The sequence below is a fragment of the Streptomyces sp. NPDC091209 genome (assembly GCF_044757755.1).
Classification (GTDB): Bacteria; Actinomycetota; Actinomycetes; order Streptomycetales; family Streptomycetaceae; genus Streptomyces.
On the sequence record NZ_JBIVVR010000018.1, the window covers coordinates 1 to 57,671 of the forward strand.

Genomic DNA, 57,671 nt, shown 5'->3' on the forward strand with positions numbered 1-57,671 from the left:
AACCGGCTCAGACCCGACTCCGAACCCTTCGGCCACTCCTGACCCACCGCCAGATTCGCCACCCACACAAACCCGTCCGGCAACTGCAGATCACCGTCCATGTGGACGGCCACTCTGCAAACCGCGATTCACGCCGGACCGGACGGTCGCCTGCTGCCGCCCGTGGGGTCTTTTCCTCACGGGTCAAAACAGTAAGCGAAATTCAGGGACGGCCAAAAACAATTCGCCGCCCGCTTGGCCACATTGCCCGAACATGCAATTCTGAATCCAGTCGATATTATTCACCATTGGTTCAGCCTCCGTTAACCGAGTGAGTCACCACGCACCCCTGGCATGCCACCTGAGCAGCCGTTTCATCGATCGATATCCGTCACTCACCCTCGATATCGACAGCGTCGCCCGGACTTCACTTCGGAACCAATCAAGGATCGGGCGAATTCGTGGTTACCATCGGGCATTTTCGGCGCCTCATGGGCAACAACCACATGCCCGCCTTGCCGGGCGGGCATGCGGTCGATTCGGTTCAGCGTCGGGTGAGCGCGGCAAGTTCCCTGGTGATCGTGTCGGTGTCCTGGAAGGTCCGTCCGAGGCGGGCGACGTGCTTCCAGCGCACGATGCCGTCGATGCCGAACACCGAGCACTTGAGGCCGAGGCCGGGCATCTGGATGCCGTAGGACCGGACGACCTTCCGGTTGTGTGCGGGATCCGCTCCCGCAAGGACACCGACGTGTGCCGCGTGCGCTCGCTGACGTGCCGCCAGGCCCGCAGATCATGGGACTCGAACAGGACCAGCGGACCCTCAGCACCAAGGCGCTCGCCGAGCCCCTCCGACGACCTGGAGCGCATAGACCCTGGCATGCGCCAGTGGTCGTAACCGCACTGCTCCTGGCGGTCCCGCTCCCGCGGTGCGGGCGCTGCCGCGGCCTCCACTCGCGAACCGCTCCTCGCGGACCATCGGATCACATTCACTACGGAACGCACGCTCTGGTGGCGCCCCCGGCAGAAGAGGTGCTGGGGAACCACTGACTATGTAGCGCAACGGCGGAGGCAAACACCACGCCGTCGCGTGCGGTGTTCCTGTTGAGGCACGCCGGGGCCCGTCCGTACCTGCGGCGGCGGGCAGGAGGGGGCCGGCTGGGGGTGGCGCGGCTCAGGCGAGGTGCCACTTCTGGTTGGACGTTCCGCCGCACTCCCACAGCTGCAGGCGGGTGCCGACGGCCGTCCCCATGTCCTTGGCGTCGACGCACATGCCGATCTGGGAGTTGACCAGGTCATGGGAGCTGTTGAGGTTGAACTTCTGTGCCCAGCCGCCGTTGCAGCGCGCCAGTTGGATGGTCGCGCCGTTGTCGCGCGAGGCATTGGCGATGTCCAGGCACATGCCCTCGGACCGCACAGTGCCGTCCGACGCGAACACCCACTTCTGCCAGGCGTCCTCGGCGCATCCCTGGAGCGTGAGGGGGGAGCCGTCCGACCCCTTGTGCCCGGACACCCCGATGCAGCGTGAGGACCCGTACCCCATGATCATGTTGCCGGCCACCGCGGCATGCGTGGCCGCGGGCGTCGGCTTCGTCTGGGTCTTGGTGGCGTCCTTGGTGCCGGCGCTGTGCGAGTCGGAGGCGTCGACCGCCTTGCCCCCTCCCCCGGAACCCGAAGAGGAATTGCCATGCGTGGACCTGACCCCGTCCGCGCCCGACGAGGGGCCGCCGCCCGGCCGTACGCCGGCGTCGGGACCCGCGTGGACCGAGACCTTGGGGCTGCCGTCCTTGCCGTGCCCGGCGGGGGAGGAGGGGAATGCGGAGGCGGACGGGATCACCGCGCCACCCGGGCCGACCTTGGGCATGACGCCGTCCTCGACGTGCGCCGCTCGTGGCTGGGAGGCATCGGCGGCGTCGTCGGGAACTGCCATGAAGGCCACGGTTCCCAGGCCCAGCGCCGCCAGTACGGCGACGGCGGTCATGACTCCGACCAGGCGCACATTGCGTTCGGACTGGGCCTCCTGTGACGGGCTGCCGCTGCGTGCGGCCATGACCGTGCCGGCCTTGGCCATCAGCAGCCGCAGGAACCTCGTGGAGCGGCCGCCCTCCCCGTCCCGCTCGCCCGCGTCCCCGTTGCCGTCCGCCCCTTCGGGCGCGGACGCGGCCGGACGGCTGAAATGCGCACCGCTCCTGATCGGAGCGACGGCCGGGGGCTCGGCCTCCTCGGCGGGATCGGCTGTGACGGCCGCCACGGGTTCGGGCTCCGCCTCGGCGGCGGGCACGGTCAGGGACCCGACGGGAGCGGGAACCAGCGTGCCTGCCATCGACACGGTGAGTGCGGCGACGTAGGCGCTGGTGTCGCCGGACGGCGGCACGGCGTTCGGCTTCGCCGCCTCGGTCCCGGCCTCAGACTTGGACCCGGCCTCGGCCTCCGGTGAGGTCTCCCCGTCCGACGCCTTCCTGGACGGCGGCACGGCCACGCCCGCGGACCCCGTCTCGCCCGCCGGCGACGCCGACGCGGCCCCCGTCTCCCCGATCGAGGACGCGGGCACTGCCTCCGTCTCCCCCAGCCAGGGCAACGGCTGCTCCCAGATCGCCGCCGGTCCGGTCCTCTTTGCCATGTGTGCCCGCCCGCCTCAGGTCTGGTGGTCTTCGAACAGCCGACCCTAGGAGGACACGAAGGCCAAGTACCGCGGACACAGGCAAGGTTGCCCTGGAGGACCAAGGATCTTCCCCTGCGTCCCCGCACCCGGCCCAACGAACCCCAGTGAACCGTCTGCCCCTTCGGCCAAGATTGCGTGCCCGCGGGGACAGACTTCGGCCGTGGGACGGGGGTGGCGGGCAGGGGTCTGCCTAGGCTCGGGAGACTCCAGCCGCAGGGAAGCAGGAAAGCGGGAAAGCACGTTGAGCACCATGATCGCCAAACGCCCGCCGCGCGCCGAGGGTCCTCCCATGCCCGAGGCGCAGGTGGAGCTCGCCGAGCCCCCCGTGCTCAGTGAGCCGGCCACCGCCGACTTCGGGTCGCTGATGACATATCTGCCGATGGGCCTGGGTTCCGGGGCCATGGTGCTGATGTTCTCCGTCGGCAGCGGAGGAGCCTCCACCTACATCATGTCCGGGATGATGGGCATCGCGATGATGAGCATGACGCTCACGCAGGTCGGCCGCCCAGGCTCGGACCGGCGCCGTCGCATGCGCGCCGAGCGCCGCGACTATCTGCGCTACCTGAGCCAGAAACGCAAGCAGGCCCGGCAGGCGGCCGACGACCAGCGCGCCGCCTTGTTGTGGGACAACCCGCCGCCCGGTGACCTGTGGGCGCTCGCCCGCGGCACCCGGCTGTGGGAACGCAGGCCCGGCCACGAGGACTTCGCCCGCGTCCGGATCGGGCTCACCACCCGGCGCGCGGCCCTCGACTTCATGCCGCCGCAGACCAAGCCGGTGGAGGACCTGGAACCGTTGTGCGCGATCTCGCTGCGCCGGTTCACCAAGGCGCACCAGACGGTCCCCCTGCTGCCCGTACCGGTGTCCCTGCAACGCTTCACCAGCGTGGAGTTCACCGGCGAGACCGAGGAGGCGTTGTCCCTGGCCCGGTCGATGCTCGGGCAGCTCGCGGTCCTCCACTCCCCCGACGAACTGCGCATCGCCGTGCTCGGCGACGCCGAGGCCCATCGCGAGTGGGACTGGCTGAAGTGGCTGCCTCACAACGCCCACCCGGAGGAGGAGGACTCCGCGGGACCGCTCCGCCTCGCCGCAGCCGACCACGACACACTCCTCGACCTCCTGGGAGCGGACGTCCGCGACCGGCCCGACCACGACCGCGACTCCTCGCCCAGCGTCGCCGAGCCGTTCACCGTGATCGTCGCCCAGGGGGTGCGGATACCCGAGTCCTCGCGCCTGCTGGGCGCCGGCATCCGCGGCGTCGTGCTGCTCGACCTCACCGGCGCCGTCCCCGGCGGCCCCAAGGTGCTCCGGCTCCGCGTCCGGCACGGACAGATGGAGTTCCCCAACGGCACCGAGACCGTCTCCGGCTGCGCCGACCGCCTCGCCCCCGTCGAGGCGGAGACCCTCGGCCGCGTCCTGGCACCGATGCGCACGAGCGGCGGCGTCGACATGGTCGACCGCCCGCTGGAATCCGACTTCGACCTCACCACCATGCTGGGCATCCGCGACGTGCACGGTTTCGACGTCCACGCCAAGTGGCGCCCTCGCCTGGCCCAGCACGCCCGGCTGAAGGTCCCCATCGGCGTCACCGGCGACGGCGAGATCGTCGAACTCGACCTCAAGGAGTCGGCCCAGGGCGGCATGGGCCCGCACGGACTGCTGATCGGCGCCACCGGATCCGGCAAGAGCGAACTGCTGCGCACCCTCGTGCTGGGCCTGGCCGCCACCCACTCCTCGGAGATCCTCAACCTGGTCCTGGTCGACTTCAAGGGCGGCGCCACCTTCCTCAACATGGACCGGCTGCCGCACACCTCGGCCGTCATCACCAACCTCGCCGACGAACTCCACCTCGTCGACCGCATGCGGGACTCCATCAACGGCGAGATGATCCGCCGGCAGGAACTGCTGCGCGAGGCCGGTCACGCCTCGCTGTACGAGTACGAGAAGGCACGCGGTCAGGGGGCCACCCTCGCACCCCTGCCCTCTCTGCTGATCATCGTGGACGAGTTCTCCGAACTCCTGGCGAACAAGCCGGAGTTCGTGGAGCTGTTCGTGTCGATCGGCCGGCTCGGGCGCAGTCTCGGCGTCCATCTGCTGCTCGCTTCCCAGCGCTTGGACGAGTCACGCATCCACCGCGTCGAGGGCCACCTGTCGTACCGGATCGCGCTGCGCACCTTCTCCTCCATGGAGTCCCGCAGCGTCATCGGCACCGCCAGCGCCTACGAGTTGCCGTCCGCGCCCGGCAACGGCTACCTCAAGGTCGACACCACCAACCTCGTCCGGTTCAAGGCTGCCTACGTCTCCGGTCCCGTCCCAGCACCGCCGAGCCCGGAGGAGGCGGCACGCCGGGAGGGCGCTGTCCTCGAAGTGACGGCATTCGGCCTGGAGCAGCAGGGCAGGCTCGCCTCCGTGCGCGCCGAGGAGGAAGCCGCGGCCCTGGTCTCCCTCGCTGAGCAGACCCTGCACGAACAGGGCTCCACCGCGGCCGCGGTGGAGGACGAGGGCGCCGACGACAGCCTGCTCGACGTCATCATCGACCGGCTGGAGGACAACGGTCCGCCCGCACGGCAGGTCTGGCTGTCCCCCCTGTCGGAGTCCCCTGCCCTGGACCTGCTCCTGCCCGGCATCGTGCCCGACTCGCAGCGCGGCATGGGCGCGTCCGACTCCCGTGTCCAGGGAGCCCTGCGGGTGCCGCTGGGGATGGTGGACCGTCCCTTCGAGCAGCTGCGCGAGCTTCTGGTCGCCGACCTCTCCGGCGCCGACGGGCACGTCGGTGTCGTGGGCGCCCCGCAGACCGGCAAGTCGACCCTGCTGCGCTCCTTGATGCTGTCGCTCGCCCTGACCCACACTCCGAACGAAGTGCAGTTCTACTGCATCGACTTCGGTGGCGGCGGCCTGGTGTCCGCCTCCGGTCTCCCGCACGTCGGGTCGATCGCGACCCGTCTGGAACGCGACCGCGTCCTTCGCACCGTCGAGGAGCTGGCCCAACTCGTCGAACGGAGGGAGCAGTTGTTCGCCTCGCGGGGGCTGGAGTCGATGGCCGCCTATCGTGAGCTGCGCGCGGACGGCACCATCGAGGACCCCTACGGCGACGTGTTCCTGGTGATCGACGGGTGGGCCACGCTGCGCCAGGACTTCGAGGACCTGGAGCAGCGGGTCATGGAACTCGCCGCCCGTGGCCTGTCGTTCGGCCTGCACACGGTGGTCGCCGCGGTGCGCTGGTCCGAGGTCCGCCCGCGCGTCCGGGACCTGCTCGGCACCAAGTTCGAGCTGCGCCTGGGCGACGCGATGGAGTCGGAGGTCGGCACCCGGGCGGCGGCCGGCGTCCCGCACCAGCCCGGCCGGGGACTGACCGGCTCCGGACACCACTTCCTGTCGGCGCTGCCCCGGCTCGACAGCTCCTCGCGCAGCGACGACCTGACGGCCGCCACCAAGGCCGCCGTCGCCGAGATCAGCACGTTCTGGACCGGCGACAAGGCGCCCGGCGTACGCCTGCTACCGACCTCCCTGGACGTCCGGCGCCTCCCCGCGCCCGCCGACGCCCGCGACCTGAAGTTCTGCCTGGGCTGGGACGAACAGCGCCTCGCCCCCGTCTGGCACGACTTCGGCGCCACCCCGCACCTGCTCGTCTACGGCGACGGCGAGACCGGCAAGACCAACGCGCTGCGCCTGGCGATCCGCGCCATCACCAGCCGCTACCGCCCCGAGGAGGCACGCATCCTGCTCGCCGACCCCGGTCGCGGCCTGCTCAAGGACGTACCCGAGGAATACCGCGTGGGATACGTCGTCGACGGCGACGGCCTCGGCAAGCTCGCCGAGAGCGCGGCCGTCTCGGTGAGCAAGCGGCAGCCCGGCGCGGACATCACGCCCGAGCAGCTGGACAAGCGCGACTGGTGGGCAGGGCCGCTGCTGTTCGTCCTCGTCGACGACTACGACCTGTTCGCCGGGCCGCCCGGTACTCCCTCCCCCATGGCGCCCCTGGTGCCGTTGCTGTCGCAGGGCGCCAACATCGGGCTGCACCTGGTCGTCGCCCGCAGTACCTCGGGCGCGATGCGCTCGGTGATGGACCCGCTGATCCGCCGCATGTGGGAGCTGGGCAACCCGGCGCTGCTGTTCTCCTACCCCAAGGAGGAGGGCAAGTTCATCGGCGAGGCCAAGCCCCGCACCCTGCCCGCCGGCCGGGCCCAGCTCGTCACCCGGCGCCACATCAAGCTCGTCCAGACCGGTCTGGTCTCGGCGGGCCCCGTCCCCACAGGAGCACGATGACCACGGCAGCACCGCTGACGGGAAGGGCCACCGAGGTCTGTCGCGTCACCGTCGAGACGCCGGTCGGCCGGACCGACCTGTCGATCCCCGTCACCACACCGGTGTCGGCCCTGCTCCCCGCTCTGCTGCGGCAGCTGCCCACCGCGGCCGCGGCGAACGGCGACCCCTGGGTGCTGCAGCGGCTCGGCGAGGACCCGCTCGCGCCCGAGGCCACCCCGGAGGCCGCCGGGCTGCGCCACGGCGACGTCCTGCACCTGCGCCCGGCCGACGCGCCGCTGCCCGCCGTGCACTTCGACGACCTCGCCGACGGTGTCGCCCGGACCGTCGGCGACGGCCCCGGCCGATGGCGGCCGGAACTCACCCGCGGCCTCGCGCTCGGCCTGGTCTGCCTGGTCCTCGCCGCAGTGGCCGCCACCCTGTTCGGCTCGGGCGCGAGCCATCGCACCGCCGCCGTGGCCGCCGCCGTCGCGCTGGTGCTGGCCACCGCCTGCGCCGCCCTGTCCCAGCTGCAGGCCGACCGCAGCAGCGTCCTGGTCGCGGGCCTCGGCGCGTTCGCGTTCGCGGGCGGCACCGGACTGATCGTGCGCGCGGACCCGGTCGGCGATCACGCCACCCGGCTGGCCGGCGTGCTCCTGGGCTGCGGCTTCGTGATCGGTCTGGCCGCCCTGCTGTTCGCCTTGCGGGCGCTGCCGCTGGTCGTGCCCGGCGCCGTGCTGCTCACGGCGGTCGCCGCCGCGGTCTCGGCGGGGCTGATGGAGGTCTTCGGGCTGCGCGGCGTACAGTCCGCCGCGGTGGTCGCAGTGGCGCTGTTCGTGCTGGGGCACCTCGCGCCTCGCCTCGCCCTGCGGGCCGCCCGGCTGCGCGTGCCCCAACTCCCGCACGACGCGCAGGAACTCCAGGAGGGCATCGAGCCGGAGACGGGCGCACAGGTGTCGCAGCGAGTCTCCGTCGCCACCGCCTTCCTCGACATGATCAGCGTCAGCTCGGCGCTGTTCTGGGTCGTCGGGCTGTGGCTGGTGGCGGCACACGCCCACGGCTGGGCGGGCTGGCTGCTGCCGCTGTCCCTGAGCCTGGCCGTGCTGCTGCGCGCGCGGGGCACCAATGGCACCCTCCAGCGCACACCCGCCGTCGTGACGGGCGTCTACGGGCTCGCGCTCGTCCTGGTGCTGCGCACCGCGCACGACGGGCCGGGCGGCAAAGCGATCGCCCTCGTGCTGCTGCTGTCCGCCGTGGTGCTGCTGCTGGTCGGCGCGTGGCGGCTGCCACAGGCCCGGCTGTTGCCCATCTGGGGCCACCTCGGGGACCTCCTGGAGATCGTCACGGCGATCGCGTTGCTGCCGCTCCTGCTGCAACTCCTCGACGCGTACGCCTACTTCCGCGGCCTGGCCGGCTAGGGCGGGCGAACGTGCAGACTCGACGTGATCATGTCCAGGCGTATCAGTTCGCCATGGGCCGCCTCGCCTCCGCGCTGGTCAGCGGAGATCCCGGCCGGGGGCAGAGCCCGACCAGAAGGTCCACGCTCGGCTCCGTGTTCGGCGTGGCCCTGGTGGTCCTGCTGTGCGCGGGGTTCGGCGTGTACGGCCTGATCTCCCCGGTCGCGAAGGACGACTGGCGCAAGGAAGGCGCCGTCGTTCTCGACAAGAGCACCGGCAACCGCTACATCTACGCCGACGGCGTCCTGCGCCCCACCCGCAACTACGCCTCCGCCCTGCTCATCGCGGGCAAACGGACCGCACCCGCGACTCCCTCGGCGAAGTCCCTCGCCGGCGTCCCGCAGGGCGCCCCGGTCGGCATACCCGGCGCCCCCGACAGCGTGCCGGACGCGGCCCACCTCACGCCCGGTCCCTGGGCACGCTGCCTGCCGCGGCCCGGGGCCGCCGACACCGGCCAGGGCCTCGCCTTCGGCCCGATCGCCTCCACCATGCACGCGCTCCCCACCGGCCGGCAGGTCCTGGTCGCCGGGCTCAAGGGCACCCGCTACGTACTGCTGCGCGGCGTCAAATATCCCGTCCCCGATCACGCCGCCCTCATCGCCCTCGGCCTGGACGACCAAATCTGGTTCACGGCCACCGCCGACTGGCTCGCCGCCGTCCCCAGCGGCGCCACGCTCAGCGCGCCCACCCCGCCCGGCGCCGGGAAGCCGGCCGGCCACGTCGCCGGGAAGGCCGCCGAGGTCGGGCAGCTCTTCCGCACCAGCACGGGCGGCACCGAACGCCACTACCTGCTGCGCTCCGACGGACTCGTCCCGGTCAACCCCACCGCCTACGCCCTGCTCGCCGCCCGCCCCGGCGCACCCGAACCACGGCAGGTCGAGCAGACGGACATCGCCCTCGCCCCCGTCTCGTCAGACCGCGGCCCCACCAACCGGATCCCCGACGTCGTCGGCGTACCCGCCCTGGACAGCGGCACCCTCTGCCTGGAGCACGTCACCGGCGACACGTACAAGCTGGTCGTGAGCCGCTTCGACGGCGGCCTGATCGCCCTGCCGGCCGGCGGCGGAATCCTGGCCGTCCCGCAAGGCAGCCGTCTCACCTACCTCGTCACCGAGCAAGGGGTGAAATACCGCATCGCCGACGACAACGCCCTCCAGGCCCTGGGCCTCGGCGGCGCCAGGACCCGCCTCACCCTGCCCGCCGACGCCCTCGCCCTCCTGCCCGACGGGCCGGTGCTCAGCCGCGCAGCAGCCGGAAAGGGGTGAGCGGGGTGAACAGGCTACGGCTGCACGCCACTCCGGTCGGCGACGCCCTGCTGGTCCACCCGAAGGGACACCTCGACAAGCGGGCGGCCGGCTTCGCGGAGGGACTCAGCCGCGATCCGCAGCACACCCTGGTCGTCGTCGACCTGCCCACGGGCGTCCTCGCCGACGAGTGGCGGGCAGTCGCCAAGCTGCTGTCCTCCGCCCGGCACGGCAGCCTGCGCATTGTCTTCGGCCGCGACCGCGGCGAGGACGTACGCAGGGCTGCGGGACTGATCGCCGATCGGCTCGGGCGCGAGGTTGTCGCCGCCGACGGCACTCTGGTGCCCACCGTCGGGGGTGGCCTGTTCGTGCCCGGCGACGACGCCGCCTGGCTCCGCTTCCGGCCCGGCCGTCCCGCCGAGCACGACTCCCAGCGATTCCCCAAACCGCACTGGGAGTTCGCGCTGCCCACGCGCGCCCGCGCGGTGAGCGCCCGCACCACCGCCCAGCCGGTGCCGTCCGGTGTGTGGCTGCGCCACAGCGACCGCACTCTGCTGCCCGGCTACCAACGGCCCACGATCGAGACCGTCCCCATCGACCCGCGTCGCCTCCTGGTCGTCCTGGGCAGCCCGGACACGCCACCGTTGCCGGTCGACGACGTGGCCCGCTACTGGGACAGCGTCCTGCCCAACGCCCGTCCCGCGGTGCGCTTCCATCTCTACGGCACGCTCGACACCCCCGATTCCCTCACCCCCGGCCAGTGCCTCGCCGACGCCTTGGACCACGAGGTGATCCTGTACGCCGACCTTCCCTCCGGCACGGCCGCCCGAGCCGACGACGACACCCTGGCCTATATCCCGGCCCGCGCCATGGCGGTGCTCCAGCCCGCACGGACATCCGGCGAGCCCGGGACCACCGGCCCGGCCACCTCCCCGACCACCACCACGGCCGGCGGCGAACTCGGCGCCCACCCGGCCGCCGCGGGCGTGGCCGGCGGGACCGAGATCGCAGCGGGCGAGGTGCCGATGGTCCGCGCCGCTGACCCGCCAGGCCCGGCGGCCGTAAAAGCCCTCCCGCCACGGCGCTCCATGCCCCGGGTCCAGATGGTCTCCGGGACCACCACGCCGCCCGGGGGTGACGTGCGGGAAGTGTCCGCACCGCAAGGGGCGGTCCCCGCCTTGGGCCCCGCCCCCACCGAGCCCGCCACGGCACAGGCCCCCTCCTCCCCTGGGACGGCCCCCCGCGCCACGGGCGCCGAGCCCGCCGCCCCGACTCCCCTACCGACCGACACTGTTGATCCCGACCCGGCACCGGACACCCCACCCGACACGCGGGAAACAGGTGACCCCGGCCCACCCTCGGTCCCCGATCCGGCTCCCGCGCCCGAGGCATCACCGGCCGTGACGGAGACCCCGACCCCCGACCCCGTACCGGAACCCGCTCCGCGGCCCGTACGGCCCGCCGCGCCCCGTTTCCGGCTGGAATCCGGCACGCCCGCCCCGGAGCCGGGAGCGGACCGGGGTGGCCCGCAGCCGCCGGCCACCCCGACCCCGGTGCCCGAGCCCGCCCAGGCGCCCGGGTCCGCCCCGGCACCCGCCCCGTCCGCCGCCGCGGCCGTACGGGTGCAGCCCGTCCCCAGCTCCGCCGCCTGCGCCGTTCCGCCCGAACGCGGCGTCGCCAAGGAACGGGACTGGCTGCGCCGCATGTTCAACGAGCAGTACAACGCGACCGCCGGCGCCGTCTCCCGGGTCATGTCCGAGACACCGGGACTGCGCGGAGGCTCCCGTTCGGAGGCCGCCGAAGCCCTGACCGAACTGGTCGCCGTACGCCTGTACCTGTCCGGGGACAACCGCGGGGCCGACACCGCCGTCCGCACGGCCACCGCCGGACCCCACGTGCCGCTCGCCCGCTGCGTGACCGCGGGACTGCGCAGGCTGCCCTCCTACCGCGGCCCGGCGCTGCTGCGCACCCGCCTCACCGACGCCGAGCGGGCCTGGTACCAGCAGGGCCGACTGGTCACCGAGTGGGCGTTCTGCCACACCCGGACATCGCTGCACACCGGCCCTCGCGGCATCGGCGCCACCGACATCCTGATCTGGTCGATGACCGCCCGCCGGACCGCTCAGCTCGACCCGGCCCTCACCGACCGGGTGCTGTTCCTGCCGGGAACCGTCTTCAAGGTGCTGCGCACCGACGGCAGCACCGTGCTGATGCGGGAGGTCTCGTCGTCGGAGATCTCGCAGGACGGCCGGGTCGACGTCCAGCAGGTCAGGCTCGACGAGATGGCCGTCAAGGGGCTGGGAAACATCCTCGAAGCGCTGGAGAAGGCAGGCACCGACGCCACGGCCGAGAGCGCCGATCCGCCCGGACTCATCGTCACCCCCGACACGGGCCGTTCAGGTCGTGAGGAAGTAGCCAAGCCATGAGCAGACAGGTGCTGTTGGTCTCCCCGGACAGGCCGGGCGCCCACCGTACGATCGGCCACGCACTGGCCGACGCCACCGAGGGGGCGCTGGTCACCGTCGCCCCCGGCCGGTACGAGGAGAACCTCGACATCACCCGCGCCGTCACCATCGCCGCCGAGAGCGGCGCCGGGACCGTGCAGGTGCACGCGGCCACCGGGAGCACCGTGGTCGTCGAGGCGGACGCGGTGCAGCTCTCCGGCCTCGTGCTGTCCGGCGCCGATCCGGAGGCACCCGTCCTCGACCTGCGCCGCGGACAGTCCGCCCTGGACGGATGCGTGATCGAAGGAGCGGCCTGGACGGCAGTCCTGGCCTGGGACGAGGGCGTGCTGGCCGCCCGCGGCTGCAAGGTGCTCAATCCGAACGGCGCGGGAGTCGTCGTCACCTCCCGCGGCGGCAACGTCCTCGAGGACACCGAGATCAGCGAACCGGGCTCCTCGGCCGTCGTGGTCGCCGAGCACGGACGTCTCGGCGTGCGCGACTGCCGCTTGGACCGCCCCGGCGGCAACGGAATCTGCGTCAACGGCACCGCCACCGCCACCGTCGAGTCCACGCAGATCACCGCGAGCGCCAAACCCGCCGTCGCCGTCGAGCAGGAAGGCAAGGCCACCCTCGTCCGGGTGAGTGTCACCGGCAGCGCCGTGCTCGACGCCTACCTCACCAGCCGCGGCGAGACGACCCTCACCGACTGCGACTTCGCCGGATCGGCGGGCCAGTCCGTGCACATCGCCGAGGGCGCGGCGCCCCACCTGCGCCGCTGCACGGTGACCGAGGCGGCGCGCGCCGGAATCCAGGCCGCGGCAGGCGCCCGGCCCCGCATCGAGAACTGCGAGATCGCCGATACCCCGATCGGCCTCCACGTCACCGGCGCCGGTACCTCCGTGAGCGTGACCGGACTCGCTGTCCGCGACACCCCGACCGCCGCCGTGCAGGTCTTCGACTCGGGCGCCGCCGAACTCGAACGACTCACCGTCACCGGCACCTCCGGCGCCGGCATCCGGGCCCAGGGCGGCGCCCAACTGACCCTGCGGGACGGCAGGATCGACCTGAGCGGCGGTGGGCAGTGCCTGGCGCTCGCCGACACCGCGAGCGCCTTCCTCGCCGGCTGCACGCTGCACGGCGGCGGGGCAGTCGTCGGCGAGGGAACCGAACTGATCGTGCACGACAGCGAGTTCACCGACTCCGCGACCGACGCGATCCGGGTCATGGCGGACGGCGCCCTCACCGCCGTCGGCTGCCGCATGACCGGCGCCCGCGGGGCCGGCGTCAACGCGCACGCCGACGCGCGCACCGACCTGAGCAACTGCGCCGTCTCCGACAACGCGGGCGACCGCACGGCCCCCGCCAGCCCGGCCGACGACCGGGACGGCGCCTCCTACGACCCGCACGAGCCCAGCCCCCCAACTCGCGTACGCGGGAGCACCGGCACCGGGCCGCTCGCCGAACTGGAGGCCCTGGTCGGCCTGGACAGCGTGAAGCACGAGGTCACCGGGCTGATCAACCTCAACAAGATGACCCAGCGGCGCACCGAGATGGGCCTGCCCATGCCGCCGATGAGCCGCCATCTCGTCTTCGCGGGCCCGCCCGGCACCGGCAAGACCACCGTGGCCCGGCTCTACGGCGCCGTCCTCGCCGAACTCGGCATCCTCAGCAAGGGCCACATCGTCGAGGTGGCCCGCGCCGACCTGGTCGCGCAGATCATCGGCGGCACCGCCATCAAGACCACCGAGGTCTTCAACCGGGCACTGGGCGGTGTGCTCTTCATCGACGAGGCGTACACCCTGACCAACCAGTCGCGCGGCAGCGGCCCCGACTTCGGCCAGGAGGCCGTCGAGTCGCTGATGAAGCTGATGGAGGACCACCGCGACGAGATCGTGGTGATCGCGGCCGGCTATTCCGAGCACATGGACCGCTTCCTGGCCTCCAACCCCGGCATGGCCTCGCGTTTCGCCCGGACGATCGAGTTCCCCAACTACTCCTCGGACGAACTGGTCACCATCGCACGCAACCTGTGCGACAGGCACTACTACCAACTCGCCGACGACGCCCTCCTGGCCCTCCATCGCTACTTCGAGGACGTCCCCAAGGGACCCACCTTCGGCAACGGCCGGGTCGCCCGCCAGGTTTTCGAGTCGATGATCAGCACCCAGGCGTCACGACTGGCCTCCGACGCCGCCGAGCACGACAGCGAGCTCAGCCGCCTGACCGAGGCCGACGTCCCCCGAGCGGCCCCCGCACCACCTGCCCCGCAGTCCGAGGCCGCCGCCTCTGCACCGCCGCCCCCGCCGCCCGAAGCCGCCCCCGTGACGGCGACGGGGCACGATGTCCCGCCCACCCCGGCGCCCGCATCCGAGGACGTCTCCACGCCCGGACCCGTCCCGCCCGTGTGGACCGCCCCCGTCGCGGCCGCTCGCCATCTCGGCGCACTGACCGGGCTTGACAGGGCGGCGGACGCACTCGCCGCCCGCGTCGACGCCCTCGTCAAGCTCGGTCAGGGCGCCGCCGACCTCGCAGACGTCATTCTCGAAGGCCCTGCGGGCAGCGGACGCCGTGCACTGGCCGCAGCCTACGGCCGCACCCTCGCCGAATCCGGCGTCATACCGTCGGGGGCGCTCACCCACCTGCCGCTGTCCACCGTCCCGGCCCGCCGGCCCCACCAACCACCCACCTACCTCGCCCACATCTTCCAGGAGGCGACAGGAGGCATCCTGCTTGCCGAGACCGACCCGGCGTTCGGCGAGCGGCCGGCCGACGAACAGGACGCTGTCATCGAGGCGTTGGCTGCGGAGGCCGAGGCCCGCGATTCCCTCGGACCGGTGCTGGTGCTGTCCGGAGGCGGACCCCACCTGATGGACCTGCTCCGCGAACACACCGAGTTGGCAGCGGCCTTCGCCGAATACCTCCGGCTGCCCACCTGGACCGGAGACGGACTCGCCGAGCTGACCCATCGGCGCCTGACGATGCTGGGCTTCCAGGTCAGCGACGAGATCATGGCGGCGCTGGCGCGACAGGACCCGGCCCACGGCGCCTTCGGCGCGCACCGACTGGCGGATCGCATCGCCGCACGCGCCCAGGCCGACGAACTGATCCTCCACGACCTCGCCGACGACCACTCACTGCCAACTGAACGGCCCTGACCGTCACCTGACGGGCCGAAAGGGCAGACACCGAAGGCCGGTCGGGCAACAAGCCCGGCAGGGACTCGTTTTTCGTCATCCGTCTCACGGACCATCTTCGCCACAGGGGCGATCAGTACTCACGAGAGGAGCAAACTCATGGCCACCACGGACACTTCAGTGAGCCTTGCGGGCATGAAGTCCGCGCAAGGCGACTTCCAGAACGCACTGGACGAGGTCAACAGCTCGTACACCCAGATGACGAGCCAGATCGACACACTGCGCGCCAGCTGGACCGGCGACGCGTCGAGCACCTTCCAGGGCGCCATGGACACCTGGCTGCAGGACTTCGCCACCGTCCGCAGCCAGCTCAGCCTGATGTTCGAGAAGCTGCAGGCCAACACGGGCGGCTACACCAACACACACCAGGCCACCACCGACGCGGCCGCCCAGGTCAAGCAGGGCATGGCGCAGAGCCTGCCGGGCTTCTGACACATCGCCGCCCGACACTCACCCCGCCACACTCCCAGGAGCGACAAGATGCCCACCTATACCGTGCAGATGGACCAGGTCGAGTACGTCATCGGTGAGATGGCCGCGATCAGCAAGAAGATCCAGGAGACCCTCACCAACCTGGACGACGGCGCCAAGATGAACCTGAGCGAGTGGACCAGCGACGCGCGCAGCACGTACGACACGGCCAAGGCCAAGTGGGACGCGGCCGCCGCGGACATGGCCGTCCAGGCGTCCAACGCCACGAACTCGCTCGGCCACATCAACGAGGCGTACCAAGCCGGTGAGCGGCAGGGCGTCAGCCTCTGGGGGCAGTGACATGCCTACTGATGACGGTCTCGAGCACGGCGGGGGCTCCGGGGGCGGTGGGGGACCGACGCCCGATCCCAAGCCCGCCACAACGAGCAGCCCCGGATCCAACACCCCACCGGCCTCGACGCCGAACGGTGGCGGCAGCTCGGGCAGCTCCGACAGCGACACGCATCCTTTCGTGGCGCCGCCCGTGCCCGGCGGCGACGGTACGAAGGGAACCTCCGTCGACACCGCGTCACTGGACCGTTTCGCCGACAACATCGACAAGATGATCCAACCGGTGAAGGACGCAAAAACCCTTCTCGACAACCTCGTCGCCTTCGCACCGGGTGCCTTCTACGACGCGAACGTCATGCGGAGGAAAGTCACCGGAGTGAGCCAGCAGGACGGGCTGAAGAAGAGCTACTCCGCGGTGCTGATGTCACTCATTACCGGTCTCACGGACACACGCGACGGCGCCCGGAAGCTGAGCCACGACTACGGCGCGGGGGAGGATGCCAACAAGGTGACGGCCAAGAACCTGGCGGACGCCTTCGAGAAGGCACCCGGCGACTTCAACGCGATGATGACGGCCAACGGGGGCTCCGCCGCATCGGGCGGCGGGAACTCCGGCTCCGGCTCGAGTTCCGGTTCCGGAGGCTCCGGGTCCGGATCGAAGTAGTCCGGGTCCTGAGGTTCGGGCCGCCTCGGCGATTCCGGGACGACGATATGAGCCTCGGTCTCGGCCGGATGTGACAGTGGCGTCGGCCGAAAGGCAGGCAGGCTCGGACACAGGAGCCATGCGCACAGGAGATCGAAGTGCCGAATTACACGAGCGACGGGTTCACCCAAGACGGCGGCAGCACCAACGGGATGGTCTTCGGCAACCCCGACGACTCGTCCGACGGCAGCCCCATGGACTACATGACCTGGGACTGGAAGCAGATCCAGGCCGCCATCGTCGGTTTGGCGTCGGGGTCGCCCAACGACTCCGATTGGGCTCACGCTCGTGCCGTCGCCGATCCGAGGTCGCTCCAGGTCGCCTCAGGCCTGTTCCACGATATCCAGACCCTTCTCGAGGGCGTCTCGAAGGCCCTGTCCGACCAGGCCAACGCACTCGCGGGTGACAACGGCCCCTGGAAAGGAGACGCCTCCCAGTCGTTCCACAACATGATGACGAACTTCTCCCGACAGGTGCAGGCCAACGCCGACGTCCTGTCCGGCGGTTCCACCGGCATCAACTCCGTTCCCAAGCAACTGCAAGTCAACGCAGTCCAGCTGAACAACGCACAGGTCATCATCAACAACCTCAACATCAAGTACGCCGCGCTGGCACTCAAGGCGGGCGCCAAGCAGGGCCCCGACGGAGCGGTGTCCATCAGTGCGAAGCCAGAGATCCTGAACGCGATGACCAACGAGATGCGCCAGGTACTCATCAATCTGGCGCAGGCGTACCGGTTCACCACGGACTCGATCATCAATCCCACCACGCTGGACGTCACGGTCAACAGCGGAGACGTCTCCAGCCCGAGCGGGGGTGACGGGCTGGGCGGCGGCCTCGGCGCCGACCCCGGCGCGGGCGGCGACGTCCCTGGTCTCGGTAGTGACGCCGGCCTCGGTGGTGGGGACCTCGGGGCGGATCCTCAGAGCCTCGCGGCTCTGGCGGGCTCGCCCGACACCGGGCTCGATTCCGGCATCGACGGGCTGGACACGGGTGGCGGTATCGGTGGCGGTCTGGACGACCTGGCCGCCGACCCGGGCCTGGGTGTCAACCCGTACAACCTGGCCGCCGACCCGGGCCTGGGCGGCGGCACGGACGGGCTCGGGCTGGGCGACGGCGCCGACATCGGTGGGTCGGGCATCGACCCGTCGGCCCTCGACAACCTGCTCAATCCGGCGGCCTACTCCGGCCTCTCAGGACTGGGCGCGGGCAGTGGGAGCGCCTTGGGGGACGAGGCGCTCGGTGCTCTGGCGGCGGAGGATCCCTCCGCGTTCGGGAACACCGGGCTCAACGACGGCCTTGCCGGAGGTATAGGCGACAACCTCGGGGAGACACTCGGCGACGGCCTGGGTGCGGCGGAGGGTGCCTCGCAGTTGGCCAATTCATCGGGATACCCCTACATGCCCGGCATGGGCGGCGGTGCCGGCGCCAACGCCTTGACGTCCGAACCCTCGGACGCCTCGGGGCTGCTCGATCCGAGCACCGAACCGTGGGAAGGCGACACAGCCCTCGGCGACGATGAGGTGGGCTCCGAACTGGGCGCCGCGGCCGGTGGTGAAGGGCTGGGCACGGCGGCCGCCGAAGAGGGCCTCGCCGCGGCTGGAATGCCCTACCTGCCAGGCATGGGCGGGGCGCCCGGCGGCAGAGACGCGGCGGGTGAACGCTCGGACGCGTCCGGACTCCTCGAACCGAGCACCGAACCGTGGGAGCCCGAAGAGACCGCCGAAGCGGAGGACATCGGCTCGCCCGACGGTGTCCTGCCCGGGGTGCCCTACCTGCTCGGCTTCGGTGCCCCCGTGTCGGCGGCCCGCCCAGCCACGAACCAGGGCCCGGTCGAAGGCGCCGAGCCCGCGGAGGCCACAGCAGCGGAACCGGCGGCCGCAGCGCGGGGCGACGAATCCGAAGCTACGGCGAGCGGCGCACCCGTGATGCTCGGGTCCGACGGTGTTCCCCTGCCCGCCGACGACAGCAGCACCGTTGTCCAGCGCCCCCTGCCCGCCGACGGCGAAGAGGACTTCTCCGCCTGGGAAGCGGCGGCAGATGCGGGAGCCTTCGTACCGCTCCTCTGGGCGGTCCCCCGGCAAGGGCAGACGCAGTCCGGCACGGACGAAGACGAGGACGGCCTGGCACACGAGCCCAGGAGCACCTGGCAGCCGGAACGCCCGACCGGCGAAACATCACCCGATGCGAGCGCCGTCACGCCCTTCGTGTCGCTCGACGACGAACCCGAGACGGATGCCGAGGAAGAGGAAGTACTTGAGGAGGAAGCGACGGAAGAGGCCTCACGAGGTATCGCTGACCTGCTCGTGCAGGAGGAAAGCACCTGGGGAACTGTCCCCGGCGGGTCCAACTCGCTCTTCTAGCTCGTCGACCCGAGGAGAAACCACCACCGTCCAAAAGGGAGAGTCCCCATGCCCAGTCGATGGGACCAGCAGATCGAAGACCTGTTGGCGCAGTACCGCCGACAGCGCGAGGAAGCCGTCGAGACCAGGCGACGCATCAACGAGACGACGTCCACGGCCAGCGCACCACGCCAGGCCGTGAAGGTCACCGTCGGTGCGCAAGGCCAGGTCACGGCGCTGGAGTTCCCCACCGGCGCCTACCGCCGGATGGCTCCCAAGGAGCTGGCCGACATATTGCTCACCACGATCCAACAAGCCAGGTCGGAGGCCCTGAAGAGCGTCGACGAGATCGTCTCCGCTCAGCTTCCGCCTGGGATAACCCTGTCCAGCCTGCTTCAGGGACAAGCCGACCCCACCGCCTTCCTGCCCGAGGAGCCGGTAATGCCTGAAGCCGGATTCGACGCCGCCGACCTTCGCCTCCGGGGAGACAAAAAATGAGTGAGCTGATCGTCAAGGAATCAGATGGCCTGCACAAAGCCGCCACAACAATTCGAGAATTGGCCGCCCACATCGATAATATCGGGAAATCGCTGCTGGCCGCCCGAGAGGCAAACAATGGTGTCGAAGGAAACGACGACACAGGAAACGCATTCCGAGAGCAATTCGACCCGGGAGCCAAAGATCTCCATTCGGCCACCACTGCTCACAAACAAGGCCTCCTGTCAACGGCCGCCAATGTGAACAGCATGCGAATATATCTTGACACGGCCGAGGATGCCGCCAAACAGGCGGCACAAAAATTGAATTCCGCCGGTCATGCTGCGGAAGCGAATACTCCCTCGTCGCATTCTGCGTCGAAGCCCAAACGTTAGCGTCCATACCATCGCGTCGTCGGTCCGGTTGTGATGTGCGGGGTGCTGTATGGGTGATCTGCAGATGCCGGACGGGTTTGTGTGGGTGGCGAATCTGGCGGTGGGTCAGGAGTGGCCGAAGGGTTCGGAGTCGGGTCTGAGCCGGTTGGGGGCGGCGTATGCGGCGGGGGGCCGGGAGCTGGCGGGGCTGGCGGGTGGGCTGGGTGGTTCGGGTGCTCTGGTGCTGGAGAGTGTGGGGGGCCGGATCGCGGAGGAGTTCCGTGATTTCGTGGGCCGGCTGGAGGTGCTGGTTCCGGGGCTGGCGGATGCGGCGTTCCGGCTGGGGGATCTGGCGGACTCGACGGGGCTGCGTATCGAGTACACCAAGGCGATGATCATTGTGCAGGTGATTCTGCTGGGGCTGCAGATCCTGCATTTCCTGTTGTGGGCGCCGGAGGAGATCCCGGCGGCGGTCACGGGTGCGCGGGTGGCCGTGAAGGAGCTGGTGAAGCGGCTGGTGGTGTCGGTGGGTGTCGGTGCCGCCCTGAACGTGTCCAGTGACGTTCTGGTGCAGGTGGGTCAGTTCTGGGCGGGTCACCGGCATGTGTGGGACGCGGACGCGACGTGGCAGGCGTTCCAGTCGGGTGCGGTCGGCGGTGCGGCGGGTGGTCTCACGTTCGGTCTGGGCGGCATCCTGAAGCCGGCGTTCGCGCATTCGCTGTGGGGGAAGATCGTTCTGGGTGCGGTGACCGGCGGGGTCACCGAGGGTGTCTCCTACGGGATCTGGGGCGGAGACACCTCCGCGTTCGGCTCCTCGGTCACCTCCGGCTTCATCGGCGCCCTGGAGGGCGGGCGCAAGTTCCGCCTCGGACGCCAGGGCAACCTGGCCAACTCCCTCCACATCCGCACCACCCGCCTGCACACCCCCGGCGACGACACCACCGCACTCCTCACCGCCCTCCACAACGACGACAACACCAACGACACCAGCGCAAGCACGACCGGGAACACCGCAAGCACCGGGAGTTCCGGCACGGCGACGGCCGCCACCGGACATGGCAGCGGCCGAGCCGGCGGAAGCGGCAGGAACACGGGTGGATACCGTGCCCTGGGCAGCGAGGACGGGTCCGATGCGGACGCAGGCCTGTCCCGCCAGATGGCCGAGAAGAACACGCTGGGGCTTTCCGCGCTGAAGGACACCATCGTGCGCGCGAGCAGCGCCGGTACGAGCGCGGCCAGGAACAACGACCTCAACACCACCCGCAACCACACCACCACGACCACCCGCACCCGCACCAGCACCAGCACCAGCACCAGCACCAGCACCACGCCAGTCGGCCGCACCGCCACGACCGCCCACGCCACCACCGGACGCGCCGCGTCGCCGAGAGAAGCGGAGGAAGGTCCGGACGACCTCCGGCACGTGCGGCCCGTCACCGTCGCACAAAGCGACTACAGCACCGCCCTGCACCACACCACCGCCGAGGACACCACACAGGACACCACCGGAGACATCGCCCCCGAGGACGGCGGCTGGCCCGACGCCACCCTGACCACCCACCCCGTCACCGTCACCGTCACCAAAGCCGACTTCGACACCGTCCTGCACCGCACCACCACCCCAACAACAGCCACCACGACCGCAACAGGCCCAACGGCCACCACCACGATCAGCGCGCCAGCCACCCGCACCACCACCGGAGCCGCGGCCCGCCCCGACATCCGCACCACCAGCGGACCGCAACCCGCCCCCACCGCCAGAACCACCATCACTACCCCCGACGGGGCCGACGCCACAACAGCCGCTCACCGCCCCAGCAACAGCCACCTCATCAGCGACGGCGGTGGCCTGCCCGGCTTCGAGACACGCCTGCCCGGGGCCGACACCACCCCACCGGACACCCCACCGACTCCGCCCACCCTCCCCCCGACCGACCCCACCCGCGACACATTCATCGCCGTCACCACCTACAACGAACTGCTAGGACGGCTCCGCCCACCCCTTCCCGACGAGATCACACTCGGCAACACCATGGACGCGGCAGCCGCCACGGCCGACATGCACAACTCCGGCATGGCCAAGGCCATCGATGCAGTTGCCGAGATCGTCCGGAATCACGGACTCGGCTACACAAGAGACCTCGGCGAAGCCATCACCAAGGTCGCCCGCCTGGCGGAACCAACTCTCGGCAACCATCGCAATACCGTCACCACCGCCCGTAGGACAGCCGAATTCCTGCTCACCGGCCGCCCCACCCGCGTGCTCGGCGGAACCAGTCACAACACTGACAGCCACGACAAGACCGCTACCAACCACGACCACCCCACCCCCGAAACCGAGGCCGGTCCTTCATCTGCTGTCGCCCCCGCCGCGGCATCCGGCGGATCGAGCAGAGACACCATCAGAACCACCGCCGACCCGTCCTCCCCCTCCTCTCCGGAAGACGCCCCAGGCCATCCCCGGCCCCCCACACCGGCGTCCAAGGACACCGCCACGCCGGCCCCCTCTTCCCCACCCCGCGTGCAGACACCGTCTCCCGAACCTGAACCTGCACTTCCCGCGGAGACACCGCAAGGGCAGGAGGCACCGCCGTACGTCCCGGGGCCCGAGACCGTGACAATTCCGGTCCTGCCCGGCACCGTCAATCGGCTGCTGCATGCGTGGGAAGACCTCCAGGCAACATCCACGGACACGATCAGCTCCGCACCCACCGACGTCCCGCGCATCGACTACTTCGACGATCGACTCGCCGGGTGGGAAGAACGATTCAAGAGAGTGATTCCGGCTTCGCATCTGTCCCTGCGATCCGAACCGCATCTGGACGGTTCCGACGTGTCGCGCCCGCAGCCGTCGGCCGGCGACCCAGAACCGCTCGGCAGCGGCGCGGCAGAGGACGAGCCGCGAGACGCTGTCTCGCACGGCCGGTCGCCCGACGAGGCACTGTCGGACCGACGACCCGTCACGGTTCCCGTCCCTGCCCTCACCGCGCAGTCTGGCAACTATCAACCACCGGCGATGTCGTTCCCGGAGCCGAGGACGACCCAGGATTCGACTGACGGCACCGCGCGGGAAACCCACCCCGCTCCGAGGTTCGTGAGAACCGACTCGCCCATCGCGCCGCACGAACCGCTCGTCGTCGACGACGAGTCGGGCCGCGGAGAAGCCGAACCGCGCCCGGAACCGGAAACCGCCCCCCCGCGCTTCCGGCTCCGACGACGGCTCCACCGCCCCGCACCCGCGGTCTCTGGAGGACGAGCAGACCGGTCTCCCCCGGCCGTCGGTCGCCGAGGCCGGGCATCCGCTACTGGACCCCGACCGGCAGTCGCTGGTCGGAGCCAGGATCATCGAAGCACCGGGCCCCGAAGCACTGCGTCGGCGCGTGCTGGCCAACCTGCCGGTGAATGTCCAGGAGCATCAGCAGGTCACCATGGGATTGGATACGGCCCTGGACCCGGCCACGTTCCGTGCACAGCACGACCAGATGGTCAACGGAGGCTGGTCCTTCCCGCTGCAGGTCGGCACGACCAAGTACGAGGTGAAGCTCACAGCCCGTCCGGGAGAGTGGAGCCGGTTGGATTCGGCGCCGACCGCGGACAACGGCGCCGGGTTCGAACGAGCCGCCACGGCCAAGGTCGCGGCGCCCGGCAAACAGACGCTCACCGTGAGCACCAAGGCCAGTCGACTCAAAGACCATGAGATCACTTTGATCGATCCGACCTCGAGCGGCGATCCCCTGGGCCTGATCACGGTGTCCGGGCGTGCCGGTGGCTACGCTCACCTCACCAGTACTTCGCTGAAGGCCGCCTCCGAGGCGACCACGAAGACCGCCTTCACCGGTCCCGCTCACAGGTACGTCTCCACTTTCGAGTACGACGCCGTCATCCTGGGCCCGAACGGCCTCCCCCTGCCCAAGCGGCCGGGGCACGACCAGCCCGTAACAGCCGACGTCACTGCGGAGATAGCCCGCGTCGACGGCACCCGGAGGGCCCCGGCCGACGACCGTACCAAGATCCGCCCCCTCGAGATCACCGGGCTCGACGAGGTCCTGGGTGAGGTATTCAGCGAACTGCCACGGGAGCGACTGCTCGACGGCACTGCCCATAACGCCATCCGCGACTTCTTGAGCCCCAGGAATGTCCTCGCCCGGTACGAACAGGCGGCGGACGGGGGACTGATTTCCCCCACCCTCACCCTCTCCGACGGGAGACACGCCTGGCTGCGCCTCACCGTGGCACAGGATTCCACCCACCCTCAGGGCGTCGTCGCGCAGAAGCAGAGTCACAGCACCAGGACGAGCAGCGAGAACGGGACCGGCCGGCTGAAGTTCCACAGCTGGAAGGCGGGTGCCTCGGGCGGCGTGTCGTTCAAGACCTGGCAGGCGGCCGCGCCGGATCTGGAGTCGAGTTGGCTGACCTTCACCCTTGGCTACTCCTACACCCCGACCCGGCTCTACGAGCAGTGGGTCAACCAGGGGTTCTCCGCGGAGTCCAGTGTCGAGCGCACGGGTACGGGCGATCTGTTCAGCACAGATGTGACCTTCCGGGTCGAGGTGCTGCGTCAGAACAGCACTCCGGACGCCGGCAGCCGGCACGGAATCAGCCGCGCGGTCATCAGCGACAAACGGAGGACAGAACCCGGGGCCCTGCACAGGCCGGTACCCAGGGACGAAGAGACGCCGCCCCCCAGAGGCGAGGACAACCCCCCTCCACTGCGCGGCCGTGTCCTCGGCCTGCGAGACCGCGCGCCCGAGACCGCCGTTCCCCTCCGTCATCACGCAGATCGGCGCAGCCTGGACAGCCGCGCCACCGGCATGTCGGAGGCCGACACCCAACCGGAACGCAGAGACGCACCTGCCCATCCCGACGCGCCCCAGGACTTGCGCGCGCCGCTGGTCTCGCACCGCGCGACCGTCATCGACTTCCCCGGTGCGCGGGAACTGGAGACGAGCATCGCCCAGGAACTGCGCCGTGTGGCTCCAGGTGTCCTGCCGTCCGCCGACGCCCGGAACACTCCGCAGGCCCTCAGGAACGAGCAGACGTTCCGGGACCACCTCTCGGAGCAACACCTTCTCAGCAACATCAATCAGCTCCTCGACGGAACCTACGGCTTCGGCCTCGACACGCCGACCGGCCGCCGGACGGCCACGGTGAGGATCTGGACAGAGCTCATGCAAGGCACCCATGAGGACGTCGTGCGGTCCACGGCGGAACACACCGTCACCATGAACGTCACCAACGAGCACAAGCTGCTCAACGAGCCGAAACACGAAGTCAACGTCGGTCCGGGTTTTCGCCGTGCCCTCAATGAGCCGGACACCACGCGGGCCAATCCGTCCGGCGGCGCGGGAATCGCGGGTGCGCTGGTCGGTGTGGACATCGCCAATACCGAAACGCATGTGTCCCGCGGATTCGTCCACAACGGAACCGCGGACGTGTTCGGTTACGAGGTGACACACCACTACTCGATCACCCTGCACGAGAAGGGCAGTGCGCCCGACCCCGCAGCGTGGGACAGCACCCCTGATCCAGGGGTGACAGTCCGTCCCGCGGGCGATGCGCGACTACGGGTCGATCTGCGGCGCCCTGAAGTCCTCCCGGCGCCGCCGTCCCCCAGGTTCGACCATCTGCCGACGATGCACGCGATCACCCATGTCACCGACGCCGACGGGTTCCGGGGCCAGGTCAGAGGCGCCCTGGACCACGCCTACGCCGATTTCGGGCGCGGCCGCGTGGACCAGGCGCTTCGGCTGGAGGGCCCCGATCTCGGCGAGGCCGTCCGAGCGCTGACCGGCGAGACCCAACTCCGCGGCCTGCTCTCCGCCTCGCACTCCGGCTGGATCAACACCCTTGACCAGCACATCGGCACGGGCCGCAACCGCAAGACGGTCGGGGTGGCCGTCCGCACCGGCCCATTTCGCGACTGGACGTTCCGACAGACCTACACCGACATCACCCAGCAGCTGAAGGTGCGGTCGACCACTGCCACCACCGCCGGCGACCAGAAGTCCTACTGGCTCAACGGCAGCCTGGGCGTGGAGTTCTCCGACAACCCTTCGACCCCTGCGGGCGAGCTGACCACGAGCCATCAGGAGCGCGGTGGCGTCAAAGGCAAAGTGGGACACCACGGGGAGTGGAACGACATGCTCACCCAGGAGACGACCACCGCCCGCACAGTGAGTCAGACCGGAATCGGGCATCTGTATGAAGCGACCGTCGACGCCGATGTCGTCGGACGCATCACCGACGCGGACGGCACACCACACATCGGCCCATCGGTCCCCCACACGTACAAAGTGCTCGTCATGCTCTCCGACGAGGACGTGACCCGAAGCCTCGTCACCCAGCGCCCCCACGACATCCCCGAGAAGCTCCAGGCCACTCTGCTCGACAAGGGCATCACAGGCGGCACTGTGGTGAGGATCCTCGACACGGACCCCATCCTCCGTGACATACACCGCCAGTTGGGCGGCGATCCCAACAGCCCGGTTCCGGTCAAGGCGCTGCCGTTCGCCAATGCATTCTCTGCCGAGACCGTCTCGGCCCGCTTCGACGACATCGCCGGATCCGGCATCGTGGAGCGATTCGTCCATACGACCCACGACGGACATGTCATTACCGAGGTACATGTACGCGGCACCATCGACAAACCCTGGGGGAGCGAAGGCCACCACTCAAACCTCCGGATGACCAGCGAGACCCAAGACACCCACAAGGTCAAGGGCGAGAAGAAGCGCGTTTGGGGAGGAGGAGTCGAGGCCGGCCTGCGCGGCGCGATCGATCCCCCGCTCGAACACCTCAATGCCGTCTGGGGCGGTGGAACCTTCGGTCTGGAGGGCAGTCGGGAGGTCGGGGTCCAGTCCGGCGCGAGCACGACCGCGGGGAGCAAGATCACAGGATTCGGTGACACGAGTTATCTGTTCACCAACAAGGTCAGATGGCACGTCGTCGTCACCCAGCGCTTCGACAATGGCCCCTTCCTGGCCCTGCAGCCTCCGCTCAGGGGCGGTGTCGGCCCTGCCGATACCGCCGCCTGGGTACCGGAATCACTCGTCGAGGTCGGCAACGTCAAGCCGTATCCGCAAATACCAGAACCTGTGGAATCCGGCCCCTCTCGACGCCGGCCTGACATCGAGCAAGGCCGGTCGCCTGCCGAGCCGAAGGCCGAGTGGCAGACATCGCTCCGTCGCGCTCACCATCTGGTCGGCTTCGACAACGGCCACGCGCTTCTCACCAGTGCGGTGAACGTCCAGGCCGACAGCCACCGTTGGGGTCCCGGACTCCTCGGCCAGCTCGGAGGGTACTCGTCCGCGGCACTCACGACCGTCGCCAGAACCGCGTGGTGGGCCACTGCACCCCTGTCCGGTGGGGTCGTCCAACGTGCGGAACAATTCCTCCGGAACTTCACGGCCGACCCCCGCCTGGCCGACGACTTCGACGTCCTGAACCGCGAGAAGGGCCTCAGCCTGCGAGAGCAGCTCGCACTCCGCCAGGCATTCTCCGCGCAGTCGCTGTCCGCACTCTTCCATCGGCTCCAGGACGCCGAAGTCCCCTACCGGATTACCGGCACCTCGGTCGCTGTGTCCATGCACGCCATCGGGCCGGCGGAGACCTTGAGCCACCGCACGGCCGCCCAGGACGAACTCACGGTGGCCGTGGCGGGCGTGTCCGGCACCCACACACTCCGATCTCGAAGATGGGATCTCACACCGACCCTGTCCGTCCTGACCAACAAACCTCTCGTCTCGCTTCCCCTGAACACCGCACATTTCAATTCCGAGGAGTTGTCCTTCGACCATTCGAATCCGGTCACCCTGACCCCGGGCGTACCGAGCCGTGACACTCCCGTCGCATCGCTCCCGAGGGACCTGGCTCCCTCCGAACCCGGGAGAGATATGGACCCGCCCGAACCCGGCAAGGTCAAGATCGCGGGTGCGGTCCTGCAACGCCAACCCGTCGAGTTCACCTTGCGGCACTGGGACGGCCATGGTCGGTACGGCACCCCCGTCCCCGTACCGGGTCACGTGCTGCTCTGGAGCGCCGCCACCGCTCCCACGGCCCCCGGTGCCGAGCACCCTTCCGCCGCACGGCCTTCGAGCTCCACACCGGGCTCTCTGCGCCGAGCCGCCACGGACGACTCCGCCGCACCGGCACCCCCGCCTCGCACCGGCCACGACACCGAGACTAGAGGCGAAGATCGTCTGGACCGTGACGCCGTCATTTCGGAGGCGTTTCGACCCACGGCCACCGAGGATCCGCAGCCCCTCCCGCCCGGCGCGAAGAGGACCGGCAAGCAGCCTGCATACCGTAGGGGCGGCCTGGGCATGCGGGTTGCTCTCGCTCGAGATCTGGCGCCCGAACTCCTTGCTCCGTTCTCCAACACAGATCTGACCGCGGCTCTGAGCCACCTGGAGCGCAGCGAGCAGTCGTCGCGGACGACCCTGGGCGACACCCCGGTGATGGACCGGGCTCGTGCCGAGCGACTGGCCACCGAGGCGCAGGCAGAGCACATCAGATCCCAGGCCGCGAGCGACCGGACTACTACGGACCTGCCCCCACGACCTGCCCTGACGTCGAGAACGGACGACCCTCGGCGGACCGACGGCGATCAGCCCTCCCCGATCGCGGACCGCACGGAGCGGGACACGGACGCGACCCACGAACCGGACGCGAGCACTCAACCCTCACCGCTGACCCACGCTCTGGGTGAGATCGGGCGGAACGGGGGGTTGTACTCCCACCCCACACAGCACGCAGCGATCAGACTCCGTGGACCCCGCTGGAGCCACCAGGACACCCGGACCCCGAACCGTCTGTCCGCTGCGCAATGGCAGGAGCTCCCTCCGGCAACGCGAGCGGCCGCGCGTAGCGAGCGCCTGCAGACCACGCTCGACCCACAGACGCTCGCCGAGACCGATCAGTCCCTCTTCCGAAGCATCGCGCGAGTGGGTCGGCTCGTGACCAACACTCCGCTGGGAAATGCCGAGGTGCTGGAGCAGTTGGGACGCCGCGATCCGGAGACACACGGGTACTGGGATCTCCAGGACGCGCGGGACCATGCACTCGGCCAGGCCGCCAGGAGCGCATTGACGGAGTACAACAATTCTCAGCCAGAACTGAGAGAAGCCACACGCGCAGCGCAAGTGCGAGCTGTCTTCGATTCCGGAGACAATCACGTTCAAACCGTCGAACAACTGCTGTCCTCCTACAATGGCGTGGCGATGGGCGGGAATCACGCGGCAACACCGATATGGACCTTCCTTGTCGAAAACATGGAGGTACTGCATCTGGACACGATCTACCTGGAAAGCATTCGAGGAGACAGCTACCAGGCCGACGTGGACGCATACCTGGGCGGTGACGCGGCAATGCCTGACCGACTCGATGCTTACATCCGTCTGCACGACAGGAACATCGAGAACAACGGCCTGCGTGCACTACTTGAAGCCGCCCGCCGGCACCACGTACGGGTAGTCGGCGTGGACGGCCGACCTGCCCGGAGGCCGCGCACAAGGACGACTGCAAACGATCGAAATAGCCCGGACTACCACCGTGCGGCGACGCTGAACACGTACATGGCTGGGCTGATACGCGCAGACCAGGCGGACAGGCCGGACAGGCGATACGTGGTCGCATTGGGTAACGCTCACGTCGGCACCCGCCCGGGTCCCAGTCATCAGGTCGACATTTTCGGAAGCATGTTCAATCCGGACGACACATTTCCCGGCGTTGACAATCTCCTCGGAATCCCGGCTCTCCTGCAAGACAACACCGCACATCTGCGACCCTACGCAACCACCACGAGAGAATCCACACCAGGCATCACACGAGGAAACCTTCATGCAGGGCAGGCCCCGGTCAGCCTTCTGACCCGTTCCGACTCCGATGACGAACCAATGTTCGTCACCATTTCGGACAACGACAGCGGCCTGGCCGGCGGATCGCAGAGCGACTTGCCCGAGATGCAGTACATGAACGATCTGACGTCCGCACCCAGAGCCCCTTAAAGAGCGTTTTGTCCTGGTGAGGTTGTTTGGTTCGGGGTTCAGGTGTCGCGCCAGTTGGGGGTGGATTCGCGGGTGAGTCTGCGGCTTATGAGGTCCTACATCGCAACGTGGATTATGGCTTCGGAGCGGTGGGGGTGGGTTTCGTAGTCGCGGGCCAGGCGGCGGTGATGCATGAGCCAGCCGAAGGTCCGCTCGACGACCCAGCGCCGCGGAATCACCTTGAAGCCTTTGACTCCCGGCTCGCGGTGGACGACTTCGACGTCGATGCCCAGACGGGCGCCGTGGTCGATGGCTTTGGTGCGGTAGCCGGTGCCGGCCCATGCTTTGGTCACGCGAGGGTGAGCGGCGGCGATGTGGGACATCAGGTGTATGCCGCCGACGTTGTCGGAGACGCTCGCCGCGGTGACCCAGACGGCCAGGAGCAGGCCGAGGGTGTCGACCCCGATGTGGCGCTTGCGGCCTGCGATTTTCTTGCCGGCATCGATGCCCTGGCCGGCCGCGGGCACGTTCGCGGAGGTCTTCACACTCTGCGCGTCCAGCACGCAGGCGGTCGGCTCGCCGTCGCGACCTTCGGCTTCCCGGAGCAGGCGACGCAGGAGACCGTTGAGTTGGTCGAAGATGCCCTCTTTTTGCCATGCGGCGAAGTAGCCGTAGACCGTTTCCCGGGGCGGGAAGTCGTGCGGCAGGTAACGCCAGGCAATGCCGGTGCGGTCGACGTAGAGGATGGCGTCCAAGATGCGGCGCAGGTCGTGCTCGGGTGGGCGGCCGATGTCCAGGCCCTTGCCCCTGCGCTCGGCCCGCCAGGCGGTGAGCGTGGGGCCGATCAACTCCCAGCGGGCATCGGAGAGGTCGCTGGGATACGGGCGTTGTCGCGTCACGTTGCGGTAGTACCGGCAGCCGGCCCGACCCTGCAGGGCGCAAACGGAGCCAAGCGGGGGCGCTCTGGGATCAGACAGGAGCGAACCGACGGAAACGGGCGGCCGAAGAGCGGCAGCTGCCCCATCCACCACATGGAACACCTTCGCCCCAGCAGCCTTCTCAACCCTTCCCGACGAAGCGCCACCAAACAACTTTACCGGGACAAAACGCTCTTTCAGCCCTCCGCCCCTGAACACTGGGGTCCCTCCCCAGTGCGAGACCACCACAGCTCCGGTTTCGTGGTCACCGATCCGGCCAGGTGACCCATACAGGAGGCTCCGTCATGTCCATCAACCTTCCCGTGGTCTTCGTCCACGGACTCTGGCTGCACAGCACCTCGTGGCAGCCGTGGACCGATCTGTTCCGCGAGGAGGGCTACGAGCCGTCGGCGCCCGGGTGGCCCGGTGACCCGGACACCGTCGAGGAGGCACGCCAGAACCCGGAGAGCATCGCCGGGCATGGCATCGACGACGTCGTCGAGCACTACGCGGCGCTGATCGCGGACCTGCCCGTGCGGCCCATCGTGATCGGCCACTCCTTCGGTGGGATGATCGCGCAGAAGCTGCTCGGCCAGGACCGAGCGGCGGCGGCGGTCGCGATCGACGCCGCCCAGATCAAGGGCGTTCTGCCGCTGCCGCTGTCCGCGCTGAAAGCGACGTTCCCCGTCTTCAAGAACCCGGCCAACAAGAACCGTTCCGTTTCACTGACCGCGGAGCAGTTCCGGTTCGCGTTCGGCAACGCCGTATCGGACGAGGAGTCGGCCGCCCTGTATGAGCGCTGGACCATCCCGGCGCCGGGCAAGCCGCTGTACGAGGCCGCGTCCGCCAACTTCAACCCGCACTCGCCGGCCAAGGTCGACACGGAGAACAACGGCCGCGGTCCGCTGCTGCTCATCTCCGGCGGCAAGGACCACACGGTGCCGGAGACCGTCACCCGGGCCACCCTCAAGCAGTACCGGCACTCCGAGGCCGTCACCGACATCCTCAACTTCCCCGACCGCGGGCACTCCCTGACGATCGACAGCGGCTGGCGCGAGGTCGCGGACACCGTCCTCGGCTGGCTGCGGAAGCAGGGGCTGGAGACCGGCCGATGAGCTCCCCTCACGCGCAGGCGTCCGGTGACGACGCGGGCCTGGCCGGGAAGACCGTCGTGGTCACCGGTGCCGGGCGCGGCATCGGCCTGGCCGTCGTCGAGGCCTTCCTCAGGGCGGGTTCTCGTGTCGTGGCGGGGTCGCGCAAGCGCACGGATGCCCTCGACGAGTTGGTCAAGCAGGGGGCCGAACTCACCGTCGTGGAGGCCGACCTGGCGACGCGAGAGGGTCCGGCGGCGCTGGTCGCCGAGGCCGTCGCGGCCCACGGCGGTGTCGACGTCCTGGTGAACAACGTCGGCGCGGTGCAGCCGCGGGTGGACGGCTTCCTTGGGGTGACGGACGAGGACTGGGAGCGGACGTTGACGCTCAACCTCCTGTCCGCCGTCCGCGCCACCCGGGCCGCCCTGCCGCATCTGCTGACCACCGGTGCGGGACGGATCGTCACCGTCTCCTCGGTCAACGCGCGGCTGCCGGACCCGCTGGTCATCGACTACGGCGCGGCGAAGGCGGCGCTGACCAACTTCTGCAAGGCCCTGTCCAAGGAGGTCGGGCCGCGCGGGGTGCGGGTGAACACCATCGGCCCCGGGCCGGTGGAGACGGCACTGTGGCAGGGCGCCGGCGGTGTCGCCGACACGGTCGGCCGGTCCCGGGGCGTCGACCCCCTGGAGGTGGCCCGGGGCGCGGCGGAGGAGTCGCTGACCGGCCGCTTCACCCGGCCGTCCGAGGTCGCCGATCTCGTGGTCTACCTGGCGAGTTCCCGGGCGGCGAACATCACTGGCGCCGACTTCGTCATCGACGGCGGCCTCGTCGAGTCCCTCTGACCGGCCGGCACGGCGCCGCGGTCACCCGGCCCCAGCGCTCCTCGCTTCCCCTCCGCGTGCCTTGGAGAGATCACATGACCGACCTGATGCTGCGCCTCCCGGGCGGCTCACGATGACGTCGGGGACAGGAATGACGAGCGCGTTCTTTCCAGCCTCCGGCCGAGGACCCGAACCTGAGCCGTTCTGGTTCCTCGGCGGCCGGGCGAGAATCCTGATCCCCGGCGGCATGACCGACTTCAGGTTCAGCCTGATGGAGTTCGTCCACGCGGTGGGCCACGGGCCTCCACATCACGTCCACGAAGACGAGGAAGCGGTGTGGTTCGTCCTCGAGGGCGAGGTGACCTTCTTCGTCGGCGACCAACGCCACGACCTGACGGCCGGGCAGGTCGCGTACGGGCCTCGCGGCGTCCCGCACAGCTATCTGGTGCGCTCACACGAAGGGGCGCGGATCGGGGTGCTGTTCAGCCCGGCCTGCGTCGAGGAGTTCTTCCGGGCCAATGGCACCCCGGTCGCCGAGGCCGGCGACCTGCCCCCGGAATTCGATCAGGCAACGGTCATGGCCTCCTCGGCCCCCTTCCATCTGCGCGTCACCGGCGCCCCGCCGCCCTGATGCGTCACACCACCACCGTCATGGCGCAGACAAGCAGACAAGCACACGAGCCAAGGAGATTCTCATGGCAGGCATCGCACCCGTCGGATCGACCGACGGCCGGCCGCGTCGCCGAAGGCTGATGTTCTCGGCCGTCGCGGTCGGGACACTGCTCGCGGTCCCGGCGCTGTCCGTCGCCACACCCGCCGGTGCGGCCTCCGCGGCGAAGGCCGTGACGACGTCGGCCAGGGCGAACACACCGAAGCCGACCGTGGTCCTCGTCCACGGCGCCTTCGCCGACTCCTCCAGCTGGAACGGGGTCACCTCACGACTCGAACGCCAGGGATACCCGGTCATCGCGGTCGCCAACCCGCTGCGCGGCCTCGCCGACGACTCCGCCTACCTCTCCAGCATCCTCGACACCGTCCCCGGACCCGTCGTCCTCGTCGGCCACTCCTACGGGGGCGCTGTCATCACCGACGCCGCCACCGGCCACCCGAACGTCAAGGCCCTCGTTTACATCGCCGCCTTCGCCCCGGACCAGGGCGAGACCGGTCTGGCCATTCTCGGGCAGTACCCCGGCAGCCAGCTCTCACCGGCGCTCACTGTCCGCCCATACCCCGGCGGACAGGACGCCTACGTCAACCCCACCGACTTCCGCCAGGTCTTCGCCGCCGACGTATCCGCCGACAAGGCCCGCCTCATGGCAGCCGGACAACGGCCGGTGTCACTGGCCGCCTTCGCCGAACCCAGTGCCACACCCGCGTGGAAGACCATTCCCTCCTGGTTCCTGGTCGCAGGCTCCGACCGCGCCATCCCGCCCGCCGCCGAACAGGCCATGGCACAGCGCGCGGGCTCCCACACCCAGGTGATCCGAGGCGCTTCCCACGCGGTCCTCGTATCGCATCCGGAGGCCACCACCCACCTCATCGAGGCAGCCGCGCAAGGCACCTCCTGACAGTTCGACGGTGACTTCGGTCCATGCCGACCGGATCGGCTGCTCCGTCCGGTTCACCGGGCGGAGCAGCCGATCCGCGAAAGGAACGACCATGCACTTCCCCTCCGGTCCACGTGCGTCCTTGCGGCGGTCTCACCGGCCAGCGGCAGCGACGGCGACGACCGCCTCCCGCGATCACGGCCCTCTGCCGGGACTGCTTCTCACCCTGACGGTCGGGACCGGTCTGGTCGACGCCGTCAGCTATCTCGCCCTGGGCCACGTCTTCGTCGCGAACATGACCGGCAACATCGTCTTCTTCGGTTTCGCGGTCGCGGGGATCGGTGCCATCTCCTGGAGCGCGACGTTGCTGGCGCTGGGCTGTTTCGGAGCCGGCGCGTTCTTCGGTGGGCGCCTCGGCGGCTCCCGCAGGACCCATCGCGGCCGACTGCTGTCCTACACCTGCGGGGGACAGTGCGTGCTCGTCGCCGTGGCGGCCGCGCTGGCCGCGCTCGCCGATCCGGCCCGGCGCGGCACGCAACTGGTCATGATCGCGCTGCTGGCCGTCCCGATGGGGGCGCAGAACTCCGTGGTCCGCCGCCTGGCGGTCCCCGACCTGACCACGACGGTTCTCACTCTGACGGTGGCGGGACTGTTCGCGGACCGGACCCCGAACGAAGTACGGCTGCGTCGCATCGCGTCGATCCTGTCGATGATGACAGGGGCGCTGGCCGGCGGCCTGCTGCTGCGCCACGGCCAGGTCGCGGCTCCGCTGTGGGCCGCCGCGGCCGTGCTCGCGGTGTGCGCGGTGACGGCCGACCGGCTGCGCCGGCGCGACACGGCTGAGCTCTGGGGCTGACCCGGTCCCCTCCGGCCCGTCTCCGTCGGGCCATCACCTCGCCGTCACGTCCACGGCCCGGTCCAGGTCCAGGTCCAGGTCCAGGTCCAGGTCCAGGTCCAGGTCCACCGGCCGGTGGTTCCCGCACCGCGGGCGCCCACGACTCCCTCACACTCTCACCCCACCATCCCGGCGTCGTCAGGCGCCGTTCCATCCGACTCGCGAAGGGGAACCGAGATGCCGTACATCACCGTCGGCCAGGAGAACTCGACCGACATCGAGCTGTACTACGAGGACCACGGGAGCGGGCAGCCGGTCGTGCTGATCCACGGCTATCCCCTGGACGGCCACTCCTGGGAGAAGCAGCTTCCGGCCCTGCTCGACGCAGGCCACCGGGTCATCGCCTACGACCGGCGCGGCTTCGGCCGGTCGTCGCAGCCGACGACCGGTTACGACTACGACACCTTCGCCGCCGATCTCAACACGCTGCTGACCGAGCTGGACCTCACCGACGCGGTCCTGGTCGGGTTCTCCATGGGCACCGGCGAGGTCGGCCGCTATCTGGGCATCCACGGCTCGCAACGCGTCGCCAAGGCCGCCTTCCTGGCCTCCCTCGAACCCTTCCTGCTCAAGACCGACGACAACCCCGAGGGCGTCGACAAGGGCGTCTTCGACGGCATCCTGGAGGCGGTCACCAAGGACCGCTACACCTACTTCACAGGCTTCTACGAGGCGTTTTACAACCTCGACGAGACGCTGGGCAAGCGGATCAGCGAGGAGGCCGTGCGTGCCAGCTGGAACGTGGCGGCGGGCGCCTCGGCGCACGCGTCGGTGGCCTGCGTGCCCACCTGGATCACGGACTTCCGGGCCGACATCCCCAAGATCGACGTACCGACGCTGATCCTGCACGGAACGGGTGACCGGATCCTGCCGATCGACTCCACCGGGCGGCCCTTCCACGCCCTGCTGCCCTCGGCCGAGTACGTCGAGATCGAGGGCGCCCCGCACGGCCTGCTGTGGACGCACGCCGACGAGGTCAACGCTGCGCTGCTCGCCTTCCTGAGCAAGTAGGCGCACCGCTCCCGGCCAACCGGTCGCGTCTCGGTGCGGGTCACCGCGGCTCCCCCCCCAGGGCAGCCCGCACCGAGACCGGCCCACCGACGCCCGCGGCCGGATCACGGCGGCCGCCCTCTCTCCGGGCCACGCCTCGGCCCTCGCTCTCCCACTCCGCTCCATCCGTTCATCAGAGGATCAAGCCATGTCCAGCGGAATCATCGGAGCCGGAACCGACACGACCCTCCAGGCCGGCCGCGCGGCACGTCCGTACGAACATCGCACCGCACACAACGAGCACCTCCTGTCCCTCCTGGCTGCCGACCACGCCAAACCGCTCCTCGCCTACGTCGAACGCATACTGAGCGACCGTCACATGGCGGAGGACATCGTCCAGGAGACCCTCATACGCGCCTGGAACCGCTCCGAACAACTCCTCGACAACGACGGGTCGTTACGCGGCTGGCTGGTCACCGTGGCCCGCCACCTGGCGATCGACCGCATCCGCAGCGCCTACGCCCGCCACGAGTCGCCCGGCTCGGAACACCGAGAAGTGATCCAAAACGACCACGCCGACGCTGTGTCGGCCTCGATCGACACCATGGCCCTGCTGCACCAGCTCTCGCCGGAGCACCAGGACGTCCTCGTGCACACCTACCTGCACGACAGGAGCGTGCTGGAGACCGCCCGGATCCTGGGCATTCCCGCGGGCACCGTCAAGTCCCGCCAGCACTACGCCCTGCGCCGGCTTCGCAACCGTGTGCGCACCCGTACGGCGGCCGAGCCCGCGACCGGGGCGGCGGCCGCCTCAGGCCGCGTCCCCGCATCCCGCGGCATCCCCTCGCCTCTCCGAACCGGCTCTCCATTCGCTCGGTGAGATGCCGTACGCCGCCCGGAACGCCCGGCTGAAATGGGCAGGGTCCGTGAAACCCCAACGGCGTGCCACCGCCGCGGCGGTGGGGGGACCGAGGAGCGGCGGGACACCTGCAGCACCTGCCCATCCGGAAGCGGTGCGGGAGACACACCGTTCAGGGTCGGGTCGTGTCGTACAACGCCACGCCGTTCGGGCCAAGTTGTGCGCTCCGGCCGTCCTGGTCGACGTACGCGTGGCCGCTGAGCTGCAGGCCTACATACACGAAGTCGAACTGTCCCGGGCGATCAGCCGCAAAGTGTGGTCGCCCTGACCGCGATCGCAGTCGACGGTGGTCGCCTGGAGCGGACCGAGCAGGTCGGTGCTGATCGTCCCGCTGACGGGCTCGCCCTCGGGGATCCGCAGCGGGACGAAGGTGCGGAAGACCTCCTCCTGCCAGTGCTCCAGACGCACACTGCCGGGCACGGACCGCACCGAGAACACAACGCTCATGCCAGGTCCCTCAAGGTTCACGACGCGAGCGTCGACGGGCGACGCCCAGCACCTGGACGACCGCAGACCCCAACGTCCGCCATGAAGTGTCGGTGGCCGTGATGGTCGCGGGCCCACGTTTCGGTCAGCCCGCCGTCGGCGAGTGCACGATGCGCACAGCACCGGTGCGCGGTGAGCAAAGGCGCCCGTCGCCCCGGTTCCTAAAGTGCGTTGTGTCGCAGCCCGACCAGCGGGCCCCGAACCGGGAGAGTCGCGGATGCCTTCCTACGGCGCATCGCCCGAGCTCGTACTCGAGCCGGTGGTTCGGGCGTTCACCCGCACCGCCTCCCTCATCGAACCGGGCGTGCTCGCCGACCGCAGGGCCGTCGAGCAGGAACAGTCCGGTCGGACCGCCGCACCGGAGACCGCCGAGGCGTGGTTGACGGTCCCTGGCGGCCCCACCGGACACGTGCCGGTGCGGATCGTCCGCCCGCGCGGCAGCACCGCCGTACTGCCGGTCGTCCTGTACGTGCGGACCGGGATGGGTGTTCGGCAGCGCGGGCGCCCGCGACCGGCTCGTTCGCGAGCCGGCGGTGGGGGCCGACGCCGCCAGGGTCTTCCCCGAGTACACACGTCCGCCCGAGGCCCGCTACCCGGTCGCCATCGAACAGATCCACACCGTCGCCTGGTAGCCGGCCGACGGGCGCGGGCCACGGGGGCTCAACGGCGACCCGATGGCCGTCGTCGGGGACTCGGCAGGCGGAAACCTGGCCGCGGCGGTGACACTGCCCGCCAAGGAACGCGGCAACGTCCGCTTCGCCCACCAGGTGCTCCCGTGCCCCGTCACCGACGCGGGCTGCGACCGCCGTTCCTACGCCCGGTTCCCCTCCGGACACCACCTGCACCGCGACACCATGCGGTGGTGCTTGGAGCAGTACGCACGCGACGCGCGAACACGCACGCTCGGCACCGTCTCGCCGCTGTGCGCCCCGCTCGACCAGTTGGCCGGACTGCCGCCGGGCCTCGTCATCACCGCCGAGGCGGACATGGTGCGGGACGAGGGCGAGGCGTACGCGGCCAGGCTCCGGGCCGCCGGTGTCCCGGTCACGGCCGTCCGCTCCCTCGGGATCATCCACGACTTCGCCGTGCTCGACGCCCTGCGCGGCTCCCAGGCCGCCGGAGGTGCCATCTCTCTGGTCTGCGACACCCTCCACAGCGTCCTTCACGACGCGCTGCCTGCGGCACTCCCCTCTAGAACCCGCGCGACACGACGAAAGGAAGTCTCATGGTGTGGTCCGGCATGTGCCGTGCGTCCGGGCCGTCGATGGTCGGACGCCTCGACGAGCGTGAGGCGATCGGCAGGCTGCTCGCGTCGGTCCGTGACGGCTTCAGCGGGGTGCTGGTGCTCAACGGCGACGCGGGGGTCGGCAAGTCCCGGCTCCTGGACTACGCCGCCGAGTCCGCCCAGGACCTGACGGTCGTCAGGCTGGTCGGTGTGGAGGCCGAGACACGACTGGGCTACGGAGCCCTGCACCGGCTCCTGCGGCCACACCTCGGGCGTCTGCCGACGCTGCCGCGACGGCAACGCGACGCCCTGAACGCCGCGTTCGGGCTGACCGACGCCGCCCCGTCCGACCGCCATCTGGTCGCACTGGCCGCGTTGACGCTTCTCTCGCACGCGGCCGCGGCGGCACCGATGCTGTGCCTGGTCGACGACGTGCAGTGGCTGGACCGCGAGTCGGCGGAGACCTTGGCGTTCGTCGGCCGGCGTCTGTACGCGGACTGTCTGGGGCTCCTGTTCGCCGGACGGGACGGCGGCGACCTCGATGTCTTCGGCGCTCTGCCCGCGCTCCGGGTGGAGGGACTCGCCGACATCGAGGCCAGGGCGCTGCTGAACGCCGGGGTGAGCGGGCACCTGGACCAGGCGGTCGCCGAGCGGCTCGTCGCCGGCACCGGAGGCAACCCGCTCGCCCTGCTCGAACTGGCCGTGAACCTCGGCACGGAACAACTGGCCGGCGTCACGGCGCTGCCCGAGCCGCTGCCGGTGAACCGGCAGCTGGAACTGCATTTCCGGCAGACGGCGGCGCTGCTGCCCGCAGACACCCAGACCCTGCTGCTGCTCATGGCCACGACGCCCACGGACGACCAGGCCGCGCTGTGGCGCGCCGCCGGCGCCCTGGGGTTATCGGCACGGTCGGCCGTGCCCGCTGTCGACGCCGGGATACTGACCCGCGGAACCGCCGTCGCCTTCCGCCACCCGCTGATCCGGTCGGCGGTCCACGCGGCCGCGTCCATCGAGGAACGGCGGCGTGTCCAGGCGGCGCTGGCCGCCACGAGTGCCCCCGAACGCCGGGCCTGGCACCGTGCGGAAGCGACCGACGGCCCGGACGACAGCGTGGCGGCGGAGCTCGAAGCCGCCTCCGAGCTGGCCCAGGCCCGTGGCGGATACTCCGAACAGGCCCTGGTCCTCACCCGGGCGGCGGAGATGACCGCGCATCCGGGCAAGCGGGCCGAGCGCTACCTCCACGCGGCGACGGCCCACCTCACCTCCGGCAATCTCGCAAAGGTACAGACGCTGATCGAACTCGCCAGTCCCGACCTGGCGGGACCGGAAGCCCGCGTCCACGCGACACGGCTGCGGGCGTCCGTCGAGATGATCCGGTCCCGCCCGCGTGAGGTGCCCGCGATGCTGCTGGAGGCGGTGGCCGACCTTCGCACCACCGATCCGATGGCGAGCTGGGACCTGCTGCGCGAAGCGGTCCAGGCCACGATCATCGGTGGCCGCATGATCACCGGAACGACACCCCACGAGGTCGCCAAGACCGCCGCCGACGCCTGGCGCGACAGCGAACTGCCGGCCTGGAGCCCCGATCCGCTCATGGCGGCACTGGCTCGCTCCATCGCCTACGGATACGCCGAGGGAGCCCCGGCCCTGGCCGCGGCCCTCGCCCGGCTGCGCGCCGCCGACGAGCTCCGGGAGCAGGACGCCTTCAGCGTCATGATCAGCATCGCGGGCGACGAACTGTGGGACATCGAGGCCAAGCGGGAACTCCTCCAGAAGCTGGTGGCGGCGGACCGCGGCCGCGGCGCGCTCTACGGACTCAGCCTGGCGCTGCTCGCACTCGCCAAGGTGGAGATCTGGGACGGCCGCTTCGCCGCAGCCGAGAGCTGCTACAGGGAGTCGGACGACTACCTGGCCGCGACCGGATACTTCAGGTCGGGAGACTTCCACAAGATCCTGCTCTATGCCTGGACCGGGCAGGAAGCCGAACTGCGGGCGGCGGCGGCCACGATGCGCGCCATGTCCCAGGAGCAGGGGACCGGAGTGACCTACCGGTGGGCCGGCCAGGCCCTGAGCATCTTCGAGATCGGCAGCGGCCGGTACCAGGAGGCGCTCGACGCCCAGCTCGACATGTTCGACGATCACCCGGTGGCCCTCGGCGATATGAATCTCGCCGGAATGGTCGAGGCCGGGCTTCGCGTCGGCGACCGTGGGGCGGCCACCATGGCCATGGAGCGCCTGGAGGAGCGCGCGCCACTGGCCGGTACGCCGTGGGCGCTGGGGCTGCTCGCCCGGTGCCGGGCCCTGATGAGCGACGACGACGAGGCCGAGCAGCTGTACAAGGAGTCGATCGCGCACCTCGAAAAGGTCCCGGTGGCCGTGGAACTGGCATGGTCGCGGCTGCTGTTCGGCGAGTGGCTGCGCCGCCGCAAGCGCCGTGCCGACGCCAGGGTCCAACTGCGGGCCGCCTACGAGTCCTTCGAGTCGTGGGGAGCCGCGCCCTTCGCCGAACGGGCACGGGTGGAGCTGCAGGCCACCGGGGAGACGGCACGCAGACGGACGGTCGCCACCCAGTTCGACCTCACCGCGCAGGAACGGCACGTGGCGTCCCTGGCCGCGTCAGGGCTGACGAACACGGAGATCGCCACTCGGTTGTTCGTCACCACGTCGACGATCGAATTTCATCTGAGCAAGGTGTTCCGCAAGCTCGGCATCACGTCGCGCAAGCAGATAGAGGGCAAGCTGAGCAGAGCTGATCTCGGCGATCGGCCGCCGCCGGGACGATGACGGACATCAAGGCCCTGCCTCGGACCGGGACCGCTCCCCGGTGCGAGTCGAACGTCGGCTGCTGTGGAATATGACGGATCGGCACCACCGCTGCTGGTGGGGCGACACGAGTGCCAGGAGGCGGCGATGACAGGATCCGGAGCGCAGGGGATGACGGATCACGCCGGCGTCCCGTTGACCCACGGCCGGCCGCGGGTCAACGGGGTCCACCTGCACTATGCGACGGGTGGAAGCGGCGACGCGGTCGTCCTGATCCACGGCGTGCCGAAGACGATGTTCTTCTGGCGCCATGTCATCCCCCTGCTCACGCCGCACCACACGGTCGTCGCGGTGGACCTGCGGGGCTTCGGCAGCTCCGGACGTCCGGCCACCGGCTACGACACGCAGACCCTGGCCGCCGACATCGCCGCCCTCATGGCGACGCTGGGACACGACCGGTACCGGGTGGTCGGAGAGGACTGGGGTGCCGCGGTCGCCTACGCCGTGGCGGCCTTCCATCGGCCTCACGTCGTCCAACTCGTCTTCCAGGAGACGCGGTTGCCCGGCCTTCCGGCTCCGGACCTCGGACCGCTCGACGCCGAGGACCCCCGCAACGGCTGGCACCGCTCCTTCTTCGGCCTGCCGCACTACCCCGAGTTGCTGCTGACCGGCCGGGAGCGCGCCTTCTGGACGTACTTCATGCGGCGGATCATGTGGGACCCGAGCGCGTACACAGATGCCGACGAGGACGAGTACACCCGGGGCCTCGAAGAACCGGGCGGCAACCACGCGGTCTTCGAGCTGTACCGGGCGACCGAGACAGACGCCGCCCAGAACCGGCCCGAGTTCGCCGTCCCGCTGGAATGCCCGGTCCTCGCCGTGGGAGGGCGCGCCTACCTCGCGGCGGAGCCCGGTGAGCAGATGGCACGCGTGGCGACGAAGGTCACGCCCGTGGTGATCGAGCGCGCTGGGCACAACATCCCGCTGGAAGCTCCCGACGAACTCGCGCGCTGCTACCTCGACTTCTTCGCGACCGCCGAAGACTGACGGCTGGGCACGCATCTCGTGATGCAGTCCCGGTCCCGCCGCCTGCCGACCGTGGGCGGCGATGTCCGTTGCCGTCCCGCTCCGGCGTCAGGGCTTCCAGGTACCAAGGAAGGACGCGATGCGGGTGGCCGTGCAGCGCGGGTTGTTCAGCTCGCGGGCCAGTGCGGTGAGCTGCTCGCGTGTGGGGTTCACCGGGATGGTGCGGCCTCGAGATACATGACGGCCACAGCGCAGGCGACGGTGAGATTCGAGCGCTCCAGCCAGCGGCAGCGGCCCGGCCTGTGCACCAGGGCGGCAGCGCGGGCGTAGGGGCCGTCGTAGACCGGGGCGTCCAGGAGTTCGCCGCAGTGGCGGGCGACCGCGGGGACGGGCACGCCGTAGTCGTCGGGGGCCGGGTCACGGTGCCCGGCCCGCTCCGCCACCTCGAGGATCCAGGACTCGTCGACGTACAGAATCACGCGGCGGCACCTGGCACCTGCCTAGGCACCGTCACCTGCGGCTACGGCTACGGCTACGGCTACGGCCAGCAACTCCGCTGCGCCGCCCTGGCGAAGGGAGAACTGCACCGCGAGGACTACACCCTGACTGGCGGTCGATGCCGGCCCGCGGCATCGCGATGGTAGGACCCACGGGCCAACTCGAACTGGACATCCGGGCCATGCACCACACCCACGACACCCCGACGCCGCCCGAGTAGACCGCCCACGATCGGACGTCGAGGGGAGGGCGATCTTCCCTTCGTCGCAGACTCGGCGCCCCACCTCCGGCCCGTGGTCGGGGCCGAAGGCACTGGGTCTGCCGCTCGCGGGCGCCGCCAGGTCAAAGGGCTCGGCGGCGAGTTCGGCCCTCTCGGCATTTGCCCGAAGGCGCAGCGAACGACGCAGAGCGGGCAACCGTGCGCCGCGCCGGGCAGAGCGCCGTCTAGATTCCTCATACATAACCGTTAAGTAGCTCGCCCGCCCGCCGCCGATGGCCGGCCGAAACGGATTGCCACACCTGCGGCGACATCCGAGATCGACCGACCGCCCGTTGAGGTCACGATCGCCCCGCTCCGTTCGAGAGCTGCAGAGCCACCCCATCCGACCGCACGCGCACCCGCACGCATCACTTGGCCCCCGACCGAGATCCCAGTCAAGGAGACCGTCGATGTCGTCATCTGGCATGAATTCTTTTACTCTCACCCCTCAAGATGTGACGGGACGAAGCCGTCTTCATTTCAACGAGGCGGCAAGCTGCGACGATTTCATCGACAAGTGCCGTCTCCTTGACGCCGCCGCGGCGGGAACCACCGGGACCAAGTGGATTGTCCGTGGGCTGGTCAAGGATCCGATGTCGGCGGCTGAGATCGGCGAAGCGCTCGGATTCGACAGCCCCGTGGAAGTGACGTCTTTCCCCACGTCCACCGAGTTCGGCACGGGCTCCTTCCTGTGGGTTGCCCGCTGTGCACCCGACCGCATCCCGTCCCTCGCCCATCAGCACCAGACGCTGGAACGGATCCGCAAGGTCTACGAATACAGCAGGTCGCTGAACGAACGGTTCCACGACGAAACCGATGCGCTGCTGAACAAGGCGGCCAACGCAGGTCTACGCATCGTCTGCAACGACCCGAGGAACGAGTGGGGAAGGAACGCGGTCGACGCCGACGTCTTCACACGCCTGATCACCAACCTCTTCTACTACGACGAAGAGACGGCGGGGCGCATGCTTCGCGGGCAGGGCTACTCACCTCTCGGCCACTACCTCTTCTCGCTCAAGAACAACGAGGGCACCCCGCTCTGCTTCTTCATGATCGCCGAGTGGCCGTGGGGATTCGAGGCCACCTATACGATGATCGATGCCAGGTACGCCGGGCCGGCACTACGCATGGGCGCCGCCAGAGTCTTGATGATTCTGGCGAGTGCACTGTTCATGAGCCGCCACGGCAACGACTCACTGGTGTACGGCGAGGCCAATTACTTGAACATGCGCCCCTGCGTCCAGTCCGGTTACGAGTCGCAGCCCCCGGAGATACTCGGTGGACCACATCCGGTGCACACCAACATCGACTGGGCAGACAGCCCCGTAGGCTCGTTCGGCGACGATTCGGGCAGGTCGGCCACCCGGTCGCCCAGGTTCGGCGAGACCGAATACACCAGCTACATGGTGGGTCGCCTCAATCCCGAGAGAGTCGCACCCTTCATCGGGCGTGCATTTGAATTCCTGGACGTCCGGTGACCGCTCAGCAGGCTCCCGGAAGAGTCTTGCCTCGACACCTGTGACGCGAGTGCGTCCGACGTACGCTCGCGTGTTCGCCGACGCTGGGTCCACGCGGCGACGTCGGAGTCCACCCGCCCGTAAGGGAGGGTCTGATCAAGTTCCGTAGGTGTCCGGATCTTGGCGATGGCTCTCTGCCCGCATCTCCGTGAAAGATCGTGCCCCGAGCTGCGATCGGTCCCGTCCAAACCAACATCACATCAGCCGCCGCAACGAACTCGACGACCAGGCGGGTGAAACAGCTGTTGTTAGAAGACCACGGCATCTGGGTGCCTCAGGCGACGTTGCCGTAGTACTCGGATGGGAAACGCCCATAGCCAGCCGACGCTGGCAAGCCCAGCAGCGATCACCCCGATGAGGTCGTGCCACCAGGCATCGCCCCCACCCGGCGGGTATACCTCGTCACCACCCGTGTCGACAGCGGGAGCGGCTTGACCGATCGCAAGGTCCGGGCTTCCGAACATGCTGATCCGCGTACGCCTGTCGCTGCCGTCTGTGGACGAGAAGGTCCCGACTTCGTTGCATCCGTTGTGGCTGCAGAGGATGTTCGTCGCTGTCCAGCGACCATTTTGCCCGTGACCGTCGTGCGCGGACAGGGCCGGGATCAGCAAGGCAATCAGGGCCACGAAGACCACTACTGCGCATGGGCCAGCGATGTAACGCCACCAGAAGCTTCGCCAGCCCGGAAAGTACACGCCGCGCACCTTACGCGTTGGTCTGGGATGTGTAACAGGGTGCCGTGGGGCTAGGCCGGCAGCTCGCCACAACAAGATCGTTCATGCAACTCCGGTCAGAGCCTTGGTGATGCCCAGGATGGGGAATGCGGCACTACCCACCCGTCGATCCCCACGTGCTCATGGCCACCGAGGTGACCCGTGCCGTCTCCGGCGTTCCCTCGCCGCCACTTGAGCAGGTGACGGCGGATTCCGATGACCTCCAACAGTGCACCGGCGGCACGCTGGCCCCACTCGGCAAGCTCGTCGATGCTCCGGGCTCCCGAGACGACCGCGCAGGCGCACACCCGTAAGAGTGATGTCACAACCCGACCAGCCGCACAATCCCTGAACATGCAACCGCCCTGCCGGTAAGGGCCGTTGCCGTCCCCCACCGCTCCGGATTCCGTTCGGACCGGCATCGGCACCGGGGCGGGCGTCCGCGGACAGTCGGCACCCGACGAGATACCACCTTCGGAGCGCGGACGCAGTGTCGACATGCGTCCGGGAGGTGCGGCCTTCGACAACGACCCAGGCGACCCGCCACCCTGATGGCGGGTCGCCTGGGTCGTTGGACCTTCGTCTACGACGACTCCGGATACACCTTCGACGGCACGGCCGGAGCCCTCGCCGCCGACGGGCGAACGGCCGTCACGACGGTGCACATCATCGACGGGCACGCCCGCCTCGCCTACGCCACGAACGACGAGGAGATCGAGGAGATCGTCCCTCGACGGTCTCGATGCGAAAAGGGATCTTCTCAGCATGCCCGCCGGGCTGAGCTCAGCTTTCGAGGCGGCGGGCGGCGCCGAGTAAGGAGCTCGAACGCGGGCACGTCGACAGTCTGATCGGCATGCGGGCCGCCTGCCTGCTGCCACGTCTCGTGCTCACGCTGCACGACGTCCACCGACTGCCGCTGCTGACGGCACAGCGCCATGAAATCGACTGAACGCGGCCCCTGAGCTGCCGGACGGGCGTGAATGCCTCAAGACCTCTCGGGCCACCCCAGTCCCTGACAGCCACCGGTTGGCGTACAGCGCTGGGGTGCAGCCCCGATTCGAGCGCCGCTCACCCGGTGCTGTCCTGACGTCGTCGGCGATCACGGCTCGCGTGATCGTGAGCGCGGCCCGTTCGAGGGCTGTCCAGAGGTGGGGGAAACCATGACATCCATGCCAGTGGCCGGTATCCGAGCCGGCGCTCCGGAACAGCCCGCGGATCTCGTCCTGCGCAATGCGAAGATCTTCACCGGCGATCCGAGGTGCCCGGCCGCGACGGCGCTCGCCGTCCGGAACGGTTCGCTGACCGCCGTCGGCGGGGACCGGGAGGTCGCTCCGCTGGTCGGTCCGCGGACCCGGGTGATCGACGCGCTGGGGCGCCGCGTCATACCGGGCCTGAACGACTCGCACAACCATGTCATCCGCGGCGGGCTGCATTTCGTCCTCGAACTCCGGTGGGACGGCGTGCGGACTCTGCGTCAGGGTCTGGCGATGGTGCGGGAACAGGCCGCACGCACGCCGCCCGGCCAGTGGCTGCGGGTCGCAGGCGGCTGGAGCGTCGAATCGTTCGAGGAGCACCGCATGCCGACGCCCGCGGAACTGAACGCCGTCGCACCCGACACCCCCGTCGTCGTCACCCACCTCTACCAGGCCGCGGTCCTCAATCGCGCCGCGCTGCACGCCGCAGGCATCACCCGTGACTCCCCCGACCCCGTGGGCGGCCAGATCGTCCGCGGCCATGACGGCGAACCCACCGGGGTGCTCCTGGCCGCGCCGGGCGCACTGCTGCTTTATTCGACCCTGGCCAAGGCCCCCGTCCTGGATCCCGAGGACCAGAAGAGCTCCACCCGACAATTCCTCCTGGAGCTGAACCGGTTCGGGTTGACGTCACTGATCGACGCCGCCGGCGGTTTCCAGGACTTCCCGTCCGGCTACCGCGCGGTCACCGACCTGCATGCGGCCGGCGAGCTGACCGTGCGGATCGCCTACCACCTGTTCCCGCAGACCCTCGGCCAGGAGATCGACGACCTGCGCCGCTGGATCGCCATGGTTCGGCCCGAGGACGGCGACGAGTGGCTGCGGCTCAACGGCGCCGGGGAGAACCTGACATGGGCTGCGGGGGACTTCGAGAACTTCGCCCAGCCACGCCCTGAACTGAGCCCGTACGAGGCCGAGTTCGAGAAGGCGGTCCGGCTCCTGATGGAGAGCGGCTGGGGTTTCCGGCTGCACGCCACGTACGACGAGACGGTCCGCCGTGACCTCGGTGTCTTCGAGAAGCTGGCCTCCGACGGCCTCTTCCCCGCCGGGAACCGCTGGCTGTTCGACCATGTGGAGCTGGTGTCGGAGAAGAGCCTGGACCGCATCGCGGCACTCGGCGGGGCGATCGGCGTGCAGCACCGCCTGGCGTACCAGGGCACGTCCTTCCGTGACCGCTACGGCTCCGTGGCCGCGGAGTCAGCGCCTCCGCTGGGCGCGATGCGTAGCCGCGGTCTGCACGTCGCCGCCGGGTCGGACGCCACCCGGGTCTCGACGTACAACCCGTGGGTCGCCCTGTACTGGCTCGTCTCCGGTTGCAATGTCGCCGGCGTGCCGCTGCGGTCGGGGAGCAACCGCATGAGCCGCGCCGAGGCCCTCACCTCGTACACCGTCGGGGGTGCCCGGTTCACCGGCGAGCAGAACGTCAAGGGCGTCCTCGCACCTGACTACTACGCCGATTTCGCCGTACTGAGCGACGACTACTTCGAGATCCCCGAAGAGGGGATCCCCGAGATCGAGGCTCTGCTCACGGTGGTGGGCGGCCGGATCGTCCATGCGGCCGGCTTCTTCGAGGGCCTGGCTCCGCCCGTTCCGCCCGTCCGGCCCGAGTGGAGTCCGGTCGCGCATTTCGGCGGCTATCAGACGGACCGCGGTCTCAGTCGTTCCGGGCTGCGCCAGGCCGAGGGTGTCCGGGACGCCGCCGCCGAATCCGCCGAACACCTCGACTGGCGCCGGCGGACCGGCAGGGTCGCCGACCCACACCCTCAGGCCGACAGCCTCGGCCCGTGCCACAGCTGAACACCTCTGCCCGCTCAGCACCTCCAGTCCTGCTCATCGCATGGAAAGGCATTCAGATCCTCATGTCGCGTGAACTGCACTCCCCCACCGGCCGCCGCCGATTCCTCAAGGGCGCAGCCGGCGCCCTGACCGTCCCCGCCGCCGCCGGCCTCCTGGGCACCCTCGCCCAGCCCGCCCACGCCGCCGACACCAACCTGCCCGACTTCGCCCCCGTCCCCACCGCTGCGGTCGGACCCACCCCCAACGCCGACGGCTACCACGTCGGCCGGATCGACGGACACCTCTACTGGGTCACCGACTCCTACTACCAAGCCATGTTCCTCACCACCACCCACGGCGTCGTCCTCGTCGACGCACCCCCCACCATCGGCCACAACCTCCAGCGCGCCATCAACGACATCACCCGCGCCAACGGCCGCCCCAGCAAAGTCACCCACCTCGTCTACTCCCACTCCCACGCCGACCACATCGGCGCAGCCGGCCTCTTCGGAGACGACACCATTCGCATCGCCCACCACGAAACAGCCCGACTGCTGGCCCGCGCGAACGACCCCAACCGCCCCCTGCCCACCCTCACCTTCCGCGACAAGCACCGTCTCAGGATCGGCGGAGAAACCCTCGACCTCGCCTACCACGGCCCCAACCACTCCCCCGACAACATCTTCATCCACGCACCCGAATACGACACGCTCATGCTGGTCGACGTCCTCTATCCCGGCTGGGTCCCCTTCAAGAGCCTCGCCGTCTCCCAGGACATCCCCGCCTGGATCCAGGCCCAGCACATCGCCATGGACTACCCCTGGAACACCTTCGTCGGCGGCCACCTCGGGCGCCTCGGCACCCGCACCGACGGCACTCTCCAGATCCAGTACATGAACGACCTCGACGCCAGCACCCGCAACGCCATCACCACCGTCGACCCCACCCCCTACTTCGCCAAATACGGCGCACAGGGCAACTCCTGGGCCATCTTCAAAACCTTCCTCGACGCCGTCGCCGACACCGCCGCCACCCCCATCGCCGCCAAATACACCGGCATCCTCGCCGCCGCCGACGTCTTCACCCACGACAACGCCTGGACCCTCCTCGAATCCCTCCGCATCGACACCGGCATCCTCGGCCCCTTCGGCAACCACCCCTAACCCACTGGGGTACCACCCCTAACCCACTGAGGTACCACGCCCTGGCCGCACATCCACACGAGATGGATGTGCGGCCGTCGTGGCTGCACAACCCTCTGTTTCTCGCGTTTCCGCGCACGAATTCCCGATCTGACACATCCGAATGAGCGCCGCCACAGCATCCGGGACCGCACGACCGCACTGGGCCGGCGGTCGAAGTGGAAGAGGGCTGACGCAAGGCATCTGCCGGTTCGCGGACCGGGTGCGGGGCGGCTCCTCGCGACTGTCGGATCATGAGCGCGCGTCAGGGCTGGCGCCGGACGAACGGGCATCCAACCGGGGTGAGGTCAGACCTTCCGTCAGGGAGGCCGGGTGGACTCGCGTGGGACGCCGCCTGGACCGACAGTCTCGACGGAACCGGGAGGACCGGACGCCGATCGTGCCCTCCCACGAGGTCAGCGGTGTGCTGGCCGGGCTCGGTCCGACGGTGGGTGATCCCACGGTGGGGGACGAGGTGTACGGACCGACCCCGTTCACCCAGGAAGGGGCCGCAGCCGCGTATGGCACCGTCCCCGCGCGGGTGCTCCCGGCCAAGTCGGCGGGTCTGAGCCACACCGAAGCGGCGGCGGTCCCGGTGGTGGCGCCCACAGCCTGGCAGGCTCTGGTCGGCAACGCCGCGCTGGCCTCCGGGCGGCATGTGCCGATCCACGGTGGGGCCGGCGCGCGGGCTCCCTCACCGTGCTGATCGCCGCGGCGCGCGGGGCACGTGTGACCGCGACCGCCGCGGCGGAGGACAGCAGTTCGTCTCCCGGCTCGGCGCGGACCGGGTCTTGGACCTACACGGCCGACCGCTTCGAGGAGCACGTGCACGACGCCGACGGCGTGCTGGACGCGGCCGGCGGCGAGACGCAGGCCCGCTCCTGGGTCGCGCTGCGGCCGAGCGGAACCCTGGTCAGCGACGTCCAGACGCCCGAAGCCGACAAGGCCGCCGCACACGGTCCCGCGGCGTGTTCTTCGTCGTCGAACCGGACCGCACCGGACTGGAGGCGATCACGGCTCTGATCGACAATGGCCGCCTCGAAGCGGTCGTCGCCAAGTCGTTCCGCTGCCGGAGACGCGCACCGCGTACGAGACCCTGCGGACGCAGCATCCGTGGGGAAGGTCGTCCTCGGCGTGCGTGAGGACCGAGAGACATTGAGGGTTCTTTTCCACCGAGACATTCGGAAGTGAACGGGGTCCCCCATCCGCCGATCTTCCTCAGTGAGCCTTGGCGTATGCCTCACGGATGCTGGCGGGAACGCGGCCGCGCTCGTTGACCTGGAGGTCGTTCTCTCGCGCCCAGGCTCGCAGTTCCTCGGCGCTCAGCCCATCCGACGCCTGATTCCGCGAACGCCCCTCACGCTTGGTTCGGCCTACTTTGCGACCACCGGCGATGAACGGCTCCAGCGCCTCGAAGAGCTTGTCGTAGTTCTCCGAGACGAGGTCGATCTCGTAGTGGACCCCATCGAGCGAGAACGTGTGGGTCTGGACCTCATTCGATTCCGCGCCGGTCAAGTCGTCCGTGTATACAGTGACAATTTTCTGAGCCATAACCGGAGGTTACCAGCTCGCACCTTCTTATCGAAAGTCGCCAGAAATATCCGGGACTCGAAAAATGGAGAGCACCTTTCACTGATTCCCGGGAGGCGTACCGCTCACCCGCACATTCATCGCGCATACCGGGACGGCCACCTGCCGCCACTCAGTCATGACGGCCCGACGCTTTGTTCACTTTTCCGCCAATTACGAAGCGGGTCCATCGAGTACGCGGCGACCCAACTGCCGGAATTCGGGCTCAGTTCGAGAGCCGAAGCCGAGGAAATGGAGATGAGGGCACCGTGCTCCTCAGGACGTCACCCGACCGATCCAGGGATCGGACCGCTTCCTCCTACTCGGTGAGGAAACAAGTGCAGCAGCAGTGCTTTCGCCAGGCACAGCTCACGTGCCTTGTTCGGGGCTACCCGCGGACAGCCCGGCCACGCCGGGAGTGCGGCAGGACGGGTGTCACTGAGGGAACGCGCCCTCGCGCGACAGAGTAGGAGGGGCGCCCTACGGCCTCGGGTCCGTGTCAGCGGCAGGTTCCGGCAGGACCCTCGCCGCCGCCGTCCGGTGCACCTGACTCAGACGTTCTTGATCCGCGGAGATGTCGAAGTGCAGCTTGATCATGTCGGAGACGAGGACGCTCCCGGTCTCCAGGGCGGCGTTCCAGGTCAGGCCCCACTCCGAGCGCGAAATCTAGGCATGCCCTCGAAGCCGGCCCGCTCGAACGCGTGCCCGTCGGTCGCCGCCCCGTTGAACTCCAGGTCGATGCTCGGCGGCCAGGTCACGCCGAGGATCGTCAGGTCGCCGGTGGTCCGGAGGCCGTCCCCGCCCAGAGCCTCGGCGCAGGCCCGTTCCACAGGACCGACGGCGCGGCATCCATGCGGGTCCGCCAGTGCCCACACCGCCCGCGGCCGCGCGCATCCCCGAGTCACCGACTCGGGCAGAAGGTCTGCCCGACATACTCGGGCCTTCCTCTTCGGCGGGCCGCGCCCTGCACCGCGCAGAAGACTGGCCCCGCGTCGCGGACACGGACATCTACCGTGCCCGACGCATGCCGGCCAACCCTCGGCATCGCACATCGGTAAAGGATCCAGAAAACGATGAAGTCCATATTCAAGACTCCGGTACGTGCCGCCGCGGCCGTCGGAGCACTCGCGGGCGCGCTCACCTTGGGCCTCGCCGGCTCGGCGTCCGCGTCCTCGGTCCCCGCCTGGCAGCTGGAAGTCTGCTCCTGGGGGAACTACCAGACCAACGTCTACTGGGGCAACGGCGGCTTCATGGGCGTCCCGGCCGGGCAGTGCCAGACCGCCTACTGGCAGCGCACCAGCGCCACCAGCTACACGGTCCACGTCGACGCCTATGTGAACAACGGCGGTTACATCGCCGGCGCCGACGTCGACATCGCCCAGGGCGCCGGCCTGGCCTCCGGCGGAACCGGCGGCGCCCCCTACCTCTGGTCGTTCTGACCGGACTCCCCCAAGGCTCGCCATCAGGATCAGGCACCCCTCGCCGTCGGCGCGAGGGGTGCCTCGGCCCTGGCACCCGTCCCCGCCGCCGAGGGGGCAGCGGCGCGAAGGGCAGCCTCGGGCGGAAATCCGGGCAGTAGACGGCCGCCGCCCGGATCGGCACTGTATTCAAATCGGCCGCACGGCACGGCACGGAGTCGATCACCTGACGCGCGCCCAAGGGAGCGTTCTCCGCCACATCCGCAGGCACATCGCGGACCCCGGATCCGCGCCCACACTCCAGGAGATCGGCGAGACCCTCGGCATGCCCGGTCGAGGGAGCGTCCACTACCAGCGCGTCGAACCGGAGACGAAGCGCGCCGTCGTCCGCACCCCCGGGACACCGCCGCGTCATCCACCGACATCGTCAGCGAAAGAGGTCCGTCATGCCCATCCCCGGTTTCCCTCCGGCCGCACTCGATTCCGAAGGGACTGCCGGCCTGGATCGCCGACCTGGCCTCCTTCGATCCGAACCACATCCTCCACGTGGTGCGCGGCATGGAACCGGCGCAGGCGCTCCGGACCCTGGGGGCCGATGCGGAGTCGATCAGGTCCTGCGTGCTGCCGGACAGCAATCCGAGTGAGCGCGAGTCACTCCCCTTCGCCGTGCTGGGCGACGAAGCGTGGGGTACTGCCGCACTGCTGGCGGGACGGGTCGGAGAGTGGACCTTCGTCTACGACGACTGCGGAGTCACCTACGACGGCACGGCGGAGGCCCTCTCCCGCGACGGGCGGACGGCCGTCACGACTGTGTACACCGTCAACGGGGACGCCTGCCTCATCTACGCCGTCAACGGCGCGGCGGTCGCGAGCATCTACCCCGACGACCTATCCCTGGAGGAAGACCTCCCCGGCATCCCCGCCGAACTCCGCGCTGCGATCGAAGCTGCCGGAGTCGCCGACTGGGAAGATCTCGAACCCGGAGAGGTCGACAGCCTGATCGGCATGCGTGCCGCCTGCGCTCTGGCGGGACTCGCCGTCACCCTCGACGATATACGCCGGATACCTCTACTGATCGCGCCGCTCCACGAGCCCGACTGACCCTCCTCACCAGGCCGTGAAGGAGGACGGCCTGAACGATCAAGGGAGCCCGCGCCGCTGGCTCCCGCGGGTTCAGCCCTGCGCCGAGAAGGCGGAGGACGCCGTGGCACCGGCCGCCTGGAGCAGGAGACGGCCCAGGGCGCGCGCCTCGTCGGGGCTGAGCGCCGCCCATGCGCCGGGCACGCCGCCACGGGCCTCCCCCACGTTCAGCGCAATCCGGTGAGCCGGCCGGTCCGGGCGGCCGATCCGCAGCTGCCGCGCCTCGAACGTCATCATTGCTCCACCCGCTGCGTGACGCCCGCTTCGGTACGGTCACCGAGGAACTCGTACCACCGCCGCTCCAGGCACACGTAGCGCACATCCGCCTCGACGAGGCTGAGGAATCCCGACACGGTCTCGGCGAGCCGCTCTTGAAGGCCCGCGTCGGCCAGCCTCCCGTCCTCGGCGAACGCCTGGTGACTCGCGGCCAGGCTGAACATGTCCGGGTAGACGCGCGTGCCCAGGTGTTCCAGGGGGATCCGCAGCGCCCACAAGCCGCGGTTCCCGCCCACCAAGGACGGCGAGGCCGACACGAGCAGCGCGTGCTTCGTCTTGAACGGCTGCGGCCGGATGCGGGAGACCCAGTCGATGGCGTTCTTCAGGACGCCCGGCACGGAGGCGTTGTACTCGGGAGAGGCGATGACGAAGGCATCGCTGGCGTCCAGTCGGTCGCGCAGGTCCAGAGCGCCGCGCGGCAGCCCCTCGGCCGCTTCCACGTCGCCGTCGTACAAAGGCATGTCGAAGTCGCGCAGGGTGGTGAGATCGACGACGGCCCCGGCATCGGAGACGAGCCGGCCCACCAAAGACGCGAGACAGGCATTGGCCGAGTGCTGTCGCAGTGACGCGCCGAGCACCAGCACACGCAGCGGGCCGGGATGCGGGTCGGTGGTCATGGGTGGATCCTTCCGTCGCAGGCACGGGCCTTCGATGAGGTGCTCCAGGAACAATTCTGATCAGGGAAAGATTTGCAGGAGGGCCGACACGCAGCAACGCGAACTGGGTCGGGCTGTCCGTTCCTGCCCGCCCACCGGCGTCGCCATCTGGTCCAGTTCGCCCAGTTCCGCGGAGCGGGGGCCAAGCCGATCACCGTCGCGATGCCCGGCGGCGGGCCGTCCTCGACATCCGCCCGGGGCGGGCGCAGGTACAGCACGCGTTCGTCTTCGGCCAGGACGTCGGCCGCCATGCCGTCCCCCGTGTATGCGCGCACTCCGGTCAGGGACGTCAGCCACAGGTTGGCGTGCGATCGCAGCACCTGCTCGGTCGGCCGGAAAGCCATGACCGATCCGCACGGCGTCGCGCCCCGGTCGGCGCAGGTCGCGACTCCGGCCCACACCGGCAACTCCCCCGCGTGCGCGCGGCACGGGAACGCCGGCCGGCCCGCACCCCTGCCGTCGTCCAGAGCCGGACCTTCCCGGAACGCTGTCGCCCCCACCCGCCCCACACGCAGGTCGTCCTGAAGCCGCCCATCGGCCGTTCAGCCGTACGGAAGGCGCGACCGAAAGGGAAGAGTTTTTTCCGAATGCACAATAGGCGTTGATGAATTGAAGTGTCCCACGCATGACACCTCACGTCGTTCGGGTACACCAAATCCATCATTCGACAGCAAAAAGACTCGATCGTCCTGCGTTCAGCGACTGACCGGCACGGGGCAGGAGCCCCTCTTGAACAGCAAGGCTGAACAAAAGACCCTCGGAGCGGTGGTCGCCGACGCTCCCTCAGGCGCAAGCCGAGCGAGCCGCTCACTGGACGGCCGTCGGTGAATTCCCGATCGGGCATCCGTGTTGCCCCGAGGGGCAATGAAAAGGAATTGCCGTCGACCGCTCTCGCGAGACCTTCTATCGTTGCCCGCTACGTAACCCGGGCCGCCGCGGCGGCCGCGCATGCCGTCGGCCGAGCCCCGTGCCCACCACACACTCCGCACACCGAAGGGCGCGGGCATGCGACCGGCGCCCTTCGGCAAACAGAATCGGCCGGACATGCGTTTTCAGATCCTTGGACCCGTCCGGGTCTGGCAGGGAACCAGCGATGTCGAACTGGGCCCTCCCAAACAGCGGGCCCTGCTGGCCCTGTTGCTGGCCCATGCCGGTCACCCGATGCCCCTCCACGGGATCGTGGACGCGCTGTGGCAGGAGGACCCACCGGCCACCGCGGTCAACGTGGTCCACCGTCATGTCGCCTCGCTGCGAAGGCTCCTCGAACCCGGTCTGCGCTCCGGAACCACCTCCAACCGTCTGGTCCGCGCTTCGGGCGGCTACGGCCTCCATGTCTCCGAAGAAGAACTGGACCTGCTGCGGTTCCGCACACTGCGCGAGGAGGCGCACCGCTCCGCGCAGCAGGGCGACCTGGTGAAGGCCGTGGAACTGCTCGTCGAGGCGCTCGACCTGTGGCGCGGCCCCGCCGCGTCCGGCATTCCCGCCGAGATACGCGCCCTGCCGGTCTTCACGGCCATCGACGACGAGCACGTCGTCGCCGTGAAGGACGCCGCCGCGTACGTGCCCACGGCGGGCGCCGCACTGACCGAGCGCGTCCTGGTCACCCTGCGCCAGGCCGCGTCGCACCATCCCTTCGACGAAGCGCTCCAGGCCCGTCTCATCGAGGTCCTCGCCGCCGCGGGCCGCCAGGCCGAAGCCCTGGAGACGTACCAGGTCGTCCGGGCCCGTATCGCCGACGAGATCGGCCTGGAACCCGGTCCCGAACTGCGCAAGGCGCAGCGCGGTGCCCTGGATCAGTCGCATCGGCCGCAGCCGGTCCCGCCCGCGGCACCCGCCCCGCTCGCGACCGGCGCCGCGGATCGGGTGCGTCCCGCGCAACTGCCCCGGGACCTGGGCGCCTTCACCGGCCGGGGCGCCGAGCTGGAACGTCTCGACAGCCTGGTACCCGATCCCGCCGAGCCCGCGCAGACGGTCGTTGTCAGCGGCATGGCCGGCGTCGGCAAGACCACCCTCGCCGTGCACTGGGCCAACCGTCTCGCTCCCCGCTTCCCGGACGGGCAGGTCTACGTCGATCTGCGCGGCTTCCACCTGAGCGGGGCGGCGATGAGCGCGGCCGAGGCGCTGCGTGCCCTGCTCGACGCCTTCGGCGTGCCCGTGGGTGACATTCCCGCGGAACTGCACGCGCAGGCCGCGACGTACCGCGGGCTCCTGGCCGGGCGACGCGTCCTCGTCGTGCTGGACAACGCCCGCGACTCCGAGCAAGTGCGTCCGCTGCTGCCCGCCCCGCACGGCTGCCTCGCCGTCGTCACCAGCCGCCACCAACTCCAGGGGCTCATGGCCGTCGAAGGCGCCCATTCGGTCACCCTGAGACCGCTCGACGAGAGCGAGGCCCGCGGGCTGCTCGCCCGCCGGCTCGGCGCAGTGCGGGTCGAGAGAGAGGAGGACGCCGTCGCGGAGATCATTCGTCTCTCCGAGCGGCTTCCGCTGGCGCTGGCCATCGTGAGCGCCCGCGCGGCACTCAACCCCGGCTACCCGCTGGCCGCCATCGCCGACGAGCTGCGGGCGAGCCACGGCAGCCTCGACGCCTTCACCGGGGAACCGCCGCTCGCCGACGCACGCTGCGTCTTCTCCTGGTCCTACCAGGCCCTGACACCGGAGGCCGCCCGGCTCTTCCGCCTGCTGGCCCTGCATCCCGGCCCCGACTGCTCCGTGGCCGCCGCCGCCAGCCTGACCGCCAGCCGCCCGCGGCAGGCGCGGACTCATCTCACCGAACTGGTCAGGGCACACTTGCTGTTCGAGAACGAACCCGGACGGTTCTCCTCCCACAGCCTGCTGCGCGCCTACGCCGCGGAACTCGTCGACGAACTCGACACCAGC

The 57,671-nt window shown here is 69.7% G+C and carries 37 protein-coding genes and 6 pseudogenes (1 of these 43 running past the window's edge); 33 read left to right on the plus strand and 10 right to left on the minus strand.

From position 1 onward, the window contains the following. Window positions 1–523 precede the first annotated feature (523 nt). Together ACIQRL_RS36215 and ACIQRL_RS36220 are read right to left on the minus strand one after the other, a co-directional pair. On the minus strand, window positions 524–661 hold the full coding sequence (locus ACIQRL_RS36215; protein ID WP_401339659.1) for a hypothetical protein: 138 nt from the start codon (window positions 659–661) through the stop codon (window positions 524–526). Between the two features lie 489 nt (window positions 662–1,150). Then, window positions 1,151–2,596: a ricin-type beta-trefoil lectin domain protein gene (locus ACIQRL_RS36220; protein ID WP_401339662.1), complete on the minus strand. Its 1,446-nt coding sequence runs from the start codon at window positions 2,594–2,596 to the stop codon at window positions 1,151–1,153. 292 nt (window positions 2,597–2,888) lie between these two features. On the opposite strand from ACIQRL_RS36220, the gene eccCa reads away from it, so the two are divergent. The 12 genes from eccCa (at window position 2,889) to ACIQRL_RS36280 (ending at window position 29,879) form a co-directional block, all read left to right on the plus strand. Beyond that, window positions 2,889–6,902 carry a type VII secretion protein EccCa gene (eccCa, locus tag ACIQRL_RS36225; RefSeq protein WP_401339664.1) on the plus strand — a complete coding sequence of 1,338 codons (4,014 nt, stop codon included), beginning with the start codon at window positions 2,889–2,891 and terminating at the stop codon, window positions 6,900–6,902. Beyond that, entirely contained in the window at window positions 6,899–8,296 is a 1,398-nt protein-coding gene (gene eccD / locus ACIQRL_RS36230) for a type VII secretion integral membrane protein EccD (protein ID WP_401339666.1), read from the plus strand. Before eccCa ends, eccD begins: the two co-directional genes overlap by 4 nt. A gap of 11 nt (window positions 8,297–8,307) precedes the next feature. Continuing rightward, window positions 8,308–9,600, plus strand: a complete 1,293-nt coding sequence (eccB, locus tag ACIQRL_RS36235; RefSeq protein ID WP_401339669.1) for a type VII secretion protein EccB — start codon at window positions 8,308–8,310, stop codon at window positions 9,598–9,600. Window positions 9,601–9,605: 5 nt separating this feature from the next. Continuing rightward, entirely contained in the window at window positions 9,606–12,005 is a 2,400-nt protein-coding gene (locus tag ACIQRL_RS36240; protein WP_401339671.1) for a hypothetical protein, read from the plus strand. Then, the gene (locus ACIQRL_RS36245) at window positions 12,002–15,178 is read left to right on the plus strand and encodes a right-handed parallel beta-helix repeat-containing protein (protein WP_401339673.1); all 3,177 of its coding nucleotides are present in this window, start codon (window positions 12,002–12,004) and stop codon (window positions 15,176–15,178) included. The genes ACIQRL_RS36240 and ACIQRL_RS36245 overlap by 4 nt, the downstream gene beginning before the upstream one ends. A 138-nt stretch (window positions 15,179–15,316) precedes the next feature. Further along, on the plus strand, window positions 15,317–15,649 hold the full coding sequence (locus tag ACIQRL_RS36250) for a WXG100 family type VII secretion target (protein WP_401339675.1): 333 nt from the start codon (window positions 15,317–15,319) through the stop codon (window positions 15,647–15,649). A 48-nt stretch (window positions 15,650–15,697) separates the two neighbouring features. Continuing rightward, window positions 15,698–15,988 carry a WXG100 family type VII secretion target gene (locus ACIQRL_RS36255; RefSeq protein ID WP_401339677.1) on the plus strand — a complete coding sequence of 97 codons (291 nt, stop codon included), beginning with the start codon at window positions 15,698–15,700 and terminating at the stop codon, window positions 15,986–15,988. Between the two features lie 172 nt (window positions 15,989–16,160). Then, complete coding sequence (locus ACIQRL_RS36260) at window positions 16,161–16,643, plus strand: hypothetical protein (RefSeq protein WP_401339680.1); 483 nt, start codon at window positions 16,161–16,163, stop codon at window positions 16,641–16,643. A gap of 137 nt (window positions 16,644–16,780) precedes the next feature. Further along, window positions 16,781–19,045, plus strand: a complete 2,265-nt coding sequence (locus tag ACIQRL_RS36265) for a WXG100 family type VII secretion target (RefSeq protein ID WP_401339681.1) — start codon at window positions 16,781–16,783, stop codon at window positions 19,043–19,045. A 48-nt stretch (window positions 19,046–19,093) separates the two neighbouring features. After that, on the plus strand, window positions 19,094–19,522 hold the full coding sequence (locus ACIQRL_RS36270) for a YbaB/EbfC family nucleoid-associated protein (protein ID WP_401339684.1): 429 nt from the start codon (window positions 19,094–19,096) through the stop codon (window positions 19,520–19,522). After that, complete coding sequence (locus tag ACIQRL_RS36275; protein ID WP_401339685.1) at window positions 19,519–19,896, plus strand: hypothetical protein; 378 nt, start codon at window positions 19,519–19,521, stop codon at window positions 19,894–19,896. Before ACIQRL_RS36270 ends, ACIQRL_RS36275 begins: the two co-directional genes overlap by 4 nt. Window positions 19,897–23,255: 3,359 nt before the next feature. Beyond that, window positions 23,256–29,879, plus strand: coding sequence for a hypothetical protein (locus ACIQRL_RS36280; protein WP_401339687.1), 6,624 nt, complete (start codon window positions 23,256–23,258; stop codon window positions 29,877–29,879). 95 nt (window positions 29,880–29,974) lie between these two features. On the opposite strand, the gene ACIQRL_RS36285 is transcribed toward ACIQRL_RS36280, so the two are convergent. After that, the gene (locus tag ACIQRL_RS36285) at window positions 29,975–30,757 is read right to left on the minus strand and encodes an IS5 family transposase (protein WP_401339689.1); all 783 of its coding nucleotides are present in this window, start codon (window positions 30,755–30,757) and stop codon (window positions 29,975–29,977) included. A gap of 323 nt (window positions 30,758–31,080) precedes the next feature. Here ACIQRL_RS36285 and ACIQRL_RS36290 point away from each other — a divergent pair, with 323 nt between their 5' ends. The 7 genes from ACIQRL_RS36290 to ACIQRL_RS36320 all read left to right on the plus strand — a co-directional run bounded on the left by ACIQRL_RS36290 (window position 31,081) and on the right by ACIQRL_RS36320 (window position 36,999). Beyond that, complete coding sequence (locus ACIQRL_RS36290; protein ID WP_401339692.1) at window positions 31,081–31,890, plus strand: alpha/beta hydrolase; 810 nt, start codon at window positions 31,081–31,083, stop codon at window positions 31,888–31,890. Further along, window positions 31,887–32,708, plus strand: a complete 822-nt coding sequence (locus tag ACIQRL_RS36295; protein WP_401339693.1) for an oxidoreductase — start codon at window positions 31,887–31,889, stop codon at window positions 32,706–32,708. Before ACIQRL_RS36290 ends, ACIQRL_RS36295 begins: the two co-directional genes overlap by 4 nt. 226 nt (window positions 32,709–32,934) lie before the next feature. Then, a complete protein-coding gene (locus ACIQRL_RS36300; protein WP_401339696.1) occupies window positions 32,935–33,318 on the plus strand; it encodes a cupin domain-containing protein in 384 nt (127 codons plus the stop codon). A gap of 64 nt (window positions 33,319–33,382) precedes the next feature. After that, window positions 33,383–34,255, plus strand: a complete 873-nt coding sequence (locus ACIQRL_RS36305; RefSeq protein WP_401339698.1) for an alpha/beta fold hydrolase — start codon at window positions 33,383–33,385, stop codon at window positions 34,253–34,255. Window positions 34,256–34,346: 91 nt separating this feature from the next. Then, window positions 34,347–35,090 (plus strand): YoaK family protein, encoded by a 744-nt coding sequence (locus ACIQRL_RS36310; protein WP_401339700.1) that lies wholly within the window; start codon window positions 34,347–34,349, stop codon window positions 35,088–35,090. Window positions 35,091–35,306: 216 nt separating this feature from the next. Next, window positions 35,307–36,140, plus strand: coding sequence for an alpha/beta fold hydrolase (locus ACIQRL_RS36315; protein WP_401339702.1), 834 nt, complete (start codon window positions 35,307–35,309; stop codon window positions 36,138–36,140). Window positions 36,141–36,327: 187 nt separating this feature from the next. Continuing rightward, complete coding sequence (locus ACIQRL_RS36320; protein WP_401339704.1) at window positions 36,328–36,999, plus strand: sigma-70 family RNA polymerase sigma factor; 672 nt, start codon at window positions 36,328–36,330, stop codon at window positions 36,997–36,999. 21 nt (window positions 37,000–37,020) lie between these two features. On the opposite strand, the pseudogene ACIQRL_RS36325 reads toward ACIQRL_RS36320, so the two are convergent. After that, window positions 37,021–37,068 (minus strand): annotated as a pseudogene (locus ACIQRL_RS36325) (hypothetical protein); the annotation flags it as partial. A gap of 180 nt (window positions 37,069–37,248) precedes the next feature. Beyond that, window positions 37,249–37,485 (minus strand): hypothetical protein, encoded by a 237-nt coding sequence (locus ACIQRL_RS36330; RefSeq protein ID WP_401339706.1) that lies wholly within the window; start codon window positions 37,483–37,485, stop codon window positions 37,249–37,251. 256 nt (window positions 37,486–37,741) lie between these two features. On the opposite strand from ACIQRL_RS36330, the pseudogene ACIQRL_RS36335 reads away from it, so the two are divergent. From ACIQRL_RS36335 to ACIQRL_RS36345, 3 genes and pseudogenes are all read left to right on the plus strand, one after another. Further along, window positions 37,742–38,690, plus strand: a pseudogene (locus tag ACIQRL_RS36335) (alpha/beta hydrolase); the annotation flags it as partial. A 59-nt stretch (window positions 38,691–38,749) separates the two neighbouring features. Next, window positions 38,750–41,533 carry an AAA family ATPase gene (locus ACIQRL_RS36340; RefSeq protein ID WP_401339707.1) on the plus strand — a complete coding sequence of 928 codons (2,784 nt, stop codon included), beginning with the start codon at window positions 38,750–38,752 and terminating at the stop codon, window positions 41,531–41,533. 126 nt (window positions 41,534–41,659) lie between these two features. Continuing rightward, entirely contained in the window at window positions 41,660–42,559 is a 900-nt protein-coding gene (locus tag ACIQRL_RS36345; RefSeq protein WP_401339709.1) for an alpha/beta fold hydrolase, read from the plus strand. A gap of 87 nt (window positions 42,560–42,646) precedes the next feature. Here ACIQRL_RS36345 and ACIQRL_RS36350 read toward each other — a convergent pair. Then, a pseudogene (locus tag ACIQRL_RS36350) lies at window positions 42,647–43,017 on the minus strand (fic family toxin-antitoxin system, toxin component). A 57-nt stretch (window positions 43,018–43,074) separates the two neighbouring features. Between ACIQRL_RS36350 and ACIQRL_RS36355 the strand changes: the two are divergent. The 7 genes and pseudogenes from ACIQRL_RS36355 to ACIQRL_RS36385 all read left to right on the plus strand — a co-directional run. Next, window positions 43,075–43,256: pseudogene (locus tag ACIQRL_RS36355) on the plus strand (hypothetical protein); the annotation flags it as partial. A gap of 449 nt (window positions 43,257–43,705) precedes the next feature. Beyond that, window positions 43,706–44,773, plus strand: coding sequence for a hypothetical protein (locus tag ACIQRL_RS36360; protein WP_401339712.1), 1,068 nt, complete (start codon window positions 43,706–43,708; stop codon window positions 44,771–44,773). 1,303 nt (window positions 44,774–46,076) lie between these two features. Further along, complete coding sequence (locus ACIQRL_RS36365) at window positions 46,077–46,373, plus strand: hypothetical protein (protein ID WP_401339714.1); 297 nt, start codon at window positions 46,077–46,079, stop codon at window positions 46,371–46,373. 312 nt (window positions 46,374–46,685) lie between these two features. Further along, window positions 46,686–48,575 (plus strand): amidohydrolase, encoded by a 1,890-nt coding sequence (locus ACIQRL_RS36370; RefSeq protein WP_401339715.1) that lies wholly within the window; start codon window positions 46,686–46,688, stop codon window positions 48,573–48,575. 62 nt (window positions 48,576–48,637) lie between these two features. After that, window positions 48,638–49,717 (plus strand): MBL fold metallo-hydrolase, encoded by a 1,080-nt coding sequence (locus tag ACIQRL_RS36375; protein WP_401339717.1) that lies wholly within the window; start codon window positions 48,638–48,640, stop codon window positions 49,715–49,717. 418 nt (window positions 49,718–50,135) lie between these two features. Then, window positions 50,136–50,441, plus strand: coding sequence for a hypothetical protein (locus tag ACIQRL_RS36380; protein WP_401339718.1), 306 nt, complete (start codon window positions 50,136–50,138; stop codon window positions 50,439–50,441). A gap of 23 nt (window positions 50,442–50,464) precedes the next feature. Beyond that, on the plus strand, window positions 50,465–50,758 hold the full coding sequence (locus ACIQRL_RS36385; RefSeq protein WP_401339720.1) for a hypothetical protein: 294 nt from the start codon (window positions 50,465–50,467) through the stop codon (window positions 50,756–50,758). Window positions 50,759–50,953: 195 nt separating this feature from the next. Here ACIQRL_RS36385 and ACIQRL_RS36390 read toward each other — a convergent pair whose 3' ends face one another. Both ACIQRL_RS36390 and ACIQRL_RS36395 read right to left on the minus strand, forming a co-directional pair. After that, window positions 50,954–51,286: an Lsr2 family protein gene (locus ACIQRL_RS36390; protein WP_401339723.1), complete on the minus strand. Its 333-nt coding sequence runs from the start codon at window positions 51,284–51,286 to the stop codon at window positions 50,954–50,956. 585 nt (window positions 51,287–51,871) lie between these two features. Next, window positions 51,872–52,119 (minus strand): annotated as a pseudogene (locus ACIQRL_RS36395) (YceI family protein); the annotation flags it as partial. Between the two features lie 258 nt (window positions 52,120–52,377). On the opposite strand from ACIQRL_RS36395, the gene ACIQRL_RS36400 reads away from it, so the two are divergent. From ACIQRL_RS36400 to ACIQRL_RS36410, 3 genes and pseudogenes are all read left to right on the plus strand, one after another. Beyond that, window positions 52,378–52,743: a hypothetical protein gene (locus ACIQRL_RS36400; RefSeq protein ID WP_401339725.1), complete on the plus strand. Its 366-nt coding sequence runs from the start codon at window positions 52,378–52,380 to the stop codon at window positions 52,741–52,743. A gap of 58 nt (window positions 52,744–52,801) precedes the next feature. Further along, a pseudogene (locus tag ACIQRL_RS36405) lies at window positions 52,802–53,116 on the plus strand (hypothetical protein); the annotation flags it as partial. A gap of 164 nt (window positions 53,117–53,280) precedes the next feature. Beyond that, window positions 53,281–53,823: a hypothetical protein gene (locus ACIQRL_RS36410; RefSeq protein WP_401339727.1), complete on the plus strand. Its 543-nt coding sequence runs from the start codon at window positions 53,281–53,283 to the stop codon at window positions 53,821–53,823. 72 nt (window positions 53,824–53,895) lie between these two features. Here the strand turns inward: ACIQRL_RS36410 and ACIQRL_RS36415 are convergent, their stop codons facing one another. Next, window positions 53,896–54,099: a hypothetical protein gene (locus tag ACIQRL_RS36415; protein ID WP_401339729.1), complete on the minus strand. Its 204-nt coding sequence runs from the start codon at window positions 54,097–54,099 to the stop codon at window positions 53,896–53,898. Continuing rightward, window positions 54,096–54,755 (minus strand): NADPH-dependent FMN reductase, encoded by a 660-nt coding sequence (locus ACIQRL_RS36420; RefSeq protein ID WP_401339731.1) that lies wholly within the window; start codon window positions 54,753–54,755, stop codon window positions 54,096–54,098. The genes ACIQRL_RS36415 and ACIQRL_RS36420 overlap by 4 nt, the downstream gene beginning before the upstream one ends. A gap of 1,083 nt (window positions 54,756–55,838) precedes the next feature. On the opposite strand from ACIQRL_RS36420, the gene ACIQRL_RS36425 reads away from it, so the two are divergent. Continuing rightward, a protein-coding gene (locus tag ACIQRL_RS36425; RefSeq protein ID WP_401339733.1) for an AfsR/SARP family transcriptional regulator crosses the window boundary here: on the plus strand, window positions 55,839–57,671 show its 5' portion. The gene runs 990 nt beyond the window's last position; the window shows 1,833 of its 2,823 coding nt (coding positions 1–1,833); it begins with the start codon at window positions 55,839–55,841; the stop codon falls past the right edge of the window.

Excerpts from the sequence above, each read along its gene's own strand:
- ACIQRL_RS36215 (WP_401339659.1), bottom strand. The coding sequence starts at position 661 with ATGCCCGGCCTCGGCCTCAAGTGCTCGGTGTTCGGCATCGACGGCATC.
- ACIQRL_RS36220 (WP_401339662.1), bottom strand. The coding sequence starts at position 2,596 with ATGGCAAAGAGGACCGGACCGGCGGCGATCTGGGAGCAGCCGTTGCCC.
- eccCa (WP_401339664.1), top strand. The coding sequence starts at position 2,889 with ATGATCGCCAAACGCCCGCCGCGCGCCGAGGGTCCTCCCATGCCCGAG.
- eccD (WP_401339666.1), top strand. The coding sequence starts at position 6,899 with ATGACCACGGCAGCACCGCTGACGGGAAGGGCCACCGAGGTCTGTCGC.
- ACIQRL_RS36245 (WP_401339673.1), top strand. The coding sequence starts at position 12,002 with ATGAGCAGACAGGTGCTGTTGGTCTCCCCGGACAGGCCGGGCGCCCAC.
- ACIQRL_RS36250 (WP_401339675.1), top strand. The coding sequence starts at position 15,317 with ATGGCCACCACGGACACTTCAGTGAGCCTTGCGGGCATGAAGTCCGCG.
- ACIQRL_RS36255 (WP_401339677.1), top strand. The coding sequence starts at position 15,698 with ATGCCCACCTATACCGTGCAGATGGACCAGGTCGAGTACGTCATCGGT.
- ACIQRL_RS36270 (WP_401339684.1), top strand. The coding sequence starts at position 19,094 with ATGCCCAGTCGATGGGACCAGCAGATCGAAGACCTGTTGGCGCAGTAC.
- ACIQRL_RS36275 (WP_401339685.1), top strand. The coding sequence starts at position 19,519 with ATGAGTGAGCTGATCGTCAAGGAATCAGATGGCCTGCACAAAGCCGCC.
- ACIQRL_RS36290 (WP_401339692.1), top strand. The coding sequence starts at position 31,081 with ATGTCCATCAACCTTCCCGTGGTCTTCGTCCACGGACTCTGGCTGCAC.
- ACIQRL_RS36295 (WP_401339693.1), top strand. The coding sequence starts at position 31,887 with ATGAGCTCCCCTCACGCGCAGGCGTCCGGTGACGACGCGGGCCTGGCC.
- ACIQRL_RS36300 (WP_401339696.1), top strand. The coding sequence starts at position 32,935 with ATGACCGACTTCAGGTTCAGCCTGATGGAGTTCGTCCACGCGGTGGGC.
- ACIQRL_RS36305 (WP_401339698.1), top strand. The coding sequence starts at position 33,383 with ATGGCAGGCATCGCACCCGTCGGATCGACCGACGGCCGGCCGCGTCGC.
- ACIQRL_RS36310 (WP_401339700.1), top strand. The coding sequence starts at position 34,347 with ATGCACTTCCCCTCCGGTCCACGTGCGTCCTTGCGGCGGTCTCACCGG.
- ACIQRL_RS36315 (WP_401339702.1), top strand. The coding sequence starts at position 35,307 with ATGCCGTACATCACCGTCGGCCAGGAGAACTCGACCGACATCGAGCTG.
- ACIQRL_RS36320 (WP_401339704.1), top strand. The coding sequence starts at position 36,328 with ATGTCCAGCGGAATCATCGGAGCCGGAACCGACACGACCCTCCAGGCC.
- ACIQRL_RS36330 (WP_401339706.1), bottom strand. The coding sequence starts at position 37,485 with ATGAGCGTTGTGTTCTCGGTGCGGTCCGTGCCCGGCAGTGTGCGTCTG.
- ACIQRL_RS36340 (WP_401339707.1), top strand. The coding sequence starts at position 38,750 with ATGGTGTGGTCCGGCATGTGCCGTGCGTCCGGGCCGTCGATGGTCGGA.
- ACIQRL_RS36345 (WP_401339709.1), top strand. The coding sequence starts at position 41,660 with ATGACAGGATCCGGAGCGCAGGGGATGACGGATCACGCCGGCGTCCCG.
- ACIQRL_RS36360 (WP_401339712.1), top strand. The coding sequence starts at position 43,706 with ATGTCGTCATCTGGCATGAATTCTTTTACTCTCACCCCTCAAGATGTG.
- ACIQRL_RS36365 (WP_401339714.1), top strand. The coding sequence starts at position 46,077 with ATGGCGGGTCGCCTGGGTCGTTGGACCTTCGTCTACGACGACTCCGGA.
- ACIQRL_RS36370 (WP_401339715.1), top strand. The coding sequence starts at position 46,686 with ATGACATCCATGCCAGTGGCCGGTATCCGAGCCGGCGCTCCGGAACAG.
- ACIQRL_RS36375 (WP_401339717.1), top strand. The coding sequence starts at position 48,638 with ATGTCGCGTGAACTGCACTCCCCCACCGGCCGCCGCCGATTCCTCAAG.
- ACIQRL_RS36390 (WP_401339723.1), bottom strand. The coding sequence starts at position 51,286 with ATGGCTCAGAAAATTGTCACTGTATACACGGACGACTTGACCGGCGCG.
- ACIQRL_RS36400 (WP_401339725.1), top strand. The coding sequence starts at position 52,378 with ATGAAGTCCATATTCAAGACTCCGGTACGTGCCGCCGCGGCCGTCGGA.
- ACIQRL_RS36410 (WP_401339727.1), top strand. The coding sequence starts at position 53,281 with ATGGAACCGGCGCAGGCGCTCCGGACCCTGGGGGCCGATGCGGAGTCG.
- ACIQRL_RS36415 (WP_401339729.1), bottom strand. The coding sequence starts at position 54,099 with ATGATGACGTTCGAGGCGCGGCAGCTGCGGATCGGCCGCCCGGACCGG.
- ACIQRL_RS36420 (WP_401339731.1), bottom strand. The coding sequence starts at position 54,755 with ATGACCACCGACCCGCATCCCGGCCCGCTGCGTGTGCTGGTGCTCGGC.